Origin of the sequence: Vibrio sp. ER1A (genome assembly GCF_000733315.1) — a bacterium.
In the GTDB taxonomy this organism is placed as follows: domain Bacteria; phylum Pseudomonadota; class Gammaproteobacteria; order Enterobacterales; family Vibrionaceae; genus Vibrio; species Vibrio mediterranei.
Genome location: NZ_JPJA01000095.1, coordinates 57,672 through 98,194, shown reverse-complemented (window position 1 = coordinate 98,194; position 40,523 = coordinate 57,672). Strand labels below are relative to the sequence as shown.

37 protein-coding genes (1 of these 37 only partly in view) are annotated in these 40,523 nt (G+C 44.1%); 20 read left to right on the top strand and 17 right to left on the bottom strand.

Translation table 11 applies throughout. The features are described from left to right. Nucleotides 1-139: 139 nt before the first annotated feature. From HW45_RS25470 to HW45_RS25455, 4 genes are all read left to right on the top strand, one after another. Nucleotides 140-1,528: a carbohydrate porin gene (locus tag HW45_RS25470; RefSeq protein WP_038230787.1), complete on the top strand. Its 1,389-nt coding sequence runs from the start codon at nucleotides 140-142 to the stop codon at nucleotides 1,526-1,528. 86 nt (nucleotides 1,529-1,614) lie between these two features. Then, nucleotides 1,615-2,484 (top strand): MalM family protein, encoded by an 870-nt coding sequence (locus tag HW45_RS25465; protein ID WP_006070103.1) that lies wholly within the window; start codon nucleotides 1,615-1,617, stop codon nucleotides 2,482-2,484. A 211-nt stretch (nucleotides 2,485-2,695) separates the two neighbouring features. Continuing rightward, nucleotides 2,696-3,850, top strand: a complete 1,155-nt coding sequence (locus HW45_RS25460) for a tetratricopeptide repeat protein (protein WP_038230786.1) — start codon at nucleotides 2,696-2,698, stop codon at nucleotides 3,848-3,850. A gap of 317 nt (nucleotides 3,851-4,167) precedes the next feature. Continuing rightward, a complete protein-coding gene (locus HW45_RS25455; protein ID WP_038230785.1) occupies nucleotides 4,168-4,881 on the top strand; it encodes an oligogalacturonate-specific porin KdgM family protein in 714 nt (237 codons plus the stop codon). A gap of 92 nt (nucleotides 4,882-4,973) precedes the next feature. On the opposite strand, the gene HW45_RS25450 is transcribed toward HW45_RS25455, so the two are convergent. Genes HW45_RS25450 through HW45_RS25435 form a run of 4 tightly spaced genes read right to left on the bottom strand, consistent with a single transcriptional unit; the run spans nucleotide 4,974 to nucleotide 8,911 of the window. Continuing rightward, nucleotides 4,974-5,906 carry a LysR family transcriptional regulator gene (locus tag HW45_RS25450; RefSeq protein WP_065311708.1) on the bottom strand — a complete coding sequence of 311 codons (933 nt, stop codon included), beginning with the start codon at nucleotides 5,904-5,906 and terminating at the stop codon, nucleotides 4,974-4,976. Between the two features lie 24 nt (nucleotides 5,907-5,930). After that, nucleotides 5,931-7,031, bottom strand: coding sequence for an ABC transporter permease (locus HW45_RS25445; RefSeq protein ID WP_006070099.1), 1,101 nt, complete (start codon nucleotides 7,029-7,031; stop codon nucleotides 5,931-5,933). Continuing rightward, entirely contained in the window at nucleotides 7,028-7,954 is a 927-nt protein-coding gene (locus HW45_RS25440) for an ABC transporter ATP-binding protein (RefSeq protein ID WP_038230783.1), read from the bottom strand. The genes HW45_RS25445 and HW45_RS25440 overlap by 4 nt, the downstream gene beginning before the upstream one ends. Further along, nucleotides 7,955-8,911 (bottom strand): HlyD family secretion protein, encoded by a 957-nt coding sequence (locus tag HW45_RS25435; RefSeq protein ID WP_038230782.1) that lies wholly within the window; start codon nucleotides 8,909-8,911, stop codon nucleotides 7,955-7,957. Nucleotides 8,912-9,308: 397 nt separating this feature from the next. Here HW45_RS25435 and HW45_RS25430 point away from each other — a divergent pair, with 397 nt between their 5' ends. Together HW45_RS25430 and HW45_RS29110 are read left to right on the top strand one after the other, a co-directional pair. Further along, nucleotides 9,309-10,262: a M23 family metallopeptidase gene (locus HW45_RS25430; protein ID WP_038230781.1), complete on the top strand. Its 954-nt coding sequence runs from the start codon at nucleotides 9,309-9,311 to the stop codon at nucleotides 10,260-10,262. Next, nucleotides 10,166-10,624, top strand: coding sequence for a bactofilin family protein (locus tag HW45_RS29110; protein ID WP_081875905.1), 459 nt, complete (start codon nucleotides 10,166-10,168; stop codon nucleotides 10,622-10,624). Before HW45_RS25430 ends, HW45_RS29110 begins: the two co-directional genes overlap by 97 nt. Nucleotides 10,625-10,686: 62 nt before the next feature. Here the strand turns inward: HW45_RS29110 and HW45_RS25420 are convergent, their stop codons facing one another. Continuing rightward, on the bottom strand, nucleotides 10,687-10,911 hold the full coding sequence (locus tag HW45_RS25420) for a hypothetical protein (RefSeq protein WP_038230771.1): 225 nt from the start codon (nucleotides 10,909-10,911) through the stop codon (nucleotides 10,687-10,689). A 30-nt stretch (nucleotides 10,912-10,941) separates the two neighbouring features. Further along, entirely contained in the window at nucleotides 10,942-12,333 is a 1,392-nt protein-coding gene (locus HW45_RS25415; RefSeq protein ID WP_051868381.1) for an MATE family efflux transporter, read from the bottom strand. 111 nt (nucleotides 12,334-12,444) lie between these two features. Between HW45_RS25415 and HW45_RS25410 the strand changes: the two genes are divergently transcribed. The 3 genes from HW45_RS25410 (at nucleotide 12,445) to napH (ending at nucleotide 15,141) form a co-directional block, all read left to right on the top strand. After that, complete coding sequence (locus tag HW45_RS25410) at nucleotides 12,445-13,326, top strand: LysR family transcriptional regulator (protein WP_038230768.1); 882 nt, start codon at nucleotides 12,445-12,447, stop codon at nucleotides 13,324-13,326. A gap of 187 nt (nucleotides 13,327-13,513) precedes the next feature. After that, nucleotides 13,514-14,287 carry a ferredoxin-type protein NapG gene (gene napG, locus HW45_RS25405; RefSeq protein ID WP_038230767.1) on the top strand — a complete coding sequence of 258 codons (774 nt, stop codon included), beginning with the start codon at nucleotides 13,514-13,516 and terminating at the stop codon, nucleotides 14,285-14,287. A 2-nt stretch (nucleotides 14,288-14,289) separates the two neighbouring features. After that, nucleotides 14,290-15,141: a quinol dehydrogenase ferredoxin subunit NapH gene (gene napH, locus HW45_RS25400; protein WP_038230766.1), complete on the top strand. Its 852-nt coding sequence runs from the start codon at nucleotides 14,290-14,292 to the stop codon at nucleotides 15,139-15,141. Nucleotides 15,142-15,295: 154 nt separating this feature from the next. On the opposite strand, the gene HW45_RS25395 is transcribed toward napH, so the two are convergent. From HW45_RS25395 to HW45_RS25365, 7 genes are all read right to left on the bottom strand, one after another. Continuing rightward, nucleotides 15,296-16,039, bottom strand: a complete 744-nt coding sequence (locus HW45_RS25395) for a hypothetical protein (protein ID WP_038230765.1) — start codon at nucleotides 16,037-16,039, stop codon at nucleotides 15,296-15,298. 37 nt (nucleotides 16,040-16,076) lie between these two features. Then, on the bottom strand, nucleotides 16,077-16,424 hold the full coding sequence (locus HW45_RS25390) for a hypothetical protein (RefSeq protein ID WP_038230763.1): 348 nt from the start codon (nucleotides 16,422-16,424) through the stop codon (nucleotides 16,077-16,079). A 101-nt stretch (nucleotides 16,425-16,525) separates the two neighbouring features. Continuing rightward, nucleotides 16,526-17,230: a Crp/Fnr family transcriptional regulator gene (locus HW45_RS25385; RefSeq protein ID WP_038230762.1), complete on the bottom strand. Its 705-nt coding sequence runs from the start codon at nucleotides 17,228-17,230 to the stop codon at nucleotides 16,526-16,528. Between the two features lie 216 nt (nucleotides 17,231-17,446). Then, nucleotides 17,447-18,049 carry a 2OG-Fe(II) oxygenase gene (locus HW45_RS25380; RefSeq protein WP_038230760.1) on the bottom strand — a complete coding sequence of 201 codons (603 nt, stop codon included), beginning with the start codon at nucleotides 18,047-18,049 and terminating at the stop codon, nucleotides 17,447-17,449. A 142-nt stretch (nucleotides 18,050-18,191) separates the two neighbouring features. Further along, complete coding sequence (locus HW45_RS25375) at nucleotides 18,192-19,985, bottom strand: choice-of-anchor I family protein (RefSeq protein WP_038230758.1); 1,794 nt, start codon at nucleotides 19,983-19,985, stop codon at nucleotides 18,192-18,194. A gap of 169 nt (nucleotides 19,986-20,154) precedes the next feature. Next, the gene (gene dpaL, locus HW45_RS25370) at nucleotides 20,155-21,324 is read right to left on the bottom strand and encodes a diaminopropionate ammonia-lyase (RefSeq protein WP_038230757.1); all 1,170 of its coding nucleotides are present in this window, start codon (nucleotides 21,322-21,324) and stop codon (nucleotides 20,155-20,157) included. A gap of 69 nt (nucleotides 21,325-21,393) precedes the next feature. Next, a complete protein-coding gene (locus HW45_RS25365) occupies nucleotides 21,394-21,780 on the bottom strand; it encodes a RidA family protein (RefSeq protein WP_038230756.1) in 387 nt (128 codons plus the stop codon). Nucleotides 21,781-22,170: 390 nt separating this feature from the next. Between HW45_RS25365 and HW45_RS25360 the strand changes: the two genes are divergently transcribed. The 4 genes from HW45_RS25360 to HW45_RS25345 all read left to right on the top strand — a co-directional run bounded on the left by HW45_RS25360 (nucleotide 22,171) and on the right by HW45_RS25345 (nucleotide 26,098). Then, nucleotides 22,171-23,337, top strand: coding sequence for a M24 family metallopeptidase (locus HW45_RS25360; protein WP_038230755.1), 1,167 nt, complete (start codon nucleotides 22,171-22,173; stop codon nucleotides 23,335-23,337). A 62-nt stretch (nucleotides 23,338-23,399) separates the two neighbouring features. Next, a complete protein-coding gene (locus tag HW45_RS25355) occupies nucleotides 23,400-24,170 on the top strand; it encodes a maleate cis-trans isomerase family protein (protein ID WP_038230754.1) in 771 nt (256 codons plus the stop codon). Nucleotides 24,171-24,179: 9 nt separating this feature from the next. Further along, nucleotides 24,180-25,139, top strand: coding sequence for a DMT family transporter (locus tag HW45_RS25350; RefSeq protein ID WP_038230753.1), 960 nt, complete (start codon nucleotides 24,180-24,182; stop codon nucleotides 25,137-25,139). Nucleotides 25,140-25,141: 2 nt separating this feature from the next. After that, the gene (locus HW45_RS25345; RefSeq protein ID WP_038230752.1) at nucleotides 25,142-26,098 is read left to right on the top strand and encodes a DMT family transporter; all 957 of its coding nucleotides are present in this window, start codon (nucleotides 25,142-25,144) and stop codon (nucleotides 26,096-26,098) included. Nucleotides 26,099-26,153: 55 nt separating this feature from the next. Here HW45_RS25345 and HW45_RS25340 read toward each other — a convergent pair whose 3' ends face one another. Beyond that, a complete protein-coding gene (locus HW45_RS25340) occupies nucleotides 26,154-26,831 on the bottom strand; it encodes a helix-turn-helix transcriptional regulator (RefSeq protein ID WP_006070081.1) in 678 nt (225 codons plus the stop codon). Nucleotides 26,832-27,160: 329 nt separating this feature from the next. Here HW45_RS25340 and HW45_RS25335 point away from each other — a divergent pair, with 329 nt between their 5' ends. From HW45_RS25335 to HW45_RS25325, 3 genes are all read left to right on the top strand, one after another. Then, complete coding sequence (locus HW45_RS25335; protein WP_038230751.1) at nucleotides 27,161-28,327, top strand: M24 family metallopeptidase; 1,167 nt, start codon at nucleotides 27,161-27,163, stop codon at nucleotides 28,325-28,327. Nucleotides 28,328-28,402: 75 nt separating this feature from the next. Next, a complete protein-coding gene (locus tag HW45_RS25330; protein ID WP_006070079.1) occupies nucleotides 28,403-29,380 on the top strand; it encodes a DMT family transporter in 978 nt (325 codons plus the stop codon). A gap of 65 nt (nucleotides 29,381-29,445) precedes the next feature. Continuing rightward, nucleotides 29,446-30,597, top strand: coding sequence for a M20 aminoacylase family protein (locus tag HW45_RS25325; protein ID WP_006070078.1), 1,152 nt, complete (start codon nucleotides 29,446-29,448; stop codon nucleotides 30,595-30,597). 62 nt (nucleotides 30,598-30,659) lie between these two features. Here the strand turns inward: HW45_RS25325 and HW45_RS25320 are convergent, their stop codons facing one another. After that, a complete protein-coding gene (locus HW45_RS25320) occupies nucleotides 30,660-32,471 on the bottom strand; it encodes a trans-sulfuration enzyme family protein (RefSeq protein ID WP_006070077.1) in 1,812 nt (603 codons plus the stop codon). A 132-nt stretch (nucleotides 32,472-32,603) separates the two neighbouring features. On the opposite strand from HW45_RS25320, the gene HW45_RS25315 reads away from it, so the two are divergent. Next, nucleotides 32,604-33,059 carry an Lrp/AsnC family transcriptional regulator gene (locus HW45_RS25315; protein ID WP_006070076.1) on the top strand — a complete coding sequence of 152 codons (456 nt, stop codon included), beginning with the start codon at nucleotides 32,604-32,606 and terminating at the stop codon, nucleotides 33,057-33,059. A 10-nt stretch (nucleotides 33,060-33,069) separates the two neighbouring features. Here HW45_RS25315 and HW45_RS25310 read toward each other — a convergent pair whose 3' ends face one another. Then, the gene (locus HW45_RS25310; RefSeq protein ID WP_038230750.1) at nucleotides 33,070-36,687 is read right to left on the bottom strand and encodes a response regulator; all 3,618 of its coding nucleotides are present in this window, start codon (nucleotides 36,685-36,687) and stop codon (nucleotides 33,070-33,072) included. A gap of 25 nt (nucleotides 36,688-36,712) precedes the next feature. Then, complete coding sequence (locus HW45_RS25305; protein ID WP_038230749.1) at nucleotides 36,713-37,744, bottom strand: response regulator; 1,032 nt, start codon at nucleotides 37,742-37,744, stop codon at nucleotides 36,713-36,715. A 251-nt stretch (nucleotides 37,745-37,995) separates the two neighbouring features. Here HW45_RS25305 and HW45_RS25300 point away from each other — a divergent pair, with 251 nt between their 5' ends. The 3 genes in view from HW45_RS25300 to HW45_RS25290 are tightly spaced (at most 48 nt apart) and all read left to right on the top strand, a layout consistent with a single transcriptional unit that may run on beyond the window. After that, the gene (locus tag HW45_RS25300; RefSeq protein ID WP_038230748.1) at nucleotides 37,996-39,333 is read left to right on the top strand and encodes an aspartate aminotransferase family protein; all 1,338 of its coding nucleotides are present in this window, start codon (nucleotides 37,996-37,998) and stop codon (nucleotides 39,331-39,333) included. Beyond that, a complete protein-coding gene (locus HW45_RS25295; protein WP_038230747.1) occupies nucleotides 39,330-40,172 on the top strand; it encodes a 3-keto-5-aminohexanoate cleavage protein in 843 nt (280 codons plus the stop codon). Before HW45_RS25300 ends, HW45_RS25295 begins: the two co-directional genes overlap by 4 nt. A gap of 48 nt (nucleotides 40,173-40,220) precedes the next feature. Then, nucleotides 40,221-40,523 carry the start of a TAXI family TRAP transporter solute-binding subunit gene (locus tag HW45_RS25290; RefSeq protein ID WP_006070071.1) on the top strand. 672 nt of this gene lie beyond the right edge of the window, so 303 of the gene's 975 nt are visible here — the first part of the coding sequence; the start codon lies at nucleotides 40,221-40,223; the stop codon falls past the right edge of the window.

The window sequence follows — 40,523 nt, the reverse complement described above, 5'->3', positions numbered from 1 at the left end:
AATATGCTGCGGAATCTCGGTTCAATCAACTCGGGACCCTAAACCGATAAATATTTCAGACCTAAACGCATCAGTACTGCCTCTGCGGCGTTTTGGAAAATGAAATTGAATATAACGATAAGTTAAACGGAGTTTTCTAATGAAAAAAGTAAGTGTAATTGCTGCTGCAGTGGTGGGTGCTTTAGCTTCAGGCGCTGTGATGGCGGAAGACAAAGTACAAGAAGGTTGGCAAGTTAATGGTTATGGACACCTTCTATATAACGTAGGTGAGTCGCTACAACTTAATGAAACTTGGGAGCACCGCCGTGACTATCGCGCAGCGGGTGCAGCTTTCTCTGGTAACCCTAACCAAGTAGAGTTTACGGTAACTAAAGGCAATAACTACGAAAACGGCGCTTGGTCTAAATACGTTCTAAAGACAGAATATGGTAACAACGAGGGTGGTAATGGTCGTGGTTTCTATGGTTCTTCAGGCGGTAACGACAGTCACCTTTCGTCAGGTCAATTAGAGTTTAAAGAAGCGTATGTAGAGCTTGGTGACCTTTCAATGTTTGCTGAAGGCACCAGCATCTGGGCTGGTAAACGTTACTTGAACCGTCAAGCAGGTATTATCACGAAAGAATATTGGAAGCAGTCTTCGGGTCTAGGTGCGGGTGTAGAATATAAAGGCCTAGATTTTGCGGATAACTTAGGTTTTGCAGTAGTTTCTGCTGATCCTGGTGATGGTTATTGTGTGAACACAGTTACACCGGATAACGGTCCGGATTATGACGAGACTGTAAACGGCAAATACTGTAATACGCTAGATGATGGTCGTAGTACAACATTAACGTCACTAGACCTTTACTTATATGGTATTAAAGGACTCGGCGGAAGCTTTGATTTCGACCTTAAGTACCAAGTACGTGCTCATTCAGATCAATATCGTGTAGATACTAATACACCAGATGCAGCTGAAAATGGTATTGGCGCTGGTATTACTTATTCTCGCGACTACTACGGTTTTGATGGCTGGTCATTAACGGGTGTTACTTATGGTAAAGGCATTGCGGCAACTAAAGGTACAAACTTCGGTAACTGGAATGGTGGATGGGCAGAAGACGATGTCTCTCTATTCTTAACGTCTTACGGTGTTGCCAACATTACTGAAAACGTTCAACTTGGTTCAGAAATCGTTTATTGGAACATTGATAACAATGATCGTGGCCAGGTCTGGGGCGCGCAGGATGGCGTAACTCGCGCATTCTTGGGCTTAACTCCTACGTACCGAGTAAGCGACAACTTCCGTTGGGAAGCAGTTTTAACAGCGGCAAGCGAAACAGCTAAGGGATGGCGTACAGACGATACAACGTATTTCTACTCAGCTACATTAGCACCTGTTTTCACTGTGAATGCAGACTACTGGGGACGTCCACAGATCAAACCATACATTGCTTATATGTCATCTAGCGATGATTCTTATGGATGGTCGCAATCATCGAAAGGTAGTGATACTCGATTCGGTATCGAAGCTGAAATCTGGTTCTAATCAACCTAGTTGAATTTACTAGATGAAGTCTTAATCTAACAAGGCAGTCTAAGGACTGCCTTCTTTTTCTAAAATGGTGGAATATTATGAACAAAAATATTTTGGCGCTAGTACTTGGACTAAGTGTGGTTGGTTGTGCGAGTAACTCTGGTGTTGAGCCCACCATCACAGATGCTCAAATGAAGTCAGAAGACGTTTGCTGTATCAGTAAAAAAGATTTTGCTTGGGTGGAGTTGGATAAGACTGAAGATGTTGGTTTTGTAATTGATGAATCATCTCCTGTATGGGAATTCAAAACCGGTAAGAGCTTTTTCAATGCGTTCGAGTTCTCTCCTCGTTCTGGCAAAGTAAAGGTAACCCTGAGCAGTAAAATGCTCAAAAAACGAGTGTTAGCACCGACAGTTCAATTACTCGACAAAGAATATAATGTGGTAAGAACTATCACTCTTGATGAATTCAATATTCGCTATTCAGACATGTTCGATGCGAATCGTTATGTAACGAGTTTTGAAGTCGACGCACAGTCATTACCTTACATGATTGTGTTCACTAACAGTTCAGATGTCGGCCAGTTAGTTTCAGTACCACATCCTGCCAAGGTGAGAGCAGAAGAAAGCGGGGAGCCGTTACCTATTGTTACTGACCCTAAGTTTAAACACAGTTATGTCGGTGAACTGAATTTAGAAATAGAGACCCTCACATTGGGGTCTAGAAAAGTTGATAATTCCATGGTGGCACCTGTTACAGCGGCAACGACTGGCGTTGTAGCAACTAGTGTGAAAGCAGCTCCAGCAACCATTCAACCAGAGACGACAAGCTATTATCATAGTGCGATCCAAAAAGCCGTCGCCGAGGACAACATCCCTAAAGCTCTGAGCCTGCTAGATGAAGCGAAAGCTCTTAACGTCGAAGGTGCTCAGGAAACGTTTGTTAAAGCAATTAACAGCCGTAAGTAAGATAACTTAGAATTTACCCCGTCTCGAATCATTCTGCTCGGTATAGGAAGCGGCAATGGTTCGAGGCTTTTTCTCTAAGCAGATATTCAGCAAACGTCATTTCTCTAAACTAAGTTGTAAAAGCGTGTAATAGATCGCCTATATCACTTAATTAATCTCCCTTCCTGCCGTTACTATATAGAGTAACCGTTACCCAAAAAGCTATTAATCAATGTCGACACTTTCTATTGCAATAGGTGCAACCAGTCTTTCGCTCATATTGGCGTTTATCTGGATGTTCTCGCTATCCTTACGACGCAAGAGGATGGAGCAAGAGCGTCTTGAGCGTGAAGCTGCCTATCGACGTGCAATGGAAAAGGCGCGTCAACAAGAAAGGCAAGAGCGTGTTTATAAAGCGGAAACGGGCCATGTACCCACAATTTTGTATTTAGCGAAAGAAGCCGAACGCAAGAATGTGAGAGAAGCGTTGTATTGGTACCATAAAGGTGCGCAGTTGGATAACGTCACGGCGATGTATGGCATTGTTCGTCTCAGTGATAAAAAGCGCGAAGACTTGGTATTACGTGAGCAAGCAAACTATTGGCGCCTTTGTATTGCTGGTACTGAAGGGGATTCTCATGCCAAATTTGAAGCCGCTAAGGCTTTAATTTATGGACGAGGTACCGAGCGCAATATTCCCAAAGGTGTCTCTACCATCCAAGAAGTTGCTGAAGAAGGAAATTTAGAGGCCATTCTCTATATGGGCGACTGGAGTATTTCTCCTGATAACCCAACACCATCGCCTAAACAATCGACTCTTTGGTTTGAAAAAGCCGCGGAAAAGCAAAGCGAAGAGGGCATGACCAAACTGGGTCTGAATTACCTCAATGGTGTTGGTGTTGAGCAAAATACTGACAGAGCTTGCTATTGGTTAGAGCGTGCGGCTGAGAAAGGCAATGTAGAAGCTATGTATTATGCAGGTGAAGCATGGCGCGACATTAAGCCTAATGGTGCTGCTATCGCTTATATTTGGCTTTTTATGTCCGCCTATTTAGGTTATGAGGCTGCAAAATCAGCAAGAGACTCGGTGGGTTCGACATTAGGAGTGGACTCGGTCGTGGGGCTTCAATCTTTAGCAAAACCCGTCATTAAAAAACTTCAGTTTGGGCCGATGGTGAAACATTCGCTAATCAAGGCATTAAACAAGCTCTATAAAAGAGAATTACCTCTTTTTGCACTTGAAGATGCAGACACTTTGAATAAAGAGCAGCCAAATACGGAATCTTCAGAGAGTCAGCAAACGACCGCTGATAACGATGCCTCAATGCAAGCGAATGAATCTGATTATAATTATTCCAACTACCACACTTCCTACCCCAATCAGTAATCGCATTTGCAGGGTGAATCTATCACTAATGATTAGTTTTGTTTCATTTATGATTCGTGTGAATCATAAATAGTCGAATAATCTATTTTTGTTATCGATTTGAGAATGGTTTGTTCCCTAAATTAGCTTTCGGTTCAATTTTGATGTGATGTCTATCACTTCAAACTCTACTTTGACATTCCCCTGACAAAAATGATGCTCAACAAAATATGCTGAGCTCAGTTTTAGTGTGGCGTCTAAGGATGCTTGGCAGTGGCCTTAACGCTCGCACGTTAAATTAATGCCTTTTGGCATTCCTGTTCTATACGGAGCTTTTCATGAAAACTTTTAAAATGACATTAGCGGCTGCACTTGTTGCTGCTGTAGCCCTTCCTGCAAGCGCAAACTACGTTGACGTTCGTGGTGCTTACAAGACAGAAGCTAAAACGTACGAAACTCGTGTACGTGCTGGTTTTGACTTTGCAGAAGATTGGCAAATCCACCTTGAAGGTACTCAAGCTCAAGGTGATAAACTGTTTAGCAACTCGGGTAAGAGCGTTGCTGCATTCGAAACAGAACTAAACTACAACTGGGCAATTAACGATAACTTCACGTTAACTCCAGGTTTCGTATACTGGAACGGTTCTGACCACATGGAATACCGTCCATACCTAAAAGCAACGTATGCTGAAGGCAACTTCTATACTGCAGCTCGTTACCGTTATCAAGCAGCATCTAGCAGCACTGATCCTATGGTTAAAACAAACGACACTAACCAAGTTGACCTTTGGGTTGGTTATAACCTAAATGATTTCGCACTTGAGTATAACCCTGCTTACATCAACCAAAAAGACGGTGGTGCATACACAGGCAATGGTAAAGATCAAGCGGATACCAAATGGGAACACACATTCCAAGTTAAGTACACTGGCTTTGAATCATGGGCTCCATACGTAGATTATCAAATTCTTGATAAAACATATGCGAATGCACAATACACGGATTTCAAAACAGAAAACCGTATCCGTGCAGGTGTAACGTTTAACTTCTAATCGTTACCGAATAGATTGTCGCTTAGCGTCAAACCGAATTGAAAAGGCAGCACATAGTGCTGCCTTTTTTAATCTTTATAACCAGCCTTTGTTTAACTCTCTTTCAGATGATGTACCATCTGCTGTCTTAACCATGTAATGGCAGAGTTGTGACTCATTTTACTTGGCCAAACCATATAGGAATCAAAGGTTTTAGTTTCAAATGGGAAAGGAAAAGTTTGTAGTTGAAATACGTCGCCGTATTGATCTGCTACGGATTGAGGTATAACAGCAATTGCTTGTGAGTTCGAAACGGAAGGAAGCATACCTAGTAACGATGAGTGTTGGCTAAACACCTTTCGTGGTGGCAATACTTCGCTGACGAGCCATTCCACAAATGTGAGATTGTGGCGTCTGATATTCAGTAGAACATGACTTTCGGTCATATAGTTGGATTTATCGAATTTACCTTGCTGTATACGCGGATGATTTTTACTGGCAACGCATGTTAGCCCTTCACTGTGCAGTAATTCTGATTGAAATACTTTGCTATCTGATGGCGACACATCAATAACTAGATCCACTTTCTCCATCTGAAGATCTTCGTAGATTCTGGCATCTTTGGGAGGCAGTTCTTTTAAGATGATCTCGATATTTGGATAGGTAGTACAGACATGAAGACGTTTCTGAAGCCTTAACATAGCGGCTTCATGACAATATACGACGAATGTACGTTGTGTTTTCTTTGGATCAAATGCTTCTAGACCTTGAATCACTTTCTCTATACTCATGATATGGTCATGGGTCTGCTCATACAGTTCTTTGGCATAGCGTGTCGGTTTGATGCCTCGGCCAGTTCTCGAGAATAGTTCCTTGCCAACATTTTCTTTAAGGCGTGTCAGCGCATTACTTACCGCAGATTGCGTCAGGTCGAGTTGCTCTGCTGATTTGGTCACAGATTCTGTTTCGTAAGTAGAAATAAACACTCGCAGTAAGTTTAGATCGAACTTCTTGTTAGGTTTGCTTTCTAGCTTTTTGTTGTCCATAGCAACGTCCTGTGTCGTTGTCTGTTAATCGAGAGTTTTCTTGAATCTAAAGGCGGCAACAATCAGACCGACGACGGTAAATCCAGCCAGCCAGACGGTATCACGCCATACGTCAGACAAATCAGCGCCACGTAAAATAATGCCGCGTATCATGCGCATAAAGTGAGTTGCTGGTAAAGCTTCTGCGACCCATTGAGCGGCATTCGGCATCGCTTCATAAGGAAACATAAATCCAGAGAGCAAGATAGAAGGCAGCAAGATAAACACGGTCATTTGCATGGCTTGCAACTGAGTCTGCGCGATGGTTGAAATCACCAAACCCAAAGTTAAGCTAGCGGCTATAAATAGCAAACTTCCCATCAGAATTTGACTCACTTGACCATTTATGGGAACGCTGAAAATCGCCCAACCGAGTCCTAAAATAATGAAGATCTGAATCAGTCCGATAAAGATATAAGGGACTATCTTACCGATCATTAACTCAAGGGAATGAATAGGTGTGGTGATTAACAACTCCAGATTGCCTCGTTCGCGTTCTCGCACGATGGCTGCACTGGTAAATAAAATCATCGTCATTGTCAGTATCACACCTAAGAGTCCAGGGACAATATTCACTGCGGATCGGCGACTTGGATTATAGAGTAGGGTTGCTTCGAAGGTTTTTGGAGAGCTTGGCTGGTAGCCTGCGATCGCAAATTCTTTGATAGGCATGTTTTGCAAGCCCAAAAGCGCAGAACTGATCATAGTATCGGAACCGTCGACCAGCCATTGGCCTAGTGTCTGCTTATGAGTAATACGTTGCGTTAGGTTGTTAGGTAAGATTAACGCCGCACGTACCACACCCTCACGAATGGCAACCTCTGCTTCCTCAACCGTTGGATATTGCGCTTTAACGGTGACTACCTGAGTGACCTTGACGGCTTCTACAATAATCCGCCCTGGAGCTGATTGGCTTTGATCAACGATCGCAATCGGAATATTCCGCACGTCCGTATTCATTGCAAATCCAAATAAAATAAGCTGAATGAGCGGTATCATGACAACCATCCCAAACGTAATGCGATCCCTTGAGAGCTGACGAATTTCTTTGACCATTATGGCGCTCATGCGCGTTAAGCTTTTCATTGTCTGCCCTTACCTGTCACGGAAACAAAGACATCTTCTAAACTTGGCCTTGCCGGCGTGAGCTCTGCCTGAGCTAAATCAGGGAAGCGCGTTTTAAGCCATAAGATGGGGTCAGCGACGGATTGATAGATCAATACGCGTAAGCGGATTCCTAACTGAGCTGCAGATCGAACCTCTTCACAAGCGATGAGCTTCTCTTTCAATGCTCGTAATTGAGGCGCTCGCACTTCGATAATGTTGACTCCCATATTATTCATCAGCACTTCTGGCTCATCATCCGCGCGCATTTCTCCCGCTTCCATAATGGCTAATCGATGACAGCGCTCAGCTTCATCCATATAGTGGGTGGTCACTAGGATAGTGGTGCCTTGATCACTGAGATCAAACAGCTGTTCCCAAAATTCTCGACGATTCTCAGGATCCACGGCTGAAGTCGGCTCATCCAAAAAAAGCAGTTCGGGCCTGTGCATGGTCGCAGCCGCAAGGGATAAACGCTGTTTCTGGCCACCGCTCATGCCGCTGACTCGTTGTTTCTTGAGGTTGGAAAGGCCGTAGATGCTCAGTTGCTCTTCTATTCGATTGTTGCAAAAAGAGCGGTTCATTCCGAATATTTGCCCAATAAACTGCAAATTCTCCTGAACAGAAAGATCGTCATACAGAGAGAACTTCTGTGTCATATAACCAATCTTTAGTCTCAGTTGTTCTGACTGTTGAGGAATATCCAGTCCCAAAACATTAACGGTGCCCTCGGTAGGACTAAGCAGACCTGTTAGCATGCGAATAGTGGTCGATTTTCCGCATCCATTGGGCCCAAGAAACCCATAAATACTGCCTTTGGGAACCGACAAGTTAATGCCATTGATGGCAGTAAAGTCACCGAATCTTTTGGTGATATTGGAGGCCGTTACGGCAATCTCGCTCATCTATTTCAGCCCCGCTAAGTCAACTTGAGCTGGTACTCCGGTAGGAAGTGTTTGAGCACTGTCAGGTAAGTCGATCTCCGCCAGATACATCAAGCGTGAACGCTCATCTTCAGTTAGAGCATAATAAGGGGTGAATGACGGATCGGATGCGACCCAACGAACTGTACCTGTCAGTATTTGATCTAACCCGTCCACATGAACAGGCACTTCAAGACCTGGGACAAACTTCACCCTGACTGATGAAGGAACATAGACTCTCGCATAGGGTACCCGGTCTGCAAGTACCACGGCAACAAAGGAACCAGTAGCTACTCGTTCGCCAAGATTGTATGGCAGGTTATCAAGTACGCCATCACGTGTCGCGACGATAGTGAGCTCATCCAACTGCTGGGTTTGTAACGCAACATCGGCCTTAGCTGCAGCCAAGGCCGCTTCTGCTTGAGTGATATCCTCGGGTCGGGTACCGGCCGTCAACTTTGAGAACTCTTCTGTTGCAGAGTTTAACTCCGCTCTTGCTGAGTCGCGGTTAGCCAGCGCTTGGTCTTTTTGCGATTGACTCGCGAGCTTCTTGCGCACTAGCTCTTCTGCTCGAGAGTAGTTCTTTTCCGCTTCGATCAATCGAGCTTGGGCCATATCTACTTTAGCTTGCGCAGCTGCAATATCTTCAGGCCTTTCACCATTGGTTAGACGAAGTAAGTAAGCACTGGCTTTTGCTTCTTCAGCTATCGAATGAGCCAATACCGCTTCTTGCCGTTTGGTGTCTAAGCGAACTAGAACATCCCCTGTTTTTACCATACTCCCTTCACGAATAGGCAACTCACGAATGATTTCATTCGCGGTAGAAGAAAATGTAATGCGGTCTCGCTCAAGTGTACCTAGTGCTTTGCCATTGTCGTCACTTTGGCATCCCACCAGAGAAAACAAGATAGAGAAAACAATGAACAACGACCGTTTCATAGAAAACCCTCAAATATCACCTATATAGTCAATATTAGAAGCCAGTTGATTATTTTCTAGCTAATTTTCATAAAGTTATGAAGTCAAGACGTTTTGGATATTGGTATTCGTTGAGAGTTGAGATAGTGATTAATTTCAACGGACGCCTGACAAGGGAGAAGGGGTAGAGTCTGATTACTTCTCAGCGCGGATCTTTTTAACTAGTTGTTAAACCTAACATATAGTTTTTGTTTATTGTTTGACACAAAGTCACGTCCTGACATTTCCTTGAACTTTCTGACTAGTACCTGTCATCTGTATTCCGTAAATTAACGCCTAGTTCAACAAAATTAAGCAATACAGTGAACTTGGTTTGTAGGGATATTCTGCAACAGTCACGGATAAGACAGCATCAAACATGAAAGACCAACTAACGATTTCAATTTCAACCATTAACGGCTCAAAGCACTGGCAGTTGAGCAAATCGATGCGCAGGAGCCTCAAGAGCCTGCTCGGAATCAGTGTGGCGGTGGTGTTTGGTGGTGCTCTGCTTATTCAACACCTCTATCAAGTTGTAGATTACGCTCAGCTCAAACAAAAAGAGCTTGCTAGTGAGTCGCAAACACTGGGTGACGAACTGGCGAATTTACAAGACCTGAAACAAACCCTAGAGAACGACCTATCTGATAGAGAAGAGCGCATAGCGCTAGTCTCTGAACGACTTACTGATTTGGAGAAAGTACTGGGAGTGTCTGACCAAGGCGCTGATATTGAGTTGGAATCCCGTCTGGATGCTGCGGCAATCCACTCTAATATCCGAATGGTGATGCTGACCCAGATCCCGAGTGGTTCGCCTGTGGGGAAACATCGAATGTCGTCTCAATTTGGCAAACGTACTCATCCTGTGACTGGGAAAGTCAAAATGCACCGAGGGTTAGACTTTGCTGTGAATACAGGTACGTCAATCTACGCCCCTGCAGACGGTGTGGTTGAGGTAACAAGGCGCAGTAGTAAAGGTTCTGGCAACTTTCTTCGACTACAGCATTCATTCGGATTTTCAAGTTCTTACTCACATCTTAAGAGCTTCAAAGTTAAGAATGGGCAGTTTGTACGTAAAGGGGATTTGATTGCCATTTCGGGCAATACAGGTCTGTCATCTGGACCACATTTACATTATGAAGTTCGCTTTGTTGGGCGAGCGTTAAACCCCAGACCGTTTGTGGAGTGGGGTGTGCATGAGTTTGAAGATATCTTTAAAAAGGAGCGAGGAATACGATGGGAATCTTTAGTAAAAACAGTGGAACAAAGAGTCGCTCAGCAGCTGCAACTCTCATCGCCAAAGGCTGTGCTATTAGCGGAAAACTCAAATTAGAAAGTGACATTCAAGTCGATGGAATTGTTGATGGACAGGTTCATGTTGAAGGTTCACTCGTCGTTGCAGAGTCGGGGCGAGTGAAAGGTGAGATATTTGCTAAACAGTTAATTGTTAACGGTATTGTCGAAGGCAATTGTCATGCGGAGCATATTCAGATACTCGCCAATGGTCGGGTTAAAGGTAAAGTCTGGAGTAACAATTTGAGTATTGAGCCGGGCGGTAAGTTCTTTGGTGAAACGGCAGAGTTTCCAGATCACGAAGTAGTAAACCTAAAATCCAAAGAGCCCTCGAGCACAAATGCCATGCTTAAAGAAGCAAAAAAGCCTGAGCTTAAGACAGAGGCAAAAAAAACGGCTTAATCAGAATGGTATAAAGGCACCGTGTGGATGCTGTGCCTTTATCTCGATGAGTGATATTGCGTTTATTGACGAGTTCTTTTTTTTCTTTCTTTCTCTTCTTTGTACCCCAGAGTTCTAATGTGTTCACCGTGAATAGTGTTTTTCATCAGAGCCCACAAAGCCGCTAGAAAGCGTTTATGTAATTCGTGGTGACGAATGTATTTCATGTGGACGTAGAGGTAAATCACGATAAACGCCAATAGCGCCAAGATGACACCATAAGTTTCATATAAAGAGAGTAAGTTCATATTGAAAACCTTGTAGAAGCTAAAAGTGAGTTATTTGGCCAAATGATTCATCCAAGCTCGGCTTTTAAAACGATATAGACAAGCAAACCATTTGAATATGGCCTCAAAGAAAAAGGCAACGAACACGATGTCCGCAGGAAACCGTAGATAGATGGCGAAGAACGCCGCAATAGGTAAACCAAAACACCATTGGGTTAATAGGTCTTGATAAAGACAGAATTTAACGTCACCGCCTGCCCTCAGCACACCCACCACCATCACAGTTGGCACTGAACGTAAAACAATACCGATGCATAAAACTAAGAAAAAGCGTTCCGCCAGCGCATAGGATTCAGGAGTGAGTGCGCCAAACAAGCCTAATACGACATCCTTTTTTGAATAGAGGGTAAGTGCGACAATCATGGTGGCTAACGTGGCAATAACAGCGAAAAATATCGCTTGATAATAAGCACGATCGTAATCCTTAGCGCCCAAATTATTACCGACCACGACGGCAGATGCGTTTGCGATACCTACCAATAGACTAAGAGAAAATGCCTCAATCGGTGAAATGATTGAAAGGACAACTAAGCCTTCAGTGCCGGTTTGTCCCATTATCGCGGTATAAGCAAATACACCGATAGCCCAGAGAAAAAAATTTAGCGTGGTTGGAATACTAAGAGAGAGGAAATGTTTTACATCACCCCAAGTAAGATTGCTGATAAACCCGTTGAGATGAAGAACTAAAACACTATTTTGGTGTTTTAAGAATAGCCAGATGAGAACGGCCTCACACATGGCAGCTAAGGTAGTTCCTAACGCGGCACCTTTCAGTCCTAGCGCTGGCAAGCCAGCATAACCAAAGATGAGTAGCCAATTGAATGCAATGTTCAATACTATGCCGATAGCACTAAAGAAAGTGGCGGTAGAGGCGTGATGTATGGATCGTAAACCCGCAGCAATACTGGTTTGATAAGCCATAAACAGTAGGCTGGGCGCAGCAAATAACAAATAGGTATTGGCTAAGTGAGAAAGAGTATCCTCGTTACTGGCTAGGTGGATGATATTGATCCCCCACAAGCTAAACAATAGGATACACATCACCGCCATTATACTGGTCATGCCCCAGGTTAAAGTAATACTACGAAGCAATCCTTTTTTATCCTTTGCTCCAAAGTATTGGGCTGCAAGCATGGCTCCGCCTGTTGAGATACCAGAAAGCAAAATGGTAGCGACAAACAGAATCTTAGTTGCGACACCAGCGGCAGCGACATCAAACTCAGTCAGTTGACCCAACATGACCACATCAATAACACCTTTGCCGGAAAAAAGAATGGTTTGCAGGGTAATGGGTATTGCTGTGGTCCATAGACTTTTGAGCATGGAAAGATCGAAATAGCTCAATGGAGAACGATTTCCGTCGGTAGATTGATTGATATGCATGTTTTTTTACTTCACAAACTAACTCAAAAGTTGCTGCTATTATGAACGTATGTCATATATTATAAAAATCACTTATGTAGGGGATATCCGTTCAAATCTTGGTGGTGATATATGCATACTATTGAGCAAGTTTCGGCTTTTGTCGCGGTATACGATTGTAAAAGCTACAGTCAGGCTGGAAGACAATTAGTCAAAGATAGGACAACGGTTCGTGAACTGGTCAAAGCGTTGGAGGACGCTACTAATCTCAAATTGATTAATGTTGAGGGAAGGGCTGCCTTACCAACCGAAGAAGCCGAAGCTCTGATTGAGCAGTTTCGCTTAGTATTGAGGCAAAATGATAAGCTTCTTGCTCATATACAGACGTTACAGTCACCACAAAAGGCGATGCTGACTATCGCGTATAACGAAGATTTTCCTATTGAGGCTATTCAGAAAATCGAGCAGCATGCACTTAACTTCCATCCTGAGGTGCGAGTTAGTTGGCTGGAACGAAGTAGAAAATTAGCATTGGACGGTATTGTCTCTGGGGACATTGATCTCGCGATAATGCCATCCCTTGGTTTACTGTACCCAGAAAAAACGGTGGATTTTATGCTGATTGGCTATGTGTCTTATGGGATCTATGTTGGTGATCAAAGTGCACTCAAACCTATGGAAGATTTTACGTTGGAAGACATACAGCTTGAAATTCAATACGTAAATGAACGAACGATGTTGGCAGAGGGAGCAATTCAACGTTTTTCTTCTCACTCTAGGGTTACAGGAGGAAACCTGCAAACGTTAGCCGCCGTTGAGCGAAATGGGTGGGCAGTTCTTCCCAACTGGATATCGACTAAGTGGGGCAAGAGTCGAGTTGTTAAGAAACATTCCCCGCTATTAAGTTGTGATTGGCAAGTGCCTTTTAGTTTGTTTTATCAAGTGGGCAAAGAACGACACCGTGTGATTCAAGATATCCTATCCGTCTGCTCTGATATGAAATTAAACCAATAAAATTCAAAACTGTGATGAAGGTATTCACTGAGAGTTGATATTAATCAATCAACTCTCAGTATAACCCTTTGGTATAGTAGGGACATTCTATGGAAGAGCTACAATTCGCCTAGCGCAGCTCATCTGAATGAGCTCGGAAGTAGTATAATTAAATAATACCTTTGACTAAAAGTGAAAGGATCTGAGCATGTCTAGGCAAAACAATAAGTCTTCTGAAAGTCGTCGCAGATTTCTACGTGACGCAGCAAGAACAGCGGTCGGGGTTGGTGCTGCGGCGACTTTACTGGGGTTACAATCCAAACAAGGGCAAGCAAAAACCAGTGGAGGAGTGCCTATACGGCCGCCTGGAGCGCTTGCTGGCGACCAATTTGACCAAGCGTGTTTGCGCTGCGGTTTATGCGTCCAGGCCTGTCCGTATGATACGCTAAAGCTTGCAACTCTTTTATCTCCTGTAACGTCAGGAACGCCATATTTTACCGCCCGTGATATTCCTTGCGAAATGTGTGAGGACATTCCTTGTGTGGTGGCGTGTCCAAGTGGTGCGCTTGATCATTCACTTACTAATATCGATGACTCCCGTATGGGTCTCGCGGTTCTTATTGACCATGAAGAGTGTTTGAACTGGCAGGGGTTGCGCTGCGATGTTTGTTATCGAGTGTGTCCGGTCATCGATAAAGCAATTACCCTTGAGCCAATTCGCAACCAGCGCACTGGTTACCACGCCAAGTTTATTCCAACGGTTCACTCTGACCACTGTACAGGCTGTGGTAAATGTGAGCAGGCATGTGTAACCGATGTTCCGGTCATAAAGGTTGTGCCTATTGAACTCGCTAAAGGCCATATGGGCGACCACTACCAGCTTGGATGGGAAGAAAAGGTAGAACTTCGCGATGGTACCTTCCCTGAAACACCAGAGATAGCGCCGAGTGAGCACATCCGCATTAATGACGGGAGGAAATAACCATGGCTAAGAATCTCGCAAAAGATGCGGGTAAAGACGCGATAAAAGAGCTTGGCTGGTGGAAGGCACATCGTTTTTTGATTTTAAGAAGGTTATGCCAACTCGCTATCATAGGTCTATTCATGGTGGGGCCAACATGGGGAATCCTTGAAGGAAACCTATCATCCAGCATGTTATTTGGGGTGATTCCTCTCAGTGATCCACTCCTCGTGATGCAAACATTGGCCACAGGGCACTGGCCAGAAGTGAATGCTCTTATTGGTGTTGCTATTGTTGTTGTGTTTTACGCTCTTATTGCTCCTCGTGCGTTCTGTGCTTGGGTTTGCCCTCTCAATATGGTCACCGATTTAGCAGCGTGGATGCGACGTAAACTCAATCTTAAAGCCAGTTATAAATGGTCTCCAAAACTTCGCTATTGGTTGATTCCGGTGATTCTACTGGGTAGTGCTGTTTCTGGTTCACTGTTGTGGGCGTGGATTGACCCGGTTGCATCGTTACATCGTGGATTGGTATTTGGGATGGGTGCTGGCTGGGTACTAATTCTATTGGTTTTCTTACTTGATCTCGTTTTGGTTGAGCACGGTTGGTGCGGGCATTTATGCCCACTTGGTGCAACTTACGGCATCATCGGTCGTAAGAGCGTTATCAGAATTAAAGCAACCCACCGAGAGGCGTGCACTAAATGTATGGATTGTTATAACGTGTGCCCTGAACCCGATGTTCTTAGGCAGCCCCTTAAACAGGGGGACAGACGTGTTATGAGCCAAGATTGCATTAGCTGTGGGCGCTGCATTGATGTGTGTGCTGAAAAAGTACTCGAGTTTACTGCGAGTTCAAAGCAAGACCATAGTTAGAAGTCATAAGTTATGGAACGTCGCGTCTAGGCTCTGTAACGTTCCATTCTAAAAGCTTGCTGCATTTTACTTTTCTATCAATGGCGTGTTTGTGAATATTGGCTAGGGACACATAAGCGGCTAATAAGATGCTGAGCATGATCATACCTTTAAATTACTGGTCAACATGTCGAAGATGACACTGTTCATTTACGATGAATACAACCCAAGCACTATCGTTCCATACTGAGTCTTTTTCTGGAGTCCAAACTGTGCAGTCCAAGGTCGTGGTGTCGCTGTAGTTTACGGTGAGGTCAAAATTCATAAGATCTTTTGACATATTTATTTGTTTGAAGTCACCGTGTGACGAGATATCAATAGGCGGCGATTGTTGACCAATGTGAACCGCGGTTTTACCTATATGCTTGTGAACATCAAGATCTAGGATAAAAACGGGCACTTTGCCGTCCACGGGTTGAACGTTGGGTTGGTGTCGAGCGTATAGTTGATAGTCATCGGTGTCGGTATTACCTAGACTAAAAACCCAATAGCGAGCTTTATCCACTAGTTCAATTTGAGTATTAGCTAGCACCTGCTGTTCATTTCGACTTATAAGTTCAATGTTTAACAAGTTAACCAAGTCGTCTGTGTCTCGAAATTGTACGGTTTTCGAGTAACCGATATGACGAGAGTACTGGTTTTTCAACAAGTCATGTTTCTCTCCCTTTAGAGACATAGCAATTACGTCAGTTTCAGTGTATTCACTGGGACTAGCGATAAAGTCAAATGTACGAATAACCATACTTTGAGGTTGCGGTAGGGTAGCTTCTGGATTAGTTGGACTACTTCCTCCACACCCAAGTAACGTACTGACGGTTCCAAGGGTAACAAAACAAAACAACGAGCGTAGTACATTCATAGAGTTTCTCTTAATTGAAAATGGTCTTTGAGTTTACTTAGGCGACGAAATCCAGACTCTTGATATACAGAGCCATTTTGGGACATCGAAAAGGTTGGCTGATATTAATCCAGCTTGGTTTTCTATCTGTTACTGAAACGGAATAGTGCGCTTCCATAAACAGCAGCGTTTCTTCAATAACAGTATTCCAGCGTTGATCCTGTCTAACGATAAGTTGGCTAGACTTTGGGTAAAATTTCCATTTAGTCGTACTTAACTGAGGGCAGATATAAACCTGACCTAAATGGTCAACGATCACCTCACCTTCAAGTTTGTTAGCACGAAACTTCTTATTTACGTCATCCTTGGTATCAGTGTGAATTTTAATGGCATAGATAAACGGCATATATAACCTACAGCTGTGTTTGTTCCTCAGAAGAATCTGATAAAAGTTGTTTAAGCATATTCCAAAAATGTAGTCACATTATTGGATAGAATTGGTAATGACTAAATATACAGTCTCGGATCGCGGATGCTTAGATCAATGTCGTCCATATAAGCCGCTAGCCTCTGTGGCGAATCAATGCGAATCTTGCCTCTATATAAAGTAACAAGCTGATTTCTTTCTAGTTCTTTCATTACTTCGTTTACCCGTTGGCGTGCGATACCTGTCATGTCACTTAATTGTTGCTGTGACACTGAAATTTCGACCATCGATTCTTTGGTGTTCATATGAGCCAATATATCTATCAGCTGATAAACAATTCGCTCTGTGATATTCGCACTATATATTAACTGGCTTTGTAGCCACTTCTCTTTTGACTCAAACGTTAATGAATAAAACCATTTGTAGATTTCAGCATTCTTTTCACATATTGGACGCAAGCGTTGGTTACTAAAATGAATAATGCTACAAGGTTCTATTTCAATAAATATAAAAGGCAATAACGAGGCATTAGGATCAATATAATTTCCGAACCAGCCATCTTGACCCACTAATAGGCAATTTGCAGTTTTTAAATTTGGTGTTTGTATACAAATCGCTAATGTTCCACGTTCTATAAAGTTGATGCCTCTATTTATGAGACTCGGACTTGTCAACGCAGGGTCTTCGATTGAAATTCGCTGAGCCACAGAAACCAGTTCTTGTGACAACTCTGGCGACAACGACGTCGTCCACCTTAATTGTTCAACCGCTATCGTTTTTGTCATAACCGCCTCTTCTTATATCTTCTTATAGATTATAGAGGCTTACGGACATTATGAATGCGTTTCTTGCCGTCGTTGAGGGAGAGTGTATAGGGGAATGTAGAGAAGAAGTATCCGGTGGCGGACACTTCTCACAATTAATCTGATTAAAGTGGTGTATTGAGTTCGAAAACACCTATGACGGGCAGAATGGAATAGCACCCTCATTGGGGATGATGGCTACTGAGCTATATCCAACATGTTGTCTTTTACACCATTGGTTCTGAACCAACCTGCGATGCTAAAACGCTCGCGGTGAGTTGGCAGTACTTCGTGAGGGAACTGCTCTGAGAAAAACACAAATAATCGGCCTGATTTTGGTTTGATTCGTGTCAGCTCATTGTCATCTAAGTCGTAGACAACTAAATCACCACCATCTTGCTCTGTCCATTCATCGTTCATGTAGAACACTGTCGTCAAACGGCGATTCTCGTTACCGCGGAAGCAATCTAGGTGTTTCTGGTAGAAATCACCCTTTTCATATTTTGCAAAGTGCGCTTCATATTCAAATAGGCCCAAGAAAAAATTCTGGTTTGCGGCTTGGCGAATGATCTCCATCTTACTAAGAAATTGTTGAACTGGTTCACCAAGATCGCTCGATAGCCAGCAGATTTTGTCACTGCGAATTGCGCTTTCACGCATGACTTCGTCGTTGCGACCGATACACGCTTTTTTCCAGTTCTCTGGCAGACACTCTTTGAGCGCATCAACTTGCTCGGGAGACAGAAAATCGTCCCAAATGTAATAGCCTTGAGAGAATAAAGAATCGATGAGCTTTTGCATGATAAGCGCCGCCGTGGTTATAAGAAACAGGAGGCGCTTTATAGATAATTAACCCGTTGTCATCAAATCTGTTTTTTTGTCGTGACGATTAACACGGTTATGCTCTGGGATCTGACAAAAACGGTCAGAGCCTAAAGCGTGATTAAAGATCGATTCTAAAGACAGATGTCGTACCACTGACTTCATTACAGACGGCAATGAAGTGGTTGCCCTGACGTGTGAAGTACTCGATGGATTCAGGCCCAAGATCGCCTGCCTTTGGGTTGTATTGGTCATTATCGCAATCGCCATCATCTACTTGAGTGCAAACTGGCTGGGAGAAGTCACGGTTATTAAGGTAGGTGATAAACAGGGCTTGTGCAGGTTCTGTAACATCATAGACCATAATGCCGCCATGACGTTCTAAGCCAATGAACGCGTAGTGACGACCATTAATATGTGCAACTTCAATGGCCTCTGGCTCGACACCTTTATCATCACTGCGGTCATCTGCGGAGCCGTTATTATCATTAGTGCTATTGAAGTACTTCGCTTCCTTCATGAATACAATGTTGGCAAATTCATCGCCACTGTCATAAACCCGTTCACCCGTTTCATTCCAGATAGAGAAGGAGCGAGCGCCAAAGGCTTGCACTTTTTCATCTGCTGCCAATGTTTGGTTTGGCTTGATCACTTTAAGGCGTGCTAATTGTGCGTTGTCTTTTAGAGCGATTGCCAGAGGATGATTCGGATCCACTTTGAGCTTCTTGCCACGAACCTCATCAACGTAAGCGATACAGAAGTCTTGCTTGTTAGCGTAGTCCTCAGCATTTTCCTGTTCGTCACCGTCCCACTTAAAACCTTGTTTATCACATTGTTGTTGTGTGGTGTTGAAACCATACTCACGGCCATCACCTTCATTCGCGGTCACAACATAAGTTTCGCCATTTACGCTATAGCTAGCTATGCTGTCGGGCATATACAGGCCTTCTAACATTGGGTAGCTCTTCAAGTTGCCCACAATGTTGTCTTTATTAGAGGCATCAAGCTTCGCTGTTTGCCAAGATTTGCCACCCAAGCCAACGATACTTTTAACACTCGCTGAAGCAACATCAATAGTCGCCATCGCATTGTTTTCTTGAAGAGCTACATAGAGCGAGCCTTTATCATCAAACGTTAAATATTCCGGCTCTAAGTCTTGAGCAACAGTCGCGTTAGGATGAGAGATGCGAACTTTAGAACTAAGTTCTGAGTGACGAGATTGGCCCTGATTAAACTCGCGAAAGTCAATCTGAGTCACTACTGCTTTTTGATGTCCATTGTTTAGGTCGACCAACGTGACAGATCCTTCTGGGTCGACAGAGTAGTCTGCGTTGGGTTCACCTTCGTTTGCACTAGCAAGGTAACGGCCGCCTTTGGAGAAGCTGACCATGTCTGGCAGTGAGCCTGCTTGGTAGGTGGTAATGAGCGCTAAGGTATCGGAGCGATACAAGGCAATAATCCCTTTGTCTTGCTTGTTACTATTCTCGATGGCGACAGCGACCAGTCCTTCATGAGCCGATACACTATTTGCTGCGCCAATTTTAATGCCGGATTGTTGTGCTGCTGATGCTAGATCAATCTGACCTGTCGAACTTGGTTTACCTTGTTTATCAAACGAAAGTACATCGACTTTCTTTGCTTGTGCATTGACCACATACAGCTTGTCGGTGCAGCTATCGTAACTGACAATCTCTGCGGCAGATGTACCAAACGGGGCATCTGCGATGGATGTGCCGACCAAGGTAAGACCGGAAATCGACATTTCTGAAGGTTCAGGGACAACTGATGTTTTACATTGAATATTAAACGCCTCAACGGCATTGAAAGCTGTCTTTGAAGAAGAGTTTGATGCACATCCAGATAGTGCGATGCTTGCTACGATAACCGAAGCAAAAGTGGTTCTAAGCGAGTTCATATTTCCTCCTTGAATGATTAACTCGCCGAGGATAAATATATTTTGTTACGTTTGTGTGTAGTTAAATAAATAATCCATGTGAAGTCTTTAAATTCATTTCTCGTAACCGAGTTATAAAAAAGCCGCTGTTAAACAGCGGCATTGGAAAGGGGGATAAAATAAAGTGATACTATTCACTTGTTGAGAAAGCACCTTCCCAAACGATTCGGCGGTAGCGCTCAGGGTTTGTGTCACCTTCCGTACTGAAGAGTAGGACTACCGATTCTTTATTAAGGCCAACATTACCGTCGTGTTTCACAATTTCGTTTAGTGCCCCGAGAGTAATCGCACCAGACTCACCGCTGGTAATCGCTTGATCGCCTGCGAGTGGGTTACCATACATGCGCATTCCCGTTGCTGAGACCTTATCTTCAACGGCGATAAAATAGCAGCTGCAATCTCTTAAAATAGGCCATGTAACAGGATTTGGTTCACCACAAGCTAAACCTGCCATGATAGAGCTAAGGTCGCCAGTAACATTAACCATATTACCTGCTTCGCTTGTACCAGAGCGATAGATACAATCTGCGGCTTTTGGCTCTGCAATGATAGTGTCAAACTTAGTTGGGTCCAATCTATCTGCTAGGTAACCTAGTACTCCACCGGCCATCGCTCCTACACCCGCTTGGAGAATGACATGGCTAGGTGCTTCAAAACCAAGTTGCTCGATTTGTTCCACGGCTTCATCAGCCATTGTCATATAACCTTGTGAAATCCAAGTTGGAATTTCTTCATAGCCATCCCAAGCAGTGTCTTGAACCAACATCCAACCATTGGCCTGAGCCGTGTCATTCGCAAGTCTAACGGTATCGTCGTAGTTAACTTCAGTAACAATACATTCTGCACCAAGGCCACGAATACGGTCGACACTTGCTTGTGGAGAGCCTTTCGGCATATATACAACCGCTTGCTGCCCCATTTCACGAGCGGCCCATGCAACGCCAGTACCATGGTTACCTGCGGTCGCGGTTGCAAAGGTTAGTGGTGCTTCCAGTTTGGAGGAAACCGTTTTTAGGTCGATCTCTGCAATATCAACATTAAGGTGTTTTGCTAATTGACGTCCCAGAGCGTATGAGCCACCCAAGACTTTGAAAGCGTTAAGCCCAAAACGCTTAGATTCGTCTTTCACAAGTATGGCTTTGACACCTAGTTGCTGTGCTAGTGCTGGTAAAGAAACGAGAGGTGTTGGTTGGTAGCCGTCGATCTGAGAATGAAAGGCACGGGCTTGTTTGGCTTGCTCAACACTAAAGAGTTCGCTTTTATTTCCTGAAAAGAATGAGTTTTTAGATAGATTTAGCATAGGGCACACTTAATGGATAAAGTTGAGAGAAAAAAGGTCATCGAGAGGGTATGACCTTTTCGTAGTATTTTATTTGATGACGTAAGCGATCGCTTCTACTTCAACAAGCGCATCTTTTGGCAATCTTGCAGCCTCTACGCATGAGCGAGAAGGGGCATTTTCTGTACCAAATACTTCTGTGTACACTTCGTTAAAGGCAGCGAAGTCTTCCATGTTAGATAGAAAACATGTTGTTTTAACAACTGTCTCCATTGAAGCGCCAGCCTCTTCCAGTACTGCTTTTAGATTTGCAAGTGACATGCGTGATTGCTCTGTAATGCCGCCCTCGACAAAAGCCATTGTTTTTGGATCAAGTGGAAGTTGACCAGATGTAAACACTAAATCTTGGAAAACAGTGCCTTGAACATAAGGGCCAATAGCTGCTGGTGCGTTGTCAGTATGTACTTTAGTTTTCATTTTTAATCTCTTGCCTCTTTAACTTCTAACATCGGAAGTGAATGTTAGCAAACTTCATTTCCGATTAGGTAACTTTAGTTAACTTTATTGACGTATGTCATTTTGAGAGTGGCTTTTTTATTCAAGATAAAATCAACTCTTGGTAACTATATGACTACTTTTATTCCGATTGGTCAATGGTAAAGTTAACTATATGTCACTTTTGTGAGGTTTAGATCACGATTTTACCTCTAAATAACGTCATTCAGTGAACTATAGTTAACCTTGTGTCTGTGGTCACATTATTTAACTTAAATGTCAGTAAACTGCCCTCATACCGTTCACAAATATTAACTATAAGACTTAATTGCTCCACAGATAAGTCTAATAAGAACAAGCAAAGAGGCTCCAATGAACAATTTTCTGAATCGTGGGTTTGACCAATCTGAATTTGAACACCGTACCCAACGTGCTCAAAAAGTCATGCATGACAAGAAGCTGGATGCAATGATTTTTACCACCGAGCCAAATGTTCGTTACTTTACTGGCTTTCATACGCAGTTCTGGCACAGCCCAACTCGCCCATGGTTTGTAATCGTGCCAGCGGAAGGCAAACCAATCGCGATTATTCCAGAAATCGGCGCCAGTGGTATGGCAGGTACTTGGATTGACAACATCATTACTTGGCCATCGCCTCGACCAGAAGATGACGGCATTAGTTTGGTAGCGAGTGCCTTGAACTCATTGCCGTGTCGTCATGGCCGAGTTGGTGCGACATTGGGTATTGAATCCCACTTACGTATGCCGGTGAATAACTACCTACAACTGACCACCATGGTTAAGAAAGACTTTGTTGATGTGTCTTTAGAGATGCATGAGCTTCGTCAAATAAAGTCTCAAGCAGAGATCGAAAAAACACGAGAAATCTGCCGCATCACCAATGTTGGTTTCAAAAAGGTGCCGGAATATGCAAAAGCAGGGATGACGGAGCGTGAGATTTGCAAACAGTTCCGTATTGACATGCTGTTAGAAGGTGCCGATGAGTGTCCGTACATTATTGCAGGCTCAGGGCCGGATGGTTACGACAGCATCATTATGGGCCCAACAGACCGCATTATTGAGCCGGGCGATGTGTTGATCATTGATACCGGTGCCGTTCGCGATGGGTACTTCTCTGACTTTGACCGTAACTGGGCATTTGGACATGCGAGTGAGCAGACAAAAGCGGCATACCGAGCGACTTATGAAGCGACGACAAAAGGTTTTGAAGCCGCGAAGCCAGGCGCGACAACGACTGATATCTATAACGCGATGTGGAAAGTACTAGAAGCAAACGGTGCACTGGGTAATGACGTGGGTCGTCTGGGTCATGGTTTAGGCATGGAGCTGACAGAGCGTCCATCAAATACGGCGACGGATAACACCATGTTGAAGCCAGGCATGGTGATGACGCTAGAGCCAGGCATGGTTTACGCACCGGGCAAATCTATGGTTCACGAAGAAAACATCGTCATTACCGAAGATGGTGCGGAGTGGCTATCTGAGCGTGCGGAACCTGAACTGATCATTATCGATTAATCCCCCCAAAGTGCTTCTCTGTCTGCCTGATATTCAGGGAAGCACCTAGACGAGAAAACATTATGGAAACCTTACAAGAGTTTAAAGATTGGGAAATTACCCTGTCGCATACACAAGCCCCTCGGATTGAGCGGGTGCATATCGGGTTAGTTCAACTCAGCACTGACCATTCGCTAGAAATGGATTGGGCAAAGTTATTGGGAACGCAGGCGGGCGTATTTAGTTCTCGTGTTTATTACAGCAGTGAAATGACGCCGGAAGCGCTGGATCAAATTGCCACGGGTATCAGTGAAGCATCGGATCTGATAGCAACGGGTTTACCAATGGATGTGATGGCCTTTGGCTGTACCTCTGCCTCAATCATTATTGGGGAAGAAAAGGTTGGACAACTGCTCACGAAAAACCGTGGAGATATTCCCGCAACGAACCCATGGACTGCCGCTCAAGCTGCATTTAGGCATTTAGGCGCACGCAAGATCGCCGTATTCTCTCCTTATCCAACAGAGGTGAACTTCCCTCTCTACAACCAATTGACTGCTGCTGGGTTTGAGGTATGCATTTTAGGCTCATTGGGGATCGAGAAGGATACCGACATTACCAAGATCTCTAAAGCATCCATGTTGGAGGCATTAGAAACTATCTTACCTGAATCGGGTGCAGACCTTGTGTTTATGTCCTGCACCAACCTTCGCGTTCTAGATCATATCCAAGAAATTGAAGACAAGTTCAACATCCCGGTTGTTTGTAGCAACTCGGCTATGTTTTGGCATGCCATGCACCTAGTTGGTAAGACAGCTCAATGTCCAGGTTACGGAAAATTACTAAATCTATAGGAAAGAACAATGAGTAATACAGTAAAAGGCTGGATCGCAGCCATATTTATCGGTTTGTTATGGGGTATTCCATGGATTGTCGGTACGCCAATCTTAGAAGTTATGGACGCTCAAGTGCTAGTTTGGGTTCGTTATACTGTTGCTTTCATTACCCTTTTTGTCATTATCAAGGTGAGCAACGCGATTGGTAAGCCACAGAAAAAAGTCGACTTTAAACTTAATTGGGAAAATCGCCATGATATCTTTTGGGCTGCTTCTTGTGGGATTATTGGTCAGGGCGCATTTAGTTTCCTGTCGTTTCTTTCTTTGGACTATATCACTGCATCTGAAAATGGCGTTATACAGGGGCTAATCCCAATTATCATCCTTTGCGTGGGCTTTCTGCGCCACGGCGAGAGATTTACCGTACTGCAAATTGTAGCGGCGGTAGGCGCATTCGCAGGTGTGGCGATTCTAGTCATGGACCCATCTGTTGAAGGCAGCGGTTTTAACATTGGTCACTTAATCTGTTTTGCCAGTGCAGCGAGTTTCTCAACAATGGCTTATGCACGGGCTAAGCTTGCAGAGAAATACGGTTCAGTTGCGACCATGTATCATCAGTTCGTATTCGCAGCGATTGGCTTCGGGATCTACTTACTATTTGTTGGAGCGGACTTCTCTTCTGCTCTAGGTATTTTCTCTTCTCCACTGCGTATTATTTGCATCACTATTTTGGGTGTCGGTATTTCTGGTATCAGTTACCTAATTTATATCTATGCAATGGAAAGAGTAGGTGTAGACGGCACGGGTATGGCGCTGAACTTAATGCCACTGTCTTCGTTCGTACTCGCGGTATTCGCTCTTGGTGAAGCGGTGACGCCAATGAGGTTGCTAGCGATTGCGGTCGTTATCGGCTCCATGATGATGTTTATGAAATTTGCTCACAAAAAAGAGCCAGAAGTTACAGCAAAACTGGCTGAGAGTAATTAACCATGACAAACACTGCTAAGGGATGGGTTGCGGCGATTTCAGTTGCGTTGTTGTGGGGTACCGAGGGCTCTTTAGCAACCTTGCCTCTCAGCGTCATTGATGCGAAGGTCCTGGTATGGCTACGCTATGTGATTGCATTCGCCGTATTATTTATCGTCTTGGCAGTGTCTCTTTTCTTTGGAGCGTCACCAACCAAATCAAAGCAAGTTTTTCGGTTTAGTTGGCACAATCGTAGAGATGTTTTGAAGCTCTTTTTATGTGGTGTCGTTGGCCAAGGGTTATTTAGTTTTTTCTCTTTTCTTTCCCTTAATTACATTACTATTTCTGAAAATGGAGTCATTCAAGGGTTGGTTCCCATTGCCATTTTATTGATGGGCACGCTGTTCTATGGTGAGCGGTTTACCTTAACTCAGATAGGTGCTGCGCTTATTGCTCTTGTTGGGGTGACGTTATTGGTCTTCTCGCCCTCAAGTGCGCAACAAGGATTGAGTATTGGTCATTTCATTTGCTTGCTGAGCGTAGTGAGCTTTGCTTCAGTGACTCACCTAAGAGCACAACTGGCTCAGCAGTACGGTGGGGCCCAGACCATGTTTTACCAATTCGGTTTTGCAGCTCTGGGGTTCTTCTTTTATCTACTCTTCGACGGCGTCAAATTTAGCAGTATCCAGTTATTACTTACCCCTTCTTATAAACTGCTCTGCGTAATGATATTAGGAACTTGTGTATCCGGATTAGGCTATCTGGTATACATCTATGGTATTGAGAGGGTTGGAGTTGATGGGAGCAGTATGGCTTTAAACTTAATTCCAGTATCTGCTTTCTTAATTGGAACTTTTGTTTTTAATGAAGAGCTGACAATACTTAGAGTGGTTGCAATGGGACTAATTGTTGGCGGTATGGTTATTTTTGTTAGGCCTTCCTCCAAGAAGCATCAAGTGGCTTTAAGCGTCAACAATTGAAAATTAAGCCTCACTTACTGTGAGGCTTAATTTTAGGATCCGGGGTAAACGCCCGTTAGGCTTTGAACTCTCGAATGTACTTATAGATTGCATGGCGTGTAATACCCAAACGTTCAGAAGCTAACCCAGTAGCCTCTTTTAGTTCGAAAATACCATTATCAAATAGGACCTTAGTGATCGCCTTATTTTTGCTTTTTAGATTGATCGAAGCGTCGTTCTGCACTTCTTCAATCGCATGTTCAAGGGCTTGCTCAATAACATCAGTAGCCGAAGAGCTAAAGTTTTCATGTACACCAACATGAGGTAATGAAGCATCTGGCATTAAAGTTTTGATAATTTCAGGGAAAGGGTGTGATAAGTTCATATTAATACAGAACAGCCCAATGGGTTTGCCATTTTCTCCTGCAAGCACACATGTTGTTGATTTTAATAGTGAGCCGTCTTTACTGTTAGTAAAGTAGCTTTTAGGAGTTACTTCCCCTGTCCTTTCGAATGCGCTTAGCATTCGCAATCCCATATCGGTGATTGGTGACCCCACTTCACGACCGGTGTGATGTCCGTTGACGATCTTCACTACGGACTTTTCAAAGCTCTCAAACGAGTGAATGACCACTTCACAGTGCGGACCGATAAAGTCTGCAATGGTTTCCGCTAGTCGAAAATTGGACTCAAGATATTGTCGATCAATTTCAGTGAACTTGACGTTAAATGACTTATAAGCTGATGCATTCATTATAGACCACTACTGTTAACTTTAACTTGAGATTCATTGTCCCTTGATGTTGGCTGGAAATCAACCCACGCATTAACTAAATGTAACCAATCTCATCTTATTTCGAATGTCTCTTAACCTTTTAGTTCACTAAAGGAAACTAAACTTGATGAAAATCAAAGTTAAAAGGGATTTTTAGTCTCAATAGTGAACAATAGTTAACTGTAGGATCCGGGTCACATTATTTAACTCAAATATCAGTAAACTGCCCTCATACCGTTCACAAATATTAACTATAAGACTTAATTGCTCCACAGCTAAGTCTAATAAGAACAAGCAAAGAGGCTCCAATGAACAATTTTCTGAATCGTGGGTTTGACCAATCTGAATTTGAACACCGTACCCAACGTGCTCAAAAAGTCATGCATGACAAGAAGCTGGATGCAATGATTTTTACCACCGAGCCAAATGTTCGTTACTTTACTGGTTTTCATACTCAGTTCTGGCACAGCCCAACTCGCCCATGGTTTGTAATCGTGCCAGCGGAAGGCAAACCAATCGCGATTATTCCAGAAATCGGCGCCAGTGGTATGGCAGGTACTTGGATTGACAACATCATTACTTGGCCATCGCCTCGACCAGAAGATGACGGCATTAGTTTGGTAGCCAGTGCCTTGAACTCCTTGCCGTGTCGTCATGGCCGAGTTGGTGCGACATTGGGTATTGAATCCCACTTACGTATGCCGGTGAATAACTACCTACAACTGACCTCCATGGTTAAGAAAGACTTTGTTGATGTGTCTTTAGAGATGCATGAGCTTCGTCAAATAAAGTCTCAAGCAGAGATCGAAAAAACACGAGAAATCTGCCGCATCACCAATGTTGGTTTCAAAAAGGTGCCGGAATATGCAAAAGCAGGGATGACGGAGCGTGAGATTTGCAAACAGTTCCGTATTGACATGCTGTTAGAAGGTGCCGATGAGTGCCCGTACATTATTGCAGGCTCAGGGCCGGACGGTTACGACAGCATCATTATGGGCCCAACAGACCGCATTATTGAGCCGGGCGATGTGTTGATCATTGATACCGGTGCCGTTCGCGATGGTTACTTCTCTGACTTTGACCGTAACTGGGCATTTGGACATGCGAGTGAGCAGACAAAAGCGGCATACCGAGCGACTTATGAAGCGACGACAAAAGGTTTTGAAGCTGCGAAGCCAGGCGCGACAACGACTGATATCTACAACGCGATGTGGAAAGTACTAGAAGCGAACGGTGCACTGGGTAATGACGTAGGTCGTCTGGGTCATGGTTTGGGCATGGAGCTGACTGAGCGTCCATCAAATACGGCGACGGATAATACCATTCTGAAGCCGGGTATGGTGATGACGCTAGAGCCAGGCATGGTTTACGCACCGGGTAAATCTATGGTTCACGAAGAAAACATCGTCATTACTGAAGATGGTGCAGAATGGCTATCAGAGCGAGCTGAACCTGAACTGATTATTATCGATTAATCAATTGTTTATAACGATAAGCCAACGCACGAAAATCGTGACGTTGGCAACAATATGAAACATAAAGGACTCAAAATGAACACAACAAATAAAGATACATTTTTAGGGTGGGTTGCCGCGATAGCAGTAGCATGTATTTGGGGCGTGACTGGTGTGGTCTCTAAACCTCTCTCTATGGCGGTAGATCCAATGACACTGGTATTCTTCCGTTATGTGACGGCGGTGATTGGGCTATCTATTATTTTCTTTTTCACGTCTCGCAGTAAAAGTTTAAGCGTTGATTTGGGGTCATCACTTAAAATCGACAAGAAAGATATTGGTCGAATCGCACTATGTGGCATTGTAGGGCAAGGGGTTTTCTCACTCTTTAATTTCCTTTCACTTGCTCATATTGGTGCCACAGAGAACGGTGTTATTCAGGGAATGCAACCTTTTGCAACGGTCTTCTTTGGAATGATGTTTATGAACTTCCGCATGAATAAAATCCAGTGGGGTGCGTTCATTGCATCGGCCATATGTATTTATGCGATGAGTGTTGGCCCAACAAACACGATTGAAGGTGGTACTCCGTTACTAGGTTATGTATATGTGACCTGCTCGATGCTAGCACTTGCTTGGACTGCACACCTTCGTGCTAGCTTAGCAGACAAGTACGGTTCTGTTGTTTCAATGCTTTACCAATACATTTCTGTAGCAGTGATGGGTATCTTCGTCGTATTCGCAATGGGTCTAGATCTATCTCAAATTTACATTATCTTCTCTAGTCCATTACTGATTGCACTACTGATTTTCTTGGGTACTGGCATTTCAGGTGGTAGTTACCTCATTCAACTTTACTCTTTCAAACGTATTGGCGTTGAAAAATCAACAATGGCTCTAAACCTAATGCCACTTGTTGGTTACCTTGTTGCGGTACTGACGCTGGGTGAACAAATGGCAATGGGCAAGACCATTATCGTCTCTCTAATTGTTGTCGCACTTTATGTCTTTACCAAATATGAGACTAAAGAAGAGCCAAAATCAGAAGAAAATTTGAAAGCTCAAGAAGCTTAAACTGAATCAAAAAATAATAATATGGGAAGCTATCTTGGGAGATAGCTTCTTTTCTGGAGAAAGATATGACCACAGAAACATCTGCAATTGAATGGCGTAGACACCTTCACCAATACCCTGAGTTTGGTACTGAAGAGTTTAAAACGTCTGAGTTTGTTGCTAACAAATTGGAAGAGTTTGGACTTGAAGTTCACCGTGGAATCGGTGGAACTGGGGTCGTAGGCATTCTTCGTCAAGGTACTAGTGATCGCAGTATTGGTCTTAGAGCAGATATGGACGCTTTAAGAATTAAAGAAGAAAACACGTTTTGTCACGCATCTAAACACGAAGGTGCCATGCACGCATGCGGACATGATGGTCATACTGCGATGCTACTTGGAGCTGCATGTGAATTGGCTCAAAGTAAGAACTTCGATGGTGTCGTGTACTTCATCTTCCAACCGGATGAAGAACGAGGCACTGGTGCAAAAGCTATGATTGCCGATGGCCTATTTACTCGTTGGAACATAGACGCGATATATGCAATGCATAATTTGCCTGGTATCCCAGCGGGTAAGTTTGTAACTCGTCCAAGTTCAGTTATGGCTAGCGAAAGTAGTTTTGAAATTGTTATCAACGCTACTGGTGGTCATGCAGCATTACCCCACATGGGAACCGATCCTATTGTGGTTGGCGCACAGGTTGTTACAGCGTTGCAGACTATTGTTTCTCGTAATTTAAGCGCTATCAACGAAACTGCGGTCATTTCAGTTACAAACTTTGAGACAAATGGCACGGTGAATGTTATTCCATCGCAAGTGACGATCACTGGTGATACGCGAAGTTTTACAGATGAAGCTCTGCACAAAATCGAGAAAGGGATTGAGCGTGTCGTGGCAGGTCAATGTATGTCTGCTGGCGTTGATTACCAATATCACTTTAACAATAGTTTTCTTTCAACGATTAATACTGCAGAGGAAACAGAACATGCGATTAAAGCTGCAGAAACTGTTGTAGGAAAAGACAATGTTATTGGCAATTGTGAGCCATTTACCATTAGTGAGGACTTCTCCTTCATGCTACGCGAGGTAAAAGGTTGCTATATCTTAGTTGGTAATGGCGTCGGTGAATGTGGTGGAACCGCACTTCACAATCCACTTTATGATTTTAATGACGATATCTTGGGAACAGGTATGCGTTATTGGCAAACGTTAGTGGAACAGCAATTAGCTAAGTAATCGAATACAAAAAAGAGGAGCATTAGCTCCTCTTTTCTTATATATCGACTGTTAGCAGATAACTAAGCAGATAGCTGACTAAACCTCGGCAAACTCTTAGCAAACCTCTGGTGCACATCCATATAGGTTTGCATGTAGATCTCATCGATACTGTCAGCGCAAGGGAAGCTGGATGAGAAGTCGACATGTTTACGATCGATGGACAATTTGGCAGCCTCGATAATATGAGCGACAAACATTCTAGGATCTTCCAAACCGATGGAGATCCGCATTGTGGTTGGCTTGATGCCGGCTTCATTTAACGCTTCGTCGCTGAGTTCGGAGTGGGTCGTTAGGGCTGGGCAAAGCGCAACGGTGTTAGTTTGTCCCAGACTTACCTGCATACCGATAGCTGGCTCAAGCATGTCAAAGAACTGTTTGAACCCATCACGATTGATTGGTGCGCGATTGCCATTGCCTTCCATATCGATGGTAAACAGAGCCGCAGGCAAGCCCAGGTGCATGTTGTTCTGGCAGTGTTCGTAGTTATCACTGTCAGGTAGAGCTGGGCATGATACGTTGATGTCTGGGTGAGCATCGAAGATCTTCGCCAAGGTGAGAGTATTGATGGTTTTCTGCACCACACGCATTTCGTAAGTTTTCATACCATTGAGTACTTCAAATGCTTTGTCGGCGTCTAAGAATGCACCTTTAATGTAATACACATTCCAAAAGAGCGTTTCGTTCCATGGAATGATGACCTCATCGCCGTTAGGTTTGGTGAAGGTGACTTCTTCTCCCTTTGGTACAAACATGGCTTCGTTACGGCCGATGACGACCCCAGCGGTTGTGGTCCCTGAACCAGCTAGTTCTTTGGTGTAGGAATGAACTACGAAATCAGGTCGTTCCATCACGTCATCGCGTTTTAGCACTGGGTGCAGGAGCGGGGTACCAACCGTTGAGTCAACGATAATGTCCCAACCACGAAGGTGAGCCGCTTTACTGATGCTAGCAACATCTAAGACGTATCCATGTGGATTACAAGGTGACTCTAGATAAACGTATATTTTCTTACCAGCGGCAAGGCGGTCGGCGTATTTATCGGCAACCTCATCAAGACGAGCCGCAAACTCATCTCCGGAGTAACCATCGACCCATTCGACCGCTACATTCAAGTTTGAGGGTTTTCCAAACCAATCTTCTAATAGCTGATAAGACCCACCGTAGATGTTGCGTGATGCCAACACAATATCTTCATGCCCAAGTAAGTGGCTCAACAACCCATCAATTGCCGCCATGCCAGAGTTAAAGTTCCATGCAAGGTACTCATTAGCTCTTGAGCCTGCCTCTAGGTCAACCATGTGGTTAGCCAGTGAGATTGATGTTGGGTTGAGCAGTCGAGAGTAAATATCGTGAAGCGGCTCTTTACCGTTGAATGCATCTTCAATCCATTCGGTACACGCAAACAAATATGTTGCGGTACGCGTAATCACAGGGCTGGCTGAGAATATAGCGGCAACATTGTCGAAGATAGGGTAGGCACCCTTAGAGGCAAAATGACCATTATTGGTGGCAATGGATTGATAAGTAGTGCGCATGGGGTTTTGCAGGTTGTCGAGGATCTTCGCGATCTGAAACGACAAAAATCGCTTGGCGTTAAACCAGGCGATTCGGTCACTTTTGTCGAGCTCTGAAAGTCCATCAACGGTCAATGCCCAAAGGTCGTGTGTTTTCGTGTTGGCTTTGTATAGTGTGGTCGCTAGTTCAACCAGCGTGGTGCCGTATTCACTATTTGGGTCGATGCCAAAGTGTTTTGCTTGCTCAATGGCAAGAGCTTCTGCTTGTTCGTGTTTGGTTGTTTTACGCAGCGGGCTAAGTTGAGTTGAGGTATTCATAGTTCCATCCTTTATTGTACCTCTTATAATTTTAGTGTTATAAAAATGTTAAAGATTGCGATTTAAGAAGTAACTCACCAATTTTGAGCAATTATATTGCGCATATTGGTTATAAATTGATGGAAAATGCTAATGGATGAGATCGACAAAAGAATACTGGCTGAGTTGCAGAGCAACGCTCGGCTAACTAATCAAGAGTTGGCAGATCGGGTTGCTCTGTCGCCGTCCCCCTGTTTGCGCCGAGTTCGGTCCTTGGAGAAGCAAGGAGTCATTCGAGGTTATCATGCCAGTGTTGACCAAGAAGCGTGCGGGCTGCCGATCAATGTCTTTGTATTGGTGAAACTCGAAAAGCCGACTGAAGAGAACATGCGAGACTTTGAGCATCACATTGAAATGATTGATGAAGTGTTGGAGTGTTTTTTGATGACGGGCAACCACGACTACTTGTTGCATGTAGTCAGTGAGTCGCTAAAAAGCTACGAGCAGTTTATCCGCAAGCAATTAACTCGCCTGCCAAATATCGCCTCCATCGAATCGAGCTTCGCCTTTGGTCAAGTAAAAGCAAAGACGAAGCTGCCAGTGAGATAAGTAAGTCCCATTAGTGTTTAGATTTAATGAGTGCTAAAGCTTTATCAAAATCAAATTCTTGTAGAGCACCATCAAGTTGCTTTAGTTGATTTTGGGTAAGCCCCAGTAATTGGCTTTGCTCTATGTTTTGCACTATCTCAAGCGCATCGGTATCGTTCTGTTCAATGGCGCTCTGCAATCGTTCATAGAGAGTAGGGTCAAAATTCGCTGTATGCTCAGGGTTATCGTTAGCCGCTGTATGAGAGTGTAAAACGCCACTCTCTCTTATTGCCTCAGTGGTTTGATTCAGAGCATTGAGTAGCTTTTTTTGAAGTTGTTCATTGTTGATATCAGATTCTAATGCACTACAGAGCTCAAATAACTCGTTCGCACCTATATTTCCTGAGACGCCTTTTAAGCTATGGATGTAGCGTTTTAAATCGGAGGACGCTGCATTAGCGAGTTGTTCTCTAACTTGAGATAAATCAGAGTAGTGCTCATAAAAGCGTTGCAACAGTCGGCGATATAGCTGGTGGTTGTTATTCGCACGAGCAAGACCTTGGGACAAGGTGATGGTGTTAATGTCATGAAGTTTCACTGGTTGAGTATTGACATTAGAGTCGGAGCTGGAAGTGCTTACTTCTGACCCAATTTCGCGTTGAGGCGAGGTGATCCATCGAGCAAGGGTGCTGAACATGATGCCTACATCGATTGGTTTAGCTATGATGTCGTTCATCCCTGACTGGTAGGCGCGTTCTCTATCACGCTCCATCACGTCGGCGGTCATGGCAATGATAGGGATAGCTCGGTCCTTGAGTGTGTTTCTTATTATCTCTGTTGCGCTGTAGCCATCGAGTACAGGCATTTGGCAGTCCATAAGAATGCCATCGAACGTCATTTGTTTATACAAGTCGATCGCGACTTGCCCATTTTGAGCTACGGTGACTTGGATGTTTTGGCTTTCCAAAAGTTCTACCGCTAATTCTTGGTTAATTTCGTTGTCTTCAACGAGTAATAGATGAGCTCCTGCTAGGTGTTGGACATTAGCCAAATGGGTTTGCTGCTCAAGCTCGTCACGGCTGCTACGGTGGTTTTCTATATCATATAAGCCAACTATCGCATCGAACAAGTGAGAGGCCGTTACTGGCTTATCGAGAATACTTGGTACGATAAGGCCACGCTCTTGAACTGAGTCAGCCAGAAGCTGGCGATCATAGGCTGTGAGCATCAAGATTTTAGGATTGAGGGACTCAGATTGCTGGATAGCATGAATGAGTTCAACTCCATCTTTACCGGGCATCTGCCAATCCGTAATAACCACATCAAATGCCGAATCTGATTGTGCAGCGTGATTGAGTGCGTCGATTGCGCTATCAACTCCATTAGCGCTTCGAACATTAAAGTTGAGTGATTGCAGAATATCTTCAACGATAAGGCGCGCACTGGCGTTGTCATCCACAATCAGGATGTTGAGGTGGTTCAATGATGTTGGCACGACAATCGGTTTGGTTTCTAGCACTTGGCTGCGCTTCATGTTAATTGTGAACTCAAAGGTTGAGCCTTCGCCAAATTGACTCCTAACCTCAATGTCTCCGCCCATCAACAAACAAAGCTCCTTACTGATGGCTAAGCCTAATCCGGTTCCCCCATACTTGCGTGTGGTGGAACTGTCGGCCTGGGTGAACTTATTGAAGAGCTTTTGAGTTTGTTCTGGTGTCATTCCAATGCCAGTGTCAGAGACCGCAAATCTTAACGTGACATCGTCATTCTCTAAGTTGTCTGCGGTGATAGTGATTTTGACTTCGCCTTGTTCGGTAAACTTCACAGCGTTATTGGCAAGATTGGTTAAGATTTGCCCCAATCTTAATGGGTCACCGTAAAGTGCTGTTGGTACGTCTTTGGAAGTATGAATAAGCAGCTCTAAACCCTGCTCCGACGCCTTAAGCCCAACCAAATTAGAAATATTGTCCAAGACGTTTTCGAGTCTAAAATCTACGTGCTCAATGTCGAGTTTACCCGCTTCGATTTTTGAGAAATCGAGAATGTCGTTGATAAGTCCGAGTAAGGTATCAGCCGACAGCTTTACTTTTTGAATATAGTTGCGTTGTGCCTTAGTTAAATCTGTTTTTAAAGCGAGGTAACTCATGCCTATGATGGCGTTCATTGGGGTTCTGATCTCATGGCTCATGTTCGCTAAAAAATCCGATTTAGCTTGGTTTGCGTAGTCTGCTTCATCTCTGGCAATAGCGAGCTTATCCGCAGACTTTTCAAGCGCAGCGTGGGATTTATTGGCGAGCAAAACAATAAAAACTATGGTGCTCATGAAAATGATGCCACCGATGGCAAGATAGAAAGAGATTTGAGATGAGTTCTCTACAATGTTTTGCTGGTGTTCAAAATCAGGTTCAATAACTTTGAAGGCTTTCAGATAGGCATTGTCAAGCGCCGATGATTGTTGGGCGATAGCTTGTTTCTGCGTAAATAATTGTTCGAATAAAGCGAGATATTGCGTCAACTGCCCCTTAATTTTCCCAAGCGTTTGTTGTTGGGTCGCATCTGAAATTTGTGGTATCAAACCTGCCAATTGTTGTTGACTCTCTTTGATTGTTCCTTCAATTTGCTTGGCAATACCTTGCTGTTCGTTGAGTGTTTGTGCCAAGGAGAAGTCGCGTTCGTACTGAGTGGTATCGCTAAATAGGGAACGTAACGTCAGCAATTGAGCGGTAGTGGAGAGTTTGACGTTGGTTTGTTGTTGTATGTCGTTTAGTTCTTGTTGATAGGCGGCTAACTCTTTTTGTAAGCTCGTTCTTAGCACTACACTCGCTCGTGTAAACTCTTCCCCCGCCGAATCGATCTGGGCGGCGATGTGCTGCTGCATTGGGGCGGTAACTAGTTTGAGGTTTCTGAGCTGAATGACCGCAGTTAAATACCGATTTCGAGCGTTATCAACCAGTGTCAATTTGTCCTTAGCAGCCTGTGTAACCATCTTTGGTTGCAGAGCTCTAATTTGGTTACGCACTTCATTCAAGCCAAATTGTAGTTGTTTGTAATCGTCATTGTTCGGTTCGAGGATAAAAGACTTTTCATGACTTCGAATTGTAGAAATACGACTTGCTAAATGATGGCTTTCAATAGCGATTTGAGCACTAGCATCAATGTGTTGACGCATGCTTTCGACTAACGTGACCTGTTTTTCTATCGAGACTTTAAGATCGACCTGCATCTCTTCTACATCATAAATAGACGTGTCCGAATTTGAGGTAAGAGCAACGCGGGTGGTTCTTTCTTGGTCGTTAAGTTCTACGTATTCGGCAAAAGTCGTCTTGTAATCTTGAAGTAGCGCCTTTACTTCTTGATTGACCTTTTCTGAAGGTTGGGAATCGGCAAGTAGGTAGGCCATATCAATATGTTCAAAGGTTTGTTCAGCCTGCGGATGGGTGGGCGATAGGGCGTAATTGCGCTCATGCAGCTTAACGCTATCTAGGGCGGCACGAAGTTGAGCGCTTTGAGCATAATTGTCGACAGTTTCAAAACGAAGATTGAGTTTAGACCAACCTATTGACCCAGCTATCACCAATAATGTCGCTGCGATGAAAAAGCCAATAAGAATGCGTTTTGAGTCGAGATTTTGTCCAATAGGAAAATTCATGAAAATCCTTTAAACCGATGTAGTTCTAGTCTTTAAAAGCATCTCGAATGGCGAGAATATCATCCAATTTACTGATGAAAATTGGTACTAAACTTGGGTCGAAGTGAGTTCCTGCATCGCGCTCTAGCAACGCGAGCGTTTCCTCAATGGCCCAAGCCTTTTTGTAGGGACGCACACTAGTCAGTGCGTCAAACACATCGGCTATTGCGACGATTCTTGCACTAAGCGGGATTTGCTCTCCTTTCAATTGTTTGGGGTAGCCACTACCGTCCCATTTTTCATGATGGTTTAACGCAATTTCTTGCGCCATTTGTAATAGCAGCGAATCGCTGTCACCAATAATGTCACCGCCAATTTTGACATGCTTCTGCATGACGGACCATTCGTCGGCATCGAGTTTACCTGGCTTTCTTAACACGTTATCTGGAATACCAATTTTGCCGATGTCGTGCATTGGTGCGGCTTGAAATACCAGCTCAACCCAGCGCTTACTAACGTTTAGTTGTGAGGCGAGAATGCGTGAGTAGTGGCTCATCCGCACTACGTGCATACCAGTCTCGTTATCTTTGTACTCTGCTGCTCGTCCCAAGCGTTGGATGACTTCCAAACGGCTTTGTTCAAGCTGAGCCGTTCTTTCACGTACTTTGATAGCAAGTTCGAGATTTTGATCGTACAGCGCAATATGTGTCTTCACTCGAGCTAACACAATGGGTGGACTAATGGGTTTGGTAATATAGTCCACCGCGCCCAACTCAAAGCCTTTCTGCTCGTCGACCACTTCACTTTTCGCGGTGACAAAAATAATAGGAATATCAGCGGTTAGTGGATTGGCTTTTAGTGTTTTGCAAACCTCATAACCGTCCATTTCGGGCATCATGATATCGAGCAATATCATATGAGGTTTAGGTGTGGAGAGGGCGATTTGTATAGCTTTCGCGCCGCTTGTCGCCGCTTTCACTTTGTAATGTTCATTCAAAGAGCCAGCAATGGCATGGATATTATCGGGAATGTCATCAACGACAAGCACCACTGGTTTTTCTTGGTTGTCTGTATGCATAAGTACGAGTCCTTGTACCGAAAATGCAGAGATAAGGCTTTTAAGAATAGACAAGGTTTCGTATGTGTTACAAACAATTAGCTCACTATGAGAATAATATCGCACCAAGATTTGCTTTAACGATTAGGGGAAGCTTCATGATGCAGCCATTCCATTTTCTCATAGAGGTTGATAATTATTCGTTTGTAAAAATGCTATGTTAGAACAAAAATTAACCAATAAAGGATAAGTGGTTAACTGAGGGCGGCTGCGTGGGTAGTGTATTTCACCGACATTGTTCAGATACTTTGCCAAAAGTGAGCTTTGGCGAAGGCGTGTATTTGATTGATTCAGAAGGTCGATATTATTTAGATGGTTGCGGAGGGGCGGCGGTCTCCAACCTTGGTCACAACCATCAGCGAGTAAAGGCGGCGATTCAAGCTCAATTAGAGACTATTCCATATGCTCATACAGGGTTCTTTACCAGTGAAAGCTGTGAGAAATTAGCGCAGCGAATCGTGTCGTTAGCCCCAGAATCTTTGCAACATGTGTACTTTGTTAGTGGTGGTTCAGAAGCGGTGGAGTCAGCGCTTAAAATGGCACGCCAGTATTACGTTGAGCGCGGTATGGTGTCCAAAACTCAATTTATCGCAAGGCGACAAAGTTACCATGGCAATACACTAGGGGCGCTCTCTGTTGGAGGCAATGAGTGGCGACGAGAACCGTTTCGTCCTCTGCTTTCCTCTGCTCACCATATTGCGCCTTGTTATGCCTATCGTGACCAATTGGCGTCAGAAACTGAAGACCAATACAGTCAGCGTATTGCCAATGAACTTGAAGCGAAGATACTCGAACTTGGGGCGGAAAATGTGATGGCATTTATCGCCGAACCCGTCGTAGGGGCAACTGCGGGGGCAGTACCTGCGACTCAGGGCTATCTGCAGCGCATAAGAGAGATTTGTGACCAATATGATGTATTGCTTATTTTAGATGAAGTGATGTGTGGAGTCGGCCGAACGGGGTCTTTCTTCGCATTTGAGCAAGACGAAGTAATACCCGATATTGTGACCATGGCGAAAGGTCTGGGAGCTGGATATCAGCCCATTGGCGCTGTACTTGTTCACGAAAAAATCTATCAGGAAATAGCCAATGGTTCCGGTTTTTTCCAGCATGGTCATACCTTTATGGGACACCCAATGGCGTGTGCGGCGGCACTCGCTACAGTGGAAACCATCATAGAAGATGACTTGCTAGCTCAGGTGGTTTCTAAAGGGGAAATGCTTAAGCAAAAGCTTTTCGAAGCGTTGGGGAATCTCGATATGATTGGTGATATTCGAGGTAGAGGATTGTTTATCGGCATTGAATTGGTTTCTGACAAACATTCAAAATCCCCGCTTGCTATCCAAACTCAAGCGCACAAATGGATTAAATCGTTGGCGATGGAGAATGGTTTAATGTGTTACCCAATGGCTGGGACGATCGACGGTACACACGGTCACCATATTTTACTTGCGCCTCCGTTTATTATTAGTGAGATCGAAATGGATGAACTGGTGACCAAGCTGAAAAAAACGCTACTGTTAGCAGAAGAAAAGTGGGCCCGCTTATGAGTAACCTAACAATGCCATCGCAGTCGGCTATTATCGTTGCGCCTAATGGCGCAAGAAAAACGCAGAAAGATCATCCTGCACTGCCCGTCACTCGTGGAGAGATTATCCAAGATGTTATTGCTTGCCGAAGTGCAGGTGCCGCAATGGTACATCTGCATGCTCGCAATGAAAAAGGGCTACACTCGTTAGACGTTGCAGACAACCTCCCGCTGTATAACGAACTAAAAGATGCTGTTGGAGACAGCATTATGGTGCAATTAACCACAGAAGCGGTGGGCCAATATCAACCTGAGCAACAAAGGCAATTGATCAAAGCCGTCAAACCAGAAGCGGCGTCATTTGCGTTAAGTGAGTTGATTCCAAATGATGAACACGTGAGCGAGTCGGCCGAGTTTTTTCATTGGGTTGCACAGCAAGGCATTATTGCTCAATACATTCTTTACAGTGCTGACGATCTTGATCGTTATTTCCGACTGATTGATCAAAAGGTCTTGCCTGATCACGACCATCACCTATTACTTGTTCTCGGACGCTATAAGCAAGGACAAGTAGCAACACCTCAAGATCTTGTGCCATTTCTTAGTTGTCGATTATTTGAACTGCGTCACCGTTGGGCGGTCTGTGCGTTTGGTCAATTTGAACACAATTGTTTAACGGCTGCTATGCTTATGGGGGCTGACGTTAGAGTTGGGTTTGAAAATAATCATTATGACAATCAAGGTGCTATTGCTACAAACAATGCATCTTTAGTGAACCAGCTTTGTAAGACGTCCGCGGCGCTTAATATAGATTTACTGAGCGCTACTGAATTTAGAAACAGTCTTGCCATTCGCCAGTAATTAAGGAGTTTACTGGTTTCTGAACCCTACGACAGGAAAGGAATAACTATGACCAAACTAAAAACCATGTTGACCGTGTCTGCTGCATGTATTGCCATGGGAGGAGCAACCCTCGCGCAGGCAGAAGACCGATTTGTAACTATCGGAACCGGTGGCGTAACAGGGGTTTACTATCCAACAGGTGGTGCTATTTGTCGTCTTGTAAATAAAAACCGAGCTGAATTCGGTGTGCGTTGTTCGGTAGAAAGTACCGGCGGTTCGATATACAACATCAATACCATTCGAGCTGGCGAATTGGATTTAGGTATCGCCCAGTCAGACTGGCAATATCATGCATACAATGGCACCAGT

Coding starts and splice junctions, on each gene's coding strand:
- HW45_RS25470 (WP_038230787.1), top strand. CDS start 140: ATGAAAAAAGTAAGTGTAATTGCTGCTGCAGTGGTGGGTGCTTTAGCT.
- HW45_RS25465 (WP_006070103.1), top strand. CDS start 1,615: ATGAACAAAAATATTTTGGCGCTAGTACTTGGACTAAGTGTGGTTGGT.
- HW45_RS25460 (WP_038230786.1), top strand. CDS start 2,696: ATGTCGACACTTTCTATTGCAATAGGTGCAACCAGTCTTTCGCTCATA.
- HW45_RS25455 (WP_038230785.1), top strand. CDS start 4,168: ATGAAAACTTTTAAAATGACATTAGCGGCTGCACTTGTTGCTGCTGTA.
- HW45_RS25450 (WP_065311708.1), bottom strand. CDS start 5,906: ATGGACAACAAAAAGCTAGAAAGCAAACCTAACAAGAAGTTCGATCTA.
- HW45_RS25445 (WP_006070099.1), bottom strand. CDS start 7,031: ATGAAAAGCTTAACGCGCATGAGCGCCATAATGGTCAAAGAAATTCGT.
- HW45_RS25440 (WP_038230783.1), bottom strand. CDS start 7,954: ATGAGCGAGATTGCCGTAACGGCCTCCAATATCACCAAAAGATTCGGT.
- HW45_RS25435 (WP_038230782.1), bottom strand. CDS start 8,911: ATGAAACGGTCGTTGTTCATTGTTTTCTCTATCTTGTTTTCTCTGGTG.
- HW45_RS25430 (WP_038230781.1), top strand. CDS start 9,309: ATGAAAGACCAACTAACGATTTCAATTTCAACCATTAACGGCTCAAAG.
- HW45_RS29110 (WP_081875905.1), top strand. CDS start 10,166: ATGGGAATCTTTAGTAAAAACAGTGGAACAAAGAGTCGCTCAGCAGCT.
- HW45_RS25420 (WP_038230771.1), bottom strand. CDS start 10,911: ATGAACTTACTCTCTTTATATGAAACTTATGGTGTCATCTTGGCGCTA.
- HW45_RS25415 (WP_051868381.1), bottom strand. CDS start 12,333: ATGCATATCAATCAATCTACCGACGGAAATCGTTCTCCATTGAGCTAT.
- HW45_RS25410 (WP_038230768.1), top strand. CDS start 12,445: ATGCATACTATTGAGCAAGTTTCGGCTTTTGTCGCGGTATACGATTGT.
- napG (WP_038230767.1), top strand. CDS start 13,514: ATGTCTAGGCAAAACAATAAGTCTTCTGAAAGTCGTCGCAGATTTCTA.
- napH (WP_038230766.1), top strand. CDS start 14,290: ATGGCTAAGAATCTCGCAAAAGATGCGGGTAAAGACGCGATAAAAGAG.
- HW45_RS25395 (WP_038230765.1), bottom strand. CDS start 16,039: ATGAATGTACTACGCTCGTTGTTTTGTTTTGTTACCCTTGGAACCGTC.
- HW45_RS25390 (WP_038230763.1), bottom strand. CDS start 16,424: ATGCCGTTTATCTATGCCATTAAAATTCACACTGATACCAAGGATGAC.
- HW45_RS25385 (WP_038230762.1), bottom strand. CDS start 17,230: ATGACAAAAACGATAGCGGTTGAACAATTAAGGTGGACGACGTCGTTG.
- HW45_RS25380 (WP_038230760.1), bottom strand. CDS start 18,049: ATGCAAAAGCTCATCGATTCTTTATTCTCTCAAGGCTATTACATTTGG.
- HW45_RS25375 (WP_038230758.1), bottom strand. CDS start 19,985: ATGAACTCGCTTAGAACCACTTTTGCTTCGGTTATCGTAGCAAGCATC.
- dpaL (WP_038230757.1), bottom strand. CDS start 21,324: ATGCTAAATCTATCTAAAAACTCATTCTTTTCAGGAAATAAAAGCGAA.
- HW45_RS25365 (WP_038230756.1), bottom strand. CDS start 21,780: ATGAAAACTAAAGTACATACTGACAACGCACCAGCAGCTATTGGCCCT.
- HW45_RS25360 (WP_038230755.1), top strand. CDS start 22,171: ATGAACAATTTTCTGAATCGTGGGTTTGACCAATCTGAATTTGAACAC.
- HW45_RS25355 (WP_038230754.1), top strand. CDS start 23,400: ATGGAAACCTTACAAGAGTTTAAAGATTGGGAAATTACCCTGTCGCAT.
- HW45_RS25350 (WP_038230753.1), top strand. CDS start 24,180: ATGAGTAATACAGTAAAAGGCTGGATCGCAGCCATATTTATCGGTTTG.
- HW45_RS25345 (WP_038230752.1), top strand. CDS start 25,142: ATGACAAACACTGCTAAGGGATGGGTTGCGGCGATTTCAGTTGCGTTG.
- HW45_RS25340 (WP_006070081.1), bottom strand. CDS start 26,831: ATGAATGCATCAGCTTATAAGTCATTTAACGTCAAGTTCACTGAAATT.
- HW45_RS25335 (WP_038230751.1), top strand. CDS start 27,161: ATGAACAATTTTCTGAATCGTGGGTTTGACCAATCTGAATTTGAACAC.
- HW45_RS25330 (WP_006070079.1), top strand. CDS start 28,403: ATGAACACAACAAATAAAGATACATTTTTAGGGTGGGTTGCCGCGATA.
- HW45_RS25325 (WP_006070078.1), top strand. CDS start 29,446: ATGACCACAGAAACATCTGCAATTGAATGGCGTAGACACCTTCACCAA.
- HW45_RS25320 (WP_006070077.1), bottom strand. CDS start 32,471: ATGAATACCTCAACTCAACTTAGCCCGCTGCGTAAAACAACCAAACAC.
- HW45_RS25315 (WP_006070076.1), top strand. CDS start 32,604: ATGGATGAGATCGACAAAAGAATACTGGCTGAGTTGCAGAGCAACGCT.
- HW45_RS25310 (WP_038230750.1), bottom strand. CDS start 36,687: ATGAATTTTCCTATTGGACAAAATCTCGACTCAAAACGCATTCTTATT.
- HW45_RS25305 (WP_038230749.1), bottom strand. CDS start 37,744: ATGCATACAGACAACCAAGAAAAACCAGTGGTGCTTGTCGTTGATGAC.
- HW45_RS25295 (WP_038230747.1), top strand. CDS start 39,330: ATGAGTAACCTAACAATGCCATCGCAGTCGGCTATTATCGTTGCGCCT.